General features: G+C 68.8%; 42 protein-coding genes (1 of these 42 cut by a window edge). 10 read left to right on the top strand and 32 right to left on the bottom strand.

The genetic code is table 11. The annotated features are described in order from the left end of the window. From ACJH71_RS14020 to ACJH71_RS14010, 3 genes are all read left to right on the top strand, one after another. Nucleotides 1–852: the 3' portion of an amidase gene (locus ACJH71_RS14020; protein ID WP_406758609.1), read on the top strand. Its footprint begins 597 nt before the window's first position; only the last 852 of its 1,449 coding nucleotides appear in the window; the start codon falls outside the window, past its left edge; its stop codon occupies nt 850–852. Nucleotides 853–974: 122 nt separating this feature from the next. Then, nucleotides 975–1,313 (top strand): hemophore-related protein, encoded by a 339-nt coding sequence (locus ACJH71_RS14015; protein WP_406758608.1) that lies wholly within the window; start codon nt 975–977, stop codon nt 1,311–1,313. 13 nt (nt 1,314–1,326) lie between these two features. After that, nucleotides 1,327–2,193, top strand: coding sequence for a sulfurtransferase (locus tag ACJH71_RS14010; RefSeq protein WP_406758607.1), 867 nt, complete (start codon nt 1,327–1,329; stop codon nt 2,191–2,193). A gap of 27 nt (nt 2,194–2,220) precedes the next feature. Here the strand turns inward: ACJH71_RS14010 and ACJH71_RS14005 are convergent, their stop codons facing one another. From ACJH71_RS14005 to ACJH71_RS13975, 7 genes are all read right to left on the bottom strand, one after another. Further along, nucleotides 2,221–3,678 (bottom strand): flavin-containing monooxygenase, encoded by a 1,458-nt coding sequence (locus ACJH71_RS14005; RefSeq protein WP_406758606.1) that lies wholly within the window; start codon nt 3,676–3,678, stop codon nt 2,221–2,223. Next, nucleotides 3,675–4,541 (bottom strand): SDR family oxidoreductase, encoded by an 867-nt coding sequence (locus ACJH71_RS14000; RefSeq protein WP_406758605.1) that lies wholly within the window; start codon nt 4,539–4,541, stop codon nt 3,675–3,677. The genes ACJH71_RS14005 and ACJH71_RS14000 overlap by 4 nt, the downstream gene beginning before the upstream one ends. Before the next feature lie 3 nt (nt 4,542–4,544). Then, nucleotides 4,545–5,219, bottom strand: coding sequence for a DUF5642 family protein (locus ACJH71_RS13995; protein ID WP_406758604.1), 675 nt, complete (start codon nt 5,217–5,219; stop codon nt 4,545–4,547). An 85-nt stretch (nt 5,220–5,304) separates the two neighbouring features. Beyond that, nucleotides 5,305–6,201 carry a GTPase Era gene (era, locus tag ACJH71_RS13990; RefSeq protein WP_406758603.1) on the bottom strand — a complete coding sequence of 299 codons (897 nt, stop codon included), beginning with the start codon at nt 6,199–6,201 and terminating at the stop codon, nt 5,305–5,307. Between the two features lie 90 nt (nt 6,202–6,291). Then, on the bottom strand, nt 6,292–7,590 hold the full coding sequence (locus ACJH71_RS13985) for a hemolysin family protein (protein WP_406758602.1): 1,299 nt from the start codon (nt 7,588–7,590) through the stop codon (nt 6,292–6,294). Beyond that, complete coding sequence (ybeY, locus tag ACJH71_RS13980; RefSeq protein ID WP_406758601.1) at nt 7,587–8,123, bottom strand: rRNA maturation RNase YbeY; 537 nt, start codon at nt 8,121–8,123, stop codon at nt 7,587–7,589. The genes ACJH71_RS13985 and ybeY overlap by 4 nt, the downstream gene beginning before the upstream one ends. Beyond that, complete coding sequence (locus ACJH71_RS13975; protein ID WP_406758600.1) at nt 8,120–9,172, bottom strand: PhoH family protein; 1,053 nt, start codon at nt 9,170–9,172, stop codon at nt 8,120–8,122. The genes ybeY and ACJH71_RS13975 overlap by 4 nt, the downstream gene beginning before the upstream one ends. Nucleotides 9,173–9,310: 138 nt before the next feature. On the opposite strand from ACJH71_RS13975, the gene ACJH71_RS13970 reads away from it, so the two are divergent. Next, the gene (locus tag ACJH71_RS13970) at nt 9,311–9,970 is read left to right on the top strand and encodes a class I SAM-dependent methyltransferase (protein ID WP_406758599.1); all 660 of its coding nucleotides are present in this window, start codon (nt 9,311–9,313) and stop codon (nt 9,968–9,970) included. On the opposite strand, the gene ACJH71_RS13965 is transcribed toward ACJH71_RS13970, so the two are convergent. From ACJH71_RS13965 to ACJH71_RS13935, 7 genes are all read right to left on the bottom strand, one after another. After that, the gene (locus ACJH71_RS13965) at nt 9,971–10,651 is read right to left on the bottom strand and encodes a helix-turn-helix domain-containing protein (RefSeq protein WP_406758598.1); all 681 of its coding nucleotides are present in this window, start codon (nt 10,649–10,651) and stop codon (nt 9,971–9,973) included. Further along, nucleotides 10,644–11,393, bottom strand: a complete 750-nt coding sequence (locus ACJH71_RS13960; protein ID WP_406758597.1) for a 16S rRNA (uracil(1498)-N(3))-methyltransferase — start codon at nt 11,391–11,393, stop codon at nt 10,644–10,646. Before ACJH71_RS13960 ends, ACJH71_RS13965 begins: the two co-directional genes overlap by 8 nt. Before the next feature lie 7 nt (nt 11,394–11,400). Then, on the bottom strand, nt 11,401–12,552 hold the full coding sequence (gene dnaJ / locus ACJH71_RS13955) for a molecular chaperone DnaJ (protein WP_406758596.1): 1,152 nt from the start codon (nt 12,550–12,552) through the stop codon (nt 11,401–11,403). 33 nt (nt 12,553–12,585) lie between these two features. Then, entirely contained in the window at nt 12,586–13,629 is a 1,044-nt protein-coding gene (hrcA, locus tag ACJH71_RS13950; protein WP_406758595.1) for a heat-inducible transcriptional repressor HrcA, read from the bottom strand. Nucleotides 13,630–13,673: 44 nt separating this feature from the next. Further along, entirely contained in the window at nt 13,674–14,669 is a 996-nt protein-coding gene (locus tag ACJH71_RS13945; protein WP_406758643.1) for a LysR substrate-binding domain-containing protein, read from the bottom strand. 230 nt (nt 14,670–14,899) lie between these two features. Next, the gene (gene eutC / locus ACJH71_RS13940; RefSeq protein WP_406758594.1) at nt 14,900–15,823 is read right to left on the bottom strand and encodes an ethanolamine ammonia-lyase subunit EutC; all 924 of its coding nucleotides are present in this window, start codon (nt 15,821–15,823) and stop codon (nt 14,900–14,902) included. After that, nucleotides 15,820–17,232, bottom strand: coding sequence for an ethanolamine ammonia-lyase subunit EutB (locus tag ACJH71_RS13935; protein WP_406758593.1), 1,413 nt, complete (start codon nt 17,230–17,232; stop codon nt 15,820–15,822). Before ACJH71_RS13935 ends, eutC begins: the two co-directional genes overlap by 4 nt. Before the next feature lie 216 nt (nt 17,233–17,448). Here ACJH71_RS13935 and hisN point away from each other — a divergent pair, with 216 nt between their 5' ends. The 3 genes from hisN to ACJH71_RS13920 all read left to right on the top strand — a co-directional run bounded on the left by hisN (nt 17,449) and on the right by ACJH71_RS13920 (nt 21,537). Beyond that, nucleotides 17,449–18,243 (top strand): histidinol-phosphatase, encoded by a 795-nt coding sequence (hisN, locus tag ACJH71_RS13930; RefSeq protein ID WP_406758642.1) that lies wholly within the window; start codon nt 17,449–17,451, stop codon nt 18,241–18,243. Nucleotides 18,244–18,610: 367 nt separating this feature from the next. Further along, a complete protein-coding gene (locus tag ACJH71_RS13925; protein ID WP_406758592.1) occupies nt 18,611–20,005 on the top strand; it encodes a pyridoxal phosphate-dependent decarboxylase family protein in 1,395 nt (464 codons plus the stop codon). After that, nucleotides 20,002–21,537, top strand: coding sequence for an FGGY-family carbohydrate kinase (locus tag ACJH71_RS13920; protein WP_406758591.1), 1,536 nt, complete (start codon nt 20,002–20,004; stop codon nt 21,535–21,537). The genes ACJH71_RS13925 and ACJH71_RS13920 overlap by 4 nt, the downstream gene beginning before the upstream one ends. Nucleotides 21,538–21,554: 17 nt before the next feature. Here ACJH71_RS13920 and ACJH71_RS13915 read toward each other — a convergent pair whose 3' ends face one another. Genes ACJH71_RS13915 through ACJH71_RS13880 form a run of 8 tightly spaced genes read right to left on the bottom strand, consistent with a single transcriptional unit; the run spans nt 21,555 to nt 39,550 of the window. After that, nucleotides 21,555–22,085 carry a hypothetical protein gene (locus ACJH71_RS13915; protein ID WP_406758590.1) on the bottom strand — a complete coding sequence of 177 codons (531 nt, stop codon included), beginning with the start codon at nt 22,083–22,085 and terminating at the stop codon, nt 21,555–21,557. Between the two features lie 35 nt (nt 22,086–22,120). Next, nucleotides 22,121–22,351 (bottom strand): MbtH family protein, encoded by a 231-nt coding sequence (locus tag ACJH71_RS13910; protein ID WP_406758589.1) that lies wholly within the window; start codon nt 22,349–22,351, stop codon nt 22,121–22,123. Then, nucleotides 22,332–23,612: an NADPH-dependent L-lysine N(6)-monooxygenase MbtG gene (gene mbtG, locus ACJH71_RS13905; protein ID WP_406758588.1), complete on the bottom strand. Its 1,281-nt coding sequence runs from the start codon at nt 23,610–23,612 to the stop codon at nt 22,332–22,334. The genes ACJH71_RS13910 and mbtG overlap by 20 nt, the downstream gene beginning before the upstream one ends. After that, nucleotides 23,609–28,027 carry an amino acid adenylation domain-containing protein gene (locus ACJH71_RS13900; RefSeq protein ID WP_406758587.1) on the bottom strand — a complete coding sequence of 1,473 codons (4,419 nt, stop codon included), beginning with the start codon at nt 28,025–28,027 and terminating at the stop codon, nt 23,609–23,611. The genes mbtG and ACJH71_RS13900 overlap by 4 nt, the downstream gene beginning before the upstream one ends. Then, nucleotides 28,024–34,563: an amino acid adenylation domain-containing protein gene (locus ACJH71_RS13895; RefSeq protein WP_406758586.1), complete on the bottom strand. Its 6,540-nt coding sequence runs from the start codon at nt 34,561–34,563 to the stop codon at nt 28,024–28,026. Before ACJH71_RS13895 ends, ACJH71_RS13900 begins: the two co-directional genes overlap by 4 nt. Beyond that, complete coding sequence (locus ACJH71_RS13890) at nt 34,556–37,501, bottom strand: SDR family NAD(P)-dependent oxidoreductase (protein WP_406758585.1); 2,946 nt, start codon at nt 37,499–37,501, stop codon at nt 34,556–34,558. The genes ACJH71_RS13895 and ACJH71_RS13890 overlap by 8 nt, the downstream gene beginning before the upstream one ends. Continuing rightward, entirely contained in the window at nt 37,495–38,811 is a 1,317-nt protein-coding gene (locus ACJH71_RS13885) for a polyketide synthase (protein ID WP_406758584.1), read from the bottom strand. The genes ACJH71_RS13890 and ACJH71_RS13885 overlap by 7 nt, the downstream gene beginning before the upstream one ends. After that, on the bottom strand, nt 38,804–39,550 hold the full coding sequence (locus tag ACJH71_RS13880) for a thioesterase II family protein (protein ID WP_406758583.1): 747 nt from the start codon (nt 39,548–39,550) through the stop codon (nt 38,804–38,806). Before ACJH71_RS13880 ends, ACJH71_RS13885 begins: the two co-directional genes overlap by 8 nt. A 212-nt stretch (nt 39,551–39,762) precedes the next feature. Between ACJH71_RS13880 and ACJH71_RS13875 the strand changes: the two genes are divergently transcribed. Then, the gene (locus ACJH71_RS13875; protein ID WP_406758582.1) at nt 39,763–40,134 is read left to right on the top strand and encodes a nuclear transport factor 2 family protein; all 372 of its coding nucleotides are present in this window, start codon (nt 39,763–39,765) and stop codon (nt 40,132–40,134) included. Nucleotides 40,135–40,143: 9 nt separating this feature from the next. On the opposite strand, the gene ACJH71_RS13870 is transcribed toward ACJH71_RS13875, so the two are convergent. The 4 genes from ACJH71_RS13870 to ACJH71_RS13855 all read right to left on the bottom strand — a co-directional run bounded on the left by ACJH71_RS13870 (nt 40,144) and on the right by ACJH71_RS13855 (nt 47,106). Next, nucleotides 40,144–40,830, bottom strand: a complete 687-nt coding sequence (locus tag ACJH71_RS13870) for a cutinase family protein (RefSeq protein WP_406758581.1) — start codon at nt 40,828–40,830, stop codon at nt 40,144–40,146. 66 nt (nt 40,831–40,896) lie between these two features. Continuing rightward, nucleotides 40,897–42,999, bottom strand: a complete 2,103-nt coding sequence (locus ACJH71_RS13865; RefSeq protein ID WP_406758641.1) for a copper-transporting P-type ATPase — start codon at nt 42,997–42,999, stop codon at nt 40,897–40,899. A gap of 148 nt (nt 43,000–43,147) precedes the next feature. Then, nucleotides 43,148–43,456 carry a hypothetical protein gene (locus ACJH71_RS13860; RefSeq protein WP_406758580.1) on the bottom strand — a complete coding sequence of 103 codons (309 nt, stop codon included), beginning with the start codon at nt 43,454–43,456 and terminating at the stop codon, nt 43,148–43,150. 227 nt (nt 43,457–43,683) lie between these two features. Next, nucleotides 43,684–47,106: an amino acid adenylation domain-containing protein gene (locus ACJH71_RS13855; protein ID WP_406758579.1), complete on the bottom strand. Its 3,423-nt coding sequence runs from the start codon at nt 47,104–47,106 to the stop codon at nt 43,684–43,686. 86 nt (nt 47,107–47,192) lie between these two features. Between ACJH71_RS13855 and ACJH71_RS13850 the strand changes: the two genes are divergently transcribed. Next, a complete protein-coding gene (locus ACJH71_RS13850; protein WP_406758578.1) occupies nt 47,193–48,731 on the top strand; it encodes a (2,3-dihydroxybenzoyl)adenylate synthase in 1,539 nt (512 codons plus the stop codon). Nucleotides 48,732–48,747: 16 nt separating this feature from the next. Here the strand turns inward: ACJH71_RS13850 and ACJH71_RS13845 are convergent, their stop codons facing one another. Genes ACJH71_RS13845 through ACJH71_RS13835 form a run of 3 tightly spaced genes read right to left on the bottom strand, consistent with a single transcriptional unit; the run spans nt 48,748 to nt 53,785 of the window. Then, nucleotides 48,748–49,359, bottom strand: a complete 612-nt coding sequence (locus ACJH71_RS13845) for a DUF3060 domain-containing protein (RefSeq protein WP_406758577.1) — start codon at nt 49,357–49,359, stop codon at nt 48,748–48,750. A gap of 44 nt (nt 49,360–49,403) precedes the next feature. Then, entirely contained in the window at nt 49,404–51,143 is a 1,740-nt protein-coding gene (locus tag ACJH71_RS13840; RefSeq protein ID WP_406758576.1) for an ABC transporter ATP-binding protein, read from the bottom strand. Beyond that, a complete protein-coding gene (locus ACJH71_RS13835; RefSeq protein ID WP_406758575.1) occupies nt 51,140–53,785 on the bottom strand; it encodes an ABC transporter ATP-binding protein/permease in 2,646 nt (881 codons plus the stop codon). Before ACJH71_RS13835 ends, ACJH71_RS13840 begins: the two co-directional genes overlap by 4 nt. A 126-nt stretch (nt 53,786–53,911) precedes the next feature. Here ACJH71_RS13835 and ACJH71_RS13830 point away from each other — a divergent pair, with 126 nt between their 5' ends. Next, nucleotides 53,912–54,541 carry a GNAT family N-acetyltransferase gene (locus ACJH71_RS13830; protein WP_406758574.1) on the top strand — a complete coding sequence of 210 codons (630 nt, stop codon included), beginning with the start codon at nt 53,912–53,914 and terminating at the stop codon, nt 54,539–54,541. Here ACJH71_RS13830 and mbtN read toward each other — a convergent pair. The 3 genes from mbtN to ACJH71_RS13815 are packed head-to-tail and all read right to left on the bottom strand — an operon-like array spanning nt 54,502 to nt 57,565. After that, on the bottom strand, nt 54,502–55,668 hold the full coding sequence (gene mbtN / locus ACJH71_RS13825; protein ID WP_406758640.1) for a mycobactin biosynthesis acyl-ACP dehydrogenase MbtN: 1,167 nt from the start codon (nt 55,666–55,668) through the stop codon (nt 54,502–54,504). The two genes, ACJH71_RS13830 and mbtN, sit on opposite strands and share 40 nt — an antisense overlap. Before the next feature lie 5 nt (nt 55,669–55,673). Beyond that, entirely contained in the window at nt 55,674–57,260 is a 1,587-nt protein-coding gene (gene mbtM, locus ACJH71_RS13820) for a long-chain-fatty acid--ACP ligase MbtM (RefSeq protein ID WP_406758573.1), read from the bottom strand. After that, nucleotides 57,257–57,565 carry an acyl carrier protein gene (locus ACJH71_RS13815; RefSeq protein WP_406758639.1) on the bottom strand — a complete coding sequence of 103 codons (309 nt, stop codon included), beginning with the start codon at nt 57,563–57,565 and terminating at the stop codon, nt 57,257–57,259. Before ACJH71_RS13815 ends, mbtM begins: the two co-directional genes overlap by 4 nt. Nucleotides 57,566–57,671: the final 106 nt, after the last annotated feature.

Here is a 57,671-nt window from a genome sequence, read left to right as displayed (position 1 = left end):
CGCGGCCGCATCTCCACCTGGCCGCAGCCGGAGGCATTCAATGGCCTCACCGTCAACGGCGTACTGGCCCGCACCGTGGAGGACGCGGCGCTGGTGCTGGACGCGGTGTCCGGCAATGCCGACGGAGACCTGCACAAGCCACCGCCGATGACGGTCTCGGACTATGTGCGGACGGCTCCGGGGCAACTGCGAATAGCGCTGTCGACCCAGTTCCCCTACACCGGATTCCCAGCTCGGCTGGATCCGGAGATCAGGGCGGCGCTGGAACGTACCGCCGAGCAGCTGCGGTTGCTCGGGCACACCGTGGTTCCGGGCAACCCCGACTACGGGATGCGACTGTCGTGGAATTTCCTGTCCCGGTCCACCGCCGGAGTGCTGGCCGCCGCCAACGGCCTCGGCAGCGCCGTCAACCTCGACCAGCGGACCTTGGCCAACATGCGCACCGGCCGGCTGCTCTCGCAGGCTGTGCTGCGCAAAGCCCGTGCCCACGAGTCCAAGGATCAGCGCCGGGTGGGCTCGATCTTCCGCATCGTCGACGTGGTTCTGGCGCCCACCACCGCCCAGCCGCCACCGCTGGTGCACACCTTCGACGACCTGGGCAGCTGGGAGACCGATCGCGCGATGATCGCGGCCTGCCCGGTGACCTGGCCATGGAACCTGCTGGGTTGGCCGTCGATCAGTGTGCCGGCCGGGTTCACCTCCGAGGGGCTGCCGATCGGAGTGCAGTTGATGGGCCCGGCCAACAGCGAAGGGCTGTTGGTGTCACTGGCCGCTGAGCTGGAGGGCATCAACGGCTGGGCGGCCCGGCAACCCACGCCGTGGTGGCGTACCGAGCCCGGACACGGCTCATAAGCGCCCCAGAACGCCGCTAGCTGCGACTTCAGCGGGTCGCGCGGAGGTCGGCTAAGCTTGGCCAGTCTTGACTTAGGTCTTCATATCCCCGTAAAGGTGCACTGGTGAAAGGCGTCCGAAAAATGGCCTCTCTGTCGTTGACCAGGTTCGCTGTCGCAGCTGGCAGTCTGGCTCTGTCGCTCTCCGCCGGAGCTGGGTTCGCATCCGCGAGCCCTGACCTCGGCCCGATCATCAACACCACCTGCAGCTACTCGCAGGTGCATGCGGCGCTGGTCGCGGAGAACCCCTCCGCCGCCGCGGAGTTCGACGCCAGCCCGAACGGGCCGGGCATGCTGCAGATGTTCCTGAACTCGCCGCCGGCCAAGCGGCAGCAGCTGGCCGGCATGGTCCAGGCCATGCCGGAGGCTCAGCAGTACGTCGGCACCATCACTTCGGTCGCCAACTCCTGCAACAACTACTGAGCGGATCCCCGCGGTGGGTCCGCGCAGTAAGGTCCTGATCACGGCCGCGGAGCTCACGGAGCTCCTGCGGGCGGGTGATCCGGTCACCCTCCTCGACGTCCGTTGGAGTCTGGAAGCGCCAGACGGGCATCAGGCATATCTTCACGGCCACCTTCCGGGCGCGGTGTACGTCTCACTCGAAGACGAATTGTCCGACCACACCGTGCCCGGTCGGGGTCGCCATCCCCTGCCGACCGGCCGCAATCTGGAGGCCGCCGCCCGCCGCTGGGGGGTACGGCGCAACCAGCCGGTCGTGGTCTACGACGACTGGAACCGGGCCGCGTCCGGACGATTGTGGTGGTTGCTGACCACCTCCGGCGTGGCGGACGTCCGCATCCTCGACGGTGGCCTGCAGGCGTGGACCGCCGCCGGCGGTGAGCTGCAGACCGGCGAGGTCTGCCCCGAGCCGGGCAACGTCACTCTGCTGCCCGAGGACCTCTATGAGGGCCTGCGGCCCACGCTGACCGCCGACCAGGCCGGCGACGGCGCTCAGTCCGGCTCGCTGGCACTGCTCGACGCCCGCGCCCCCGAGCGGTTCCGCGCAGAGGTGGAGCCGATCGATGCGGCCGCCGGTCACATCCCGGGCGCGAAGAACCTGCCGTTCACCGCACTGCTGGCCGCCGACGGAACGTTCCTGCCCAGCGATACGATCGCCGGGCTGCTGGCCGACCACGGCGTCGGCGACGACGACACGGTGGGCGCCTACTGCGGCTCGGGGATCAGCGCCACGGTGATCGTCGCGGCACTGGCCGCCGGAGGCCGCTCGGCGGCCATGTTCCCGGGGTCGTGGTCGCAGTGGAGTGCGGATCCGTCCCGTCCGGTGGCACGCGGCGAGGGCTGAGGGGCCGCATCAGCCGAGGCGGCTGGGTCAGCTGAGGTGGAAGTCCGCCGGATCGGGGCTGCCCAACATCGCCTTCATCGTGGCGCGGTCGAACGGCCACAGATCGACGGTGCCGCCCTCGGTGAGGTACCACGAATTGCAGCCGGTGTTCCACACTGTCGGACCCATCGCGATCGCGACGTCGTCGTTGAACCGGGTCGTGGCCTGATCGGTGACCTCGATCGTGGTCAGCTCGCCGGCCCGGAACTTCGCCAGCCACTGCCCGATGTAGCGCGCGGTCAACTCCGAGGTGTATTGCAGTGAGATCGACCCGGTGGGCGAATTGGGACCCAACACCGTGAACAGATTCGGGAAGCCGGGAATCGCGGTCATCTGGTAGGCCCGCGGCCCCTTCGCCCAAGCGTCATCGATGCTGACGCCGTCCCGGCCGTGCAACCGCATGGGGCGCATGTAGTTGTGGGCGTGGAAGCCGGTGGCCAGCACGATGACGTCGGTGTCCCGGTGGGCGCCCTCGGCGGTGCGGATGCCGTTCGGGGTGACCTCGGCGATGCCGTCGGTGACCAACTCCGCGTTGTCGGCGCGGATGGCCCGGTAGTAGCTTCCCGACACCACCTGACGTTTGCACAGCGGCTCATAGTCAGGCCGGAGCTTGGCTCGTAGCGCTTCATCACGCACCTGGATTCGCAGGCAGGCCCGGGCGTAGGCCTGCACCGCCCGGCGCCGCCAGGTCGGACGGGTGGTGACGTCGGTCAAGACTCGCGAACCGCCGAATGCCATCAGCCGGTAGAGCGTGCGATGCAACGTCGGGAACCGTGCCAAGACGGCGGCGACGCCGGGAAACTGTCGAAGCGACATGGGCGCCCACAGAATCCACTGCGCCGAACGAACATAGTGATCGATCGATACGGCATCGGGCTGCAGGGCGGAGACCACCTGTACGCCGGTGGAACCCGTGCCGATCACCGCGATCCGCTTTCCATCGGTCTCCAGCGCGTCGTCCCAACGGGCGGTGTGCACCACCGGGCCGGCGAAGTCCGCCAGTCCGGGGATGTCGGGAACAAACGGGTGGTGCAGGACGCCGGTCGCGCAGATCAGAAAGTCGGCGACCAACTCTTCACCGGCAGCAGTGGTGACAACCCAGTGCCGACGCTCGTCCCATTGCGCGTCGGTCACCTCGGTGTCGAGCCGGATCAGCTCCGCCAGACCGAGTTGCTCGACGACGTCTCGGTGATAGCGCTGAATAGCCGTGCCGGTGGCCCAGGCATGCTGCCAGTCGGGTTTGGGCGCGAACCCGAATTGATAGATCTGCGAGGGTACGTCGCACCGCAGACCCGGATAGTGGTTCCAGTACCAGACCCCGCCGACGTCGGAGCCCTTCTCCAGCACGGTGATATCGGTGAAACCCTGCTCACGCAGGACGTGGGCGGTGGTGATACCCGCGACGCCCGCCCCGATGATGATGACGCGGGGCTCACGCCCGGTCACGACGCCGTCTCGTCATGATGTGTGCGGGCCTGTCGGTCCACCCGCTCGATGTAGGCACTGCGCGCAGCGGTGTCGATGGACGTCAAGGCCCGCCGGTCGTCGATCAGCCGCCGGGCCAGACTCTGCAGCCACTCGGGCACAAACGCCGTCATCGACCACGCCGGAGCCACCCAACGGGGCACCGACCGGCGAGCGGCACGTGTTCGCAGCACCGCCCAGATCGCCGCAGCCACATCATCCGCATCGACCGTGGGCATCCCGCCGCCCAGCGGGGCACCCGAGGTCAGCTCGGTCCGCACCGCCGAGGGCAGCACCGCCGACACCGCGACACCGGTTCCGGCGTACTCGCGCCGCGCGGACAGCGACGCGCCCAGGGCCGCGTATTTGCTCGCGTTGTAGGTGACCATGCCCGGCACCGGAATCATGCCGGCCATCGAGGCGACGTTGACGACATGTCCACGGCCACGTCGGGCCATGCCGGGCAACACCGCCTGCATACCGTTGAGCACGCCTCGGATGTTGACGTCCAGAATCAGGTCCCTGACCTGCTCTGTCTCGGCTTCGAACGCTCCAAGCGGCATAACCCCGGCGTTGTTGATCAGGATGTCCAGCGGGCCGCCGGCATCGGAGTCCGTCTCGATGCGCGCGAGCATGTCCCGCCAGGACGCCGCGCTGGTCACGTCGAGCCGGCCGCCGCAGACGCCGAGTTCGGCGGCGGTGTGCAGGCAGGCGTCTTCGTCGACGTCACCGATCCACACTCGTGCACCGTGAGCGGCGAGCAGCTTGGCGGTGGCCGCCCCGATCCCGCGGGCGCCCCCGGTGATCAGCACTCGGGCGTTGCCGACCGACTGCTTCTTCGGCATGGGCTAGTCGCGCAACGCCGCGACCGCGTCGACCAGCAACTGGCGCGCCCGGTCGGCGTCGACCATGCTCGGCGGCTGGCCGCGGACCGGTTGCGGGTTGGCCGTGACCTGCACCAGCGCACTGCCCAGGTAGGCGGTGAAGGTGTAGGACTCGCGGGACTGCTGCTGCCCGTCCTTGCCCGTGATCTCGATCTCCGAGTGTGAACCCACCGTCTTGGCGTGGTCGATCTTCGGGGCGTCCACGTCGTCGAGGTAACCGGTGAGCTTCCCGGCGTTGAACGAGACGTGCTTGCACTTCTCGGCGTCGGCATCGTCATACGGCAGGTCCTGGTCGGCCTGCATGGCGATCGCCACCAGCTGGTTGCCGTTGCCCAGGATCGAGACCATCGACATCTTGCCCCGGATGCCCTTCGGCGGCCGGCCGGTGTTGGCGGCGTACTCGGCGCAGTCAGAGGGATCGAACGTGACGCCGGGCGGCATCTTCTGCGGCCCGAGGATCTTCGGGTCGATGTCGTTGGGACCCTTGGTCTGGGTCTTGAAATCCGAGCCGAACGTCGACTGGACGTTGAACAGCTTGGTGGTGTCGACCGGCTTCTGGGATCCCCCACAGCCGGCCAGTGCTTGCGCACACACGAGGAAGCCAACCGAGGAGACAAGCAATGACTTGCGTACGGGCATCCAAGGAATCTACCAATGCCGATTCCCCGGCCGCGGGCGGTGGCCATCGGCGTTCGGGCGCGATCCGCGCCGATCCGCCGCCACTCTAGAAGCCCAGCCGCCCGAGCTGCTTGGGGTCGCGCTGCCAGTTCTTGGCCACCTTGACCCGCAGGTCGAGAAAGACCTTGGTACCCAACAGCTTCTCGATCTGAGTGCGCGCGGCCGTACCCACCTCGCGCAGCCGGGCGCCGCCGCGACCGATCACGATCCCCTTCTGGCTGTCGCGCTCCACGTACAGCAGCGCATATACCTCGATCAGGTCCTCGCGATCGTCGCGCGGGCGCACCTCCTCGATCACCACCGCCAGCGAATGCGGCAGTTCATCGCGCACCCCCTCCAGGGCGGCTTCCCGGATGAACTCGGCCATCAGGGTCTCTTCGGGCTCGTCGGTCAGTTCACCGTCCGGGTAGAAGGCGGGCCCCACGGGCAGCGCGGCGGCCAGCACGTTGATCAGCACGTCGACCTGCTCGCCGCTGATCGCCGATACCGGCACGATCTCGGCTTCCGGCGCCAGCTCGCCGACCGCCACCAGTTGCGCGGCCACCTTGTCGCGGGTGGTCTTGTCGATCTTGGTGACGACCACAACCAGCTTGGTTCTGGGTGCGACGACACGGATCTGCTCGATGATCCAGCGATCCCCCGGCCCGATGGCCTCGTCAGCGGGAATGCACAAGCCGATGACGTCGACCTCGGAATAGGTGTCTTTGACCAATTCGTTCAGCCGCTTGCCCAGCAGCGTCCGGGGACGGTGCAGGCCGGGGGTGTCGACCAGGATGATCTGGAAGTCATCGCGGTGCACAATGCCGCGGATGGTGTGCCGGGTGGTCTGCGGGCGGTTCGAGGTGATCGCCACCTTCGCACCCACCAGGGCGTTGGTGAGCGTCGATTTGCCGGTGTTTGGCCGGCCGACAAAACATACGAAGCCGGAATGGAACTCGGTCACGAGCCGCCTTTCGCCGAACGTGTTCTCAGCGTGAGATTTCGGATGCGTTGTCGCGCTGGGCGCACGTTCGACGCGCGCACAACGTGTGCGTCACTGCTCAACTGCGGCCTCCTCGCCGGTGGGTTCGACGGGGCTGACCAGAACCGTGCCGATCCGCACCCTCCCGCGGCTGTCGCGGCTGCCTTCGGCCCGCAGGCGCAGGCCGTGTGACACTACCTCGGCACCCGGCAGCGGAACGCGGCCCAGCTCCAGCGCGAGCAGCCCACCGACCGTGTCGACGTCGAGACCGGAGTCGAACTCCACCCCGTAGAGCTCCCCGACGTCTTCGATCGGCAGCCGCGCCGAGACCCGAAATCGGTTGCCGTCCAGCTCCTCCACCGGGGCGACTTCGCCCTGGTCGTACTCGTCGGCGATCTCGCCGACGATCTCCTCCAGAACGTCCTCGATGGTGACCAGACCCGCAATGGCGCCGTATTCGTCGACCAGCAGGGCCATGTGATAGCGACTGCGCTGCATGTCTTCCAGCAGCGCGTTGAGCGCCTTGGAATCGGGCATGAAGACCGCCGGGCGCATCACCTGCGCCACCGTGGTGTCCCGCCCTCCGGTGACCGAGTAATAGGTTTGCTGGACAAGGTCTTTCAGGTAGACGACACCGAGGATGTCGTCGACGTTCTCGCCGATCACCGGAATGCGGGAATGCCCGCTGCGCACCGCCAAAGACGTGGCCTGCCCGGCGGTCTTGTCATTTTCGATCCAGACCATCTCGGTGCGCGGCACCATCACCTCGCGGGCCGGGGTGTCGGCGAGCTCGAAGACCGACTGGATCATCCGGCGCTCGTCGGCCGCCACCACCCCGCGCTGCTGCGCCATGTCGACCACTTCGCGCAGCTCGATCTCGGAGGCGAACGGCCCGTTGCGGAACCCGCGCCCCGGGGTCAGCGCGTTACCCAACACCACCAGCACGCGGCTGATCGGGGCCAGCAACACCGACAAGACTTGCAGCGGAAGCGCTGCGGCCAGCGCGATCGAATAGGCGTTCTGCCGGCCCAGAGTCCGCGGCCCCACCCCGATCACCACGAAGCTGACCACCACCATGGCCGCCGCGGCCGCGAACAGTCCCCAGTCCAGGCCGAGCACCGCGCTCAGCAGATACACCAGCAGCGCGGTCGCGGTGACCTCGCAGGTGATCCGCAACAACACCACCAGGTTGATGTAGCGAGGACGTTCGGCCATCAGCTTGACCAACCAGACCGCACCGGGCCGTTTCGCCCGGACCAGTTCCTCCACCCGTGCCGGCGAGACGGTGCTGACCGCGGCGTCGATCGCCGCGAACAACCCACCCAGACCGATCAGCGCAATCACGCCGAGTAGCAGCGGTGTTCCGGTCACGATTCGTCGAAATACCTGGACTTGTCGAGGAGTCGGCGGTCCTTCTCGCTCTGGGTCTCGGCCCGGTAGGTCTCCACCTGGTCGGCGACCCACTCCTCGAGCAGGCGGCGCTGCAGGGCGAACATCTCTTTTTCTTCGTCCGGCTCGGCGTGGTCGTAGCCGAGCAGATGTAACACGCCGTGCACGGTGAGCAGCGCCAGCTCCTGGCCCAGGGAATGCCCGGCCGCCGCGGCCTGCTCGGCGGCGAACTCCGGGCACAATGCGATGTCGCCGAGCATCGATGGCCCGGGCTCGGGAGCGTCCGGGCGGCCGCCGGGCTCCAGCTCGTCCATCGGGAAGCTCATGACATCGGTGGGCCCGGGCAGGTCCATCCAGCGCATGTGCAGGTCGGCCATCGCGGCGGTATCCAGCAGCACCATCGACAGCTCGGCCCCTGGATTGACGTCCATCTTGGCCAGCACGAATTTGGCGACGCTGACCAGCTCGACCTCGGAGACGTCGAGACCGGATTCGTTGGAGACCTCAATGCTCATCGGCGTGACCTGCCTTGCGATGCGCGCCGCGACGCTCGGTTCATGGCCAGCCCCGGCTGGACCTGTTCGGATTCATGGCGGGCGTAGGCGTCGACGATCTCCGACACCAACCGGTGCCGCACGACGTCGACGCTGGTGAGCTCGGCGACGTAGATGTCGTCGATGTCGTCAAGGATGTCCACGGCGGCCCGCAACCCGGATCTCGCCCCGCCGGGCAGGTCGATCTGGGTGACGTCACCGGTGACCACGATCTTGGCGCCGAAGCCCAGCCGGGTCAGGAACATCTTCATCTGTTCGGCGGTGGTGTTCTGCGCCTCGTCGAGAATGATGAACGCGTCATTGAGGGTCCGGCCGCGCATGTAGGCCAGCGGCGCCACCTCGATGACACCGGAACTCATCAGCTTGGGGATCAGCTCCGGGTCCATCATGTCGTGCAGCGCGTCATACAGCGGGCGCAGATACGGGTCGATCTTCTCGCTCAGGGTGCCGGGCAAAAACCCCAGCCGCTCACCGGCTTCCACCGCCGGCCGGGTCAGGATGATGCGGGTGACCTGTTTGGTCTGCAGCGCTTTGACCGCCTTGGCCATCGCCAGATAGGTCTTGCCAGTGCCGGCCGGCCCGATACCGAAGACGATGGTGTGCGCATCGATGGCGTCGACGTAACGCTTCTGGTTGAGCGTCTTGGGCCGGATGGTCTTACCGCGCCGCGACAAGATGTCGAGGCTGAGGACTTCGGCGGGTGATTCGTTGCCGGTGCCCACCAACATCCCGACGCTGTGCCGCACCGTTTCGGGCGTCAGGGACTGCCCGCCGGCCACGATCGCCACCAGCTCGGAGAGCACCCGTTCGGCCAGGGCGACATCGGCCGGCGCTCCGGAGATGGTGACGGCATTGCCGCGCACATGCAGGTCGGCACTGAGCAGGCGTTCAATGGCGCGCAGGTTCTCATCTGCGGAACCCAGCAGGCCCACGACCAGGTCGGGTGGAATATCGACGCTGCTGCGAACCTGCGAGGCCGGCCCGGCAGCGGGGGTATCGCGGGGCGTCACGGGGTTTCCGATGCCTGCTTCCTGGGGGTTTGTGCCGTGGGTACGACGATGAGTCGGACGCTTGAGTCTACCGCCTACCGTCACCGATGAGCGGTTCGTTCAAGACGAGGCGGTGCCGCGCGCGCGAAACTGCCGGGTATGAGCGAGGAAACCTTCACCCCTGCCCTGGGCCGCCTGGCGCCGGCCCGGTTCTTCGACTACGTGGTGGCGCTGACGCGCGAGCGGCTGTGGCGAGGCCTGACCGTCATGCACCTGGCGCCGCGTCCCGGCGACACGATTCTCGACGTGGGTTGCGGCACCGGTTCGTTGGCGCTGCTGGCCGCTCGGGTGGAGCCGCAGGCGAACATCGTGGGCCTGGACCCCGATCCGGAGATCCTGGCGGTGGCGCGGCAAAAGGATGCGGAGTCCGAGTCAGCCGGCCGGGTCCGCTGGCTGACCGGGATGGGCGACGACCTGGTGGCATCGGTGGGCGCGGAATCGATGGACGGCGTGACGTCTTCTCTGGTACTGCACCAATGTCCGATGGACATCAAGCGCGCCATCCTCGCGTCGATGTTCGCGGTGCTGCGGCCGGGCGGGCGGCTGGTGATCGCCGACTTCGGGTTGCAACGGACGCCGCTGATGCGCCTGGCGTTTCGGTTCGTCCAGTTCGCCGACGGCAAGACCGATACCCAACCGAATGCCGATGGTGTTCTCCCGGAGCTGATTTCGGCCGCCGGCTTCACCGAGGTTCGCGAAGCCGACGTGGTGGCCACCATCAACGGAACGATCTCGATCTATACCGCCCGCAAACAGTGATCACACGAGGGCGTTCAGCACCACCGACGGCGTCAGGCCCATCATCTCCCGCATCTGGCGGGTGAAGTGGGCCTGATCGGCAAACCCCGCGGCAATGGCGGCGTCGGCCAACGGCATGCCCGACTGCAGGGCTTCGACGGCGCGACGCAGCCGCGACCAGACCCGCCAGCGGGCCAGCGGCATCCCCAGTTCCCGGCGCGCCAGCGCGCGCAGGCGCTGCGGCGAGAGGCCAATCTCGGCAGCCAGGCTCGGCATCGTGATGTTGCTGTCGGCCAGTAGGGCCAGCGCCGACACCAGGCGCGGATCCAGCTCCTCCGACTGGCCCCGGCAGGCGGCTGCGACATCGGGCTCGCGCAGCTCGCCCAGCTCGGGGGCTGCGGCGATCCCGGCGTCGTAGCGTTGCCGCAACCGATCGGCGAACAGGCAATGCGGCTCGATGAAGTAGGTGATCAGGTCGCGGATGGCCAGGATGCGGTGCGGCGCCATCGGTGACACCACCAGTGCGGCGGCCTGATGGCAGCTGCCGGAGAGATCCACCATCGTCACTTCGCCTCGCCCGGCCACCACGATCTGGAAGGCCCCGTGACGGTGAATCGGGCCGCCGCCGCCCACCGGGCCGCGATACACCGCGTAGCCGTCGCTGATGCTCAGCGACGGCACCGAGGCCGCCCGGCTATTCACTCCCCCAGCGCGGCGTCAGCACCCCGAGCGCGCCCAGCGCGACTGCCGCCGCGGTCGAGGTGCGCAGCACAGCAGGACCGAGCCGGGTGGCGACGGCACCAGCGCCGGTCAGCGCTGTCCGCTCCGCCTCGGTGATCCCGCCCTCGGGGCCCACCACCAGCGCCAATGCCGCGGCGGTGGGCTCCACCGCGTCGGCCAAGGCGACGCCGGCCGCGTCGTGCAGCATCAGCACGGTCGTGCCGGCGGCCACCTGGTCGCGCACCCACGACACCAGCTCGGCGTCGCTGAGCACCCCATCCACCGGCGGAATGTGGGCCCGGCGGGATTGCCCGGCGGCCGCTCGGGCCACCGCCTGCCAGCGCCGCAGTCCCTTATCGGCTCGCGGGCCGTCCCAGCGGGCCACGCACCGGTCGGCCTGCCACGCCATGAAAGCGTCGGCGCCGGCCTCGGTGGCCAGCTCGATCGCCAGCTCGGAACGCTCGGATTTGGGCAGCGCCTGCACCACGGTCACCGGTGGGGCCGGCGGCGCGAACTGGGAACGCTCCAGCACCCGGGCCCGCAGCCCACCGCGGTCGACCTCTTCGACCTGGCATTGCGCCACCAGCCCGGCGCCGTCACCGAGGGTCAGCTGCTCACCGGGCCGGATCCGGCGCACCGTCGCGGCATGGAACCCGGCGTCGCCACCGAGCACGGCCAGCGCACCCACCTCGGGCAGCGCGTCGACATAGAACAGGCCTGCCACCGCGGGCTCAGCGGCCGGTGAAGGTTTCGCGCAGTCGGCTGAACAGCCCGCCGCTGTTCTGCGTGTGCGCCGAGCGGACCTCGGCGATCTCGCGGTCGCGGTGCTGCTTGAACTTGCGCAGCAGGTCGGTGTCGTGGCTGTCGAGGCGCTCGGGAACCACCACCTCGATGTGAGCGTGCAGGTCACCGCGCACACCGGTCCGCACCTGCGGCATGCCGTGGCCGCGCAGCACGATGGTGGCCCCCGGTTGGGTGCCGGCCGGGATGGTGATGTCGGTGGCACCGTCGAGGATCGCGTCCACGGTCACGGTGGTGCCCAGCGCCGCGTCGACCATCGGCACCGAGATGTGGCAGTGCAGGTCGTCGGCGTCGCGGGCGAAGATGTCGTGAGGCTGCTCGTGCACCTCGACGTAGAGGTCACCGGCCGGTCCCCCACCCGGGCCGACCTCGCCCTGGGCCGCCAGCCGCACGCGCATGCCGTCGCCGACTCCAGCCGGGATCTTGACGCTGATCTCACGGCGCGAGCGCACCCGGCCGTCGCCACCGCACTGGTGGCACGGGTCCGGAATCACCTCTCCGACGCCGCGGCAGGTGGGGCAGGGCCGCGAGGTCATGACCTGGCCCAGCAGCGAGCGCTGCATGCTCTGCACCTCGCCGCGGCCATGGCAGGTGTCACACGTCATGGGGCGCGAGTCAGCGTGGGTTCCGCGGCCTTGGCAGCGGTCGCACAGCACCGCGGTGTCGACCGTGACGCGCTTGGTCACCCCGGTTGCGCACTCGGTGAGGTCCAGGCGCATGCGCAGCAACGAGTCCGAACCCGGCCGGACCCGTCCGATCGGGCCGCGCGAAGCTGCCCCGCCGCCGAAGAACGCTTCGAACACGTCCCCGAGGCCCCCAAAACCGCCACCGAAACCGCCACCGAAGCCGTTACCGCCGCCGCCGCTCTCCAACGGGTCGCCGCCGAGATCGACGACGCGGCGCTTCTCCGGGTCGGACAGCACCTCGTAGGCGGCGCTGATCTCCTTGAACTTGGCCTGCGCCGCCTCGTCGGGGTTGACGTCGGGGTGGTAGGTGCGCGCCAGCTTGCGATAGGCGCGCTTGAGCTCGGTGTCGGTCGCGTCCTTATCGACGCCCAACAAGCCGTAATAGTCGCGTGCCACGCCTAGCCCTTCCCAACTTCTGCCAGCCGGAGATTAGCGAGCCCCGAGCACTTCACCGATGTACATAGCAACAGCTGCAACACTGGCGATCGTTCCCGGATAGTCCATCCGGGTGGGACCCAGCACCCCCATGCCCCCGTAGACGGTGCCCAGCGACCCGTAAGCGGTGGACACCATCGAGGCGCCGGCCATCTCCTCAGCCTCGGTCTCGTGACCGATGCGCACCGTGACTTTACCGGCTTCCTGCTGCACGGCGAGCAGCCGCAGCACCACAACCTGCTCTTCGAGAACTTCCAGCACCGACCGCAGTGAACTGCCGAAGTCGGCGGCGTTGCGGGTCAGGTTGGCCGTGCCGCCGAGCAGCAGGCGCTCCTCGCGGTGCTCGACCAACGATTCCAGCAGCACGGTCGCCGAGCGACCCACCGCGTTGGCCAGGCCGGGCGACAGCCCGCTGCGCCCGTCGAGGTGCCCGGCGAGTTCGGCGACCGCGGTGGAGGCTGCCGAGATCCGCTTGCCCTCCAGCGCGGCGCCGAGCAGCTCCCGCAGCTGGCTGAGCTGATGCTCGTCGATCGGTTCGCCCAGTTCGACAATGCGCTGATCGACCCGGCCGGAGTCGGTGATGACCACCAGCAGCAGCCGCGCCGGGGTCAGCGCGATCACCTCGAGGTGGCGCACCGTCGACACCGACAGGGTCGGGTACTGCACGACGGCCACCTGGCGGGTCAGCTGCGCCAGGGTGCGCACCGCGCGGCGGAGCACGTCATCGAGATCGACACCGGAATCCAGGAAGGACAGAATCGCCCGGCGCTCCGCGGCCGACAGCGGCTTGACGTCGTCGATCCGGTCGACGAACTCCCGGTAGCCCTTCTCGGTGGGCACCCGCCCGGAACTGGTGTGCGGTTGGGCGATGTACCCCTCGGCCTCCAGCACGGCCATGTCGTTGCGGACGGTGGCCGGCGAAACCCCCAGGTTGTGCCGTTCGACCAGGGCTTTGGAGCCGATCGGCTCCTTGGTGGCAACGAAGTCCGCGACGATGGCACGCAGTACCTCGAGGCGGCGATCATCAGCCACGCCCACGGGTGCTCACCTCCTGCTTCGAACAGCTACGGCCGTCCTCGATTTTACGGTGAACCCGCCAACAGCCGGTGCTCGATGCCGTGCACGATGTCCCGCTCCCTGTCCCGCACCAAACAGGCGACGTCGACGAAGCGGGAGACCAGCGGCGACGGCTCGCCGTCGGTCCAGCCCACCGCGATGGCCGAGCCGGGCCAGTCGTCGATCGGCAGGAACCGGACCCCGCTCAACGGCATGAAGTGCGCGGCCGCCGCACCGGTGATGGCGATGGCCGCTCCGGCGGCCACCACCTGCGCCTCCTCGGTGATCGAATCGGAGCGCACCACGTGCACCTTCGTCGCAGCGGTCCGCGCCGCAGCCAGGCTCCAGAACGCGTGATGGGCCTGGTCGACGCTGGACGACTGGGTGATCGGGTCGTCGAGAAGGTCCCGCACCGACACCGACTTCCGTCTGGCGTGCCGGTGCGAGGTCGACACCATCGCGACGACGGGATCGACTGCCAGGATCTCGGTGCTGATGTTCGGCGTGCTCTGCGGCAGCCGCAGGAATGCCACATCGGTGGCCCGCGACGCCAACCCGGCCGACGGATCGCTGACCTGAAATTCCCGCATCTCGATGGTGACTTCGGGGTGACGTTCCCGGAACTCGGCGAGGATCGGTGCGGTCAGTTCGAGCGCGGCGCCCGGTACGTAGCCCAGCCGCAGCGTGCCCACCACCCCGCGCGCTGCCTGTTGGGCGGCGGCGGCCACACCGTCCAGTGCGGCCAAGACGGTGCGCGCTCCCTCCAGGAAGACCTCGCCGGCGGGCGTGAGCGCCACGTTGCGGGTGGTCCGTTCGAACAGCTTGACGCCGAGTTCGTCTTCGAGTTCTTTGATTTGGCGGCTCAGTGCCTGCTGCGCCAGGAAGACACGCGCTGCCGCCCGACTGAAGTGCAGTTCTTCAGCAGCCACCACGAAGTGGCGCAACTTTCGCGTGTTGATGTCTATGGTGCCCGATCTTAAAGCGTGTCGAACAACTTTGTTGGTTTGGTTTCCACGGCCCACCGACAACGCCGGTACCTGGTGACGACACGGCCCAGCTGCCACGTCAACACGAAGACTTCAAGGTCCAAATCGCCCTGCTACCCCGACTACCCCACCGCAGCCAGTCGTTCGACACTCCTGCAGGCCATTGCAAGCGCGTCGGAGCCGGCGAAGCGGGGCGCCGTAATGACTCCAGCAAGCGTGTCAGTACAGAACAGCCCGTCGAGACCGGTTCGATCGAGCCGCAGCGGTTAAACGAGGCTCGCCGGAGGCGAGGCGAAGCCGGGATCGCCGCATGAACCTGGCCCGTCGAGCGCAGCCACCGAGGTGGCTTTCAAGTCGACTCCTGATCGACCGAGTCTGCGCGCACCGGTGATCAGGGCGTCGACGACGCGGGCCGCCTCGAGGTAGCCCAGACCGTCCGGAGGATGCACGTTGGACACGCAGTTGCGTTCGGCGTCGGTGCGTCCCGGCCGCGGCTGGTGTGTCAGATACAGCCCGAGGCTGCTGGCCACCGACAATCCCGGTCGCTCACCGATCAGCACCACCACGGTCTGCACGCCCATCGCCTGGCCGATATGGTCGCCGAGCCCTACCCGGGCCCCGGTGGCGATCACCGGTGCGGCGATAGTGCGGTGAGCACCCACCACATCGGTCAGCGCGCGCAGTAACGCAACACCGTGTTCGGTCAGCGCCGCCGGGGACAGTCCGTCGCACAGCACGAAGCCCACCTGCGCTGTACTGCATGGGATTTCAGTCAAATCATCGGGCAGGCGACCAAGGTCGGGGCGCCGCAGATACTCCTCGCGACTGCTCGCTCGACTGGTCACCGCCACGGGCTCGCCGAGCCCTACGCCGGCCACCCTCTGGGCCAGCCGCCCGACGTCGAATGGTTGGCGCACCGCATCGCGGGCCAGGGCGTGCGCCGCCCGGAACTCCAGCACGCTGCGGGTCGGCTGGGCGTCGCCGGAACGCCCGAGCCCGATCCGCGCCTGGGTGTGGCGGCGCAGGTCCTGCCAGAGGTCCTGCGACTCAGTCGGTTTAGCGAGGCTCGACGAAGGAGAGGCGCAGCTGGAACCGCCGCAAGAACCCGGCGGTTCAGCGAGGCTCGACGAAGGAGAGCCGAAGCTGGGACCGCCGCAAGAACCCGGCGGCTTCGAATGCAAGGCGCTCATGCCGGTGCCGCCAGCGACCGCAACGGCGAGCGCTCCACCGCACTGGGCAGCACCCGGCCGGACTCATCGGCGATACCGATCCCCTGTAGCCAGGTCTCGAACTCGGGCGCGGGGCGCAGGCCCAACACTCGTCGCGCATAGAGCGCGTCGTGAAAGGACATGCTCTGGTAGCCCAGCATCACGTCGTCGGCTCCGGGGACGGTGATGACGAAGTTGCACCCGGCGACGCCGAGCAGCGTGAGCAGGGTGTCCACGTCGTCCTGATCGGCTTCGGCGTGGTTGGTGTAGCAGACGTCCACCCCCATCGGCAGCCCGAGCAGCTTGCCGCAGAAGTGGTCCTCGAGCCCGGCCCGAGCGATCTGTTTGCCGTCGTAGAGGTATTCGGGTCCGATGAACCCGACCACGGTGTTGACCAGCAGCGGTGAGAATTCGCGGGCCACCGCGTAGGCCCGGGTCTCCAGGGTCTGCTGATCGACCGGCCGGCCACCGCTGCCCAGGTGGGCGTGCGCGCTCAGCGCCGAACCCTGGCCGGTCTCGAAATACATGACGTTGTCCCCGACGGTCCCGCGCTGCAGCGACCGCCCGGCCTCGTTGGCGGTACGCAGCAGATCGAGGCTCACACCGAAGCTGCGGTTGGCGCCCTCGGTGCCGGCGATCGACTGGAACACCAGATCCACCGGGACGCCCCGCTCGATCAGCTCAATGGTCGTGGTCACGTGCGAGAGCACGCAGGACTGCGTCGGGATCTGGTAGCGCAGCCGGATGTCGTCGAGCAGGTAGAGCAGGTCGGCGGTGGCCTGCGGCGAGTCGGTGGCCGGGTTGATGCCGATCACCGCATCGCCGCATCCGTGCAGCAACCCATCGAGCGTGGCCGCGGCGACACCCCGGGGATCGTCGGTCGGATGGTTGGGCTGCAGCCGGGTGGCCAGGCGGCCCGGCAATCCCAGCGTGGTGCGAAACGCGCTGGTGACCCGTACCGATCGCGCCACCGCGATCAGGTCCTGGTTCCGCATAAGTTTGCTGACCGCGGCCACCATTTCGGGAGTCAGCCCGGGCCCGACTCGACGCAGGGTGTCGGCCGCTGTCGGCGTCGCCGCCACCTCCAGCAGCCAGTCCCGCAGACCACCGACGGTCAGATGGGACACCGCCCGGTAGCTCTCGCGGTCGTGGCGATCGATGATCAGCCGGGTGACCTCGTCGGTCTCGTAGGGCAACGCCAGGTCATGCAGGAAAGTGTCCAGCTCGACGTCGGCCAGCGCCCATTGCGCCGCGGCTCGTTCGGCGTCGCTGGCGGCGGCGCAGCCGGCCAGTTCGTCGCCGGACCGGCGCGGGGTGGCCTTGGCCAGGAGGTCAATCAGCCCGTCGAACCGGTAGGTGGTGCCGGCCAGCGTCTGCGTGTACGTGGTCATCGCAGGCCCCTTCCCCTCAGCCGGGATTCCCTGATCGCATCGACGGCGGCACCCAGGTGCGGCAAGGAATTGCCGTTATGCCGATTTGAGTCGGGCGAAGAAAAACAACTCGCGCCCCCCATTTTTCCATACCGGCGACGCGATTCCCTAATTCGGTCATTTCGCCGGCGAACACGGAAAACCTCAACTCGGTGGTACTGTCCCCCGTTTGTGGGAATTGCAGCGGAATCCATCAATGACGATCTGACCCTGGCGCTGAGCCTGGCGGACGTGGCCGACGCCATGACGATGGACCGGTTCGGCGCACTGGACCTGCGGATCGACACAAAGCCGGACCTCACTCCGGTCACCGACGCCGACCGCGCGGTGGAGGTCGCGCTGCGTGACGTCCTGGCACGCGATCGGCCCGACGACGACGTGCTGGGCGAGGAGTTCGGCGGCAGTGCGATCTTCAGCGGCCGCCAGTGGGTCATCGATCCGATCGACGGCACCAAGAACTTCGTGCGCGGGGTGCCGGTGTGGGCCACGTTGATCGCCCTGCTCGACGACGGCGTGCCGCGCGTCGGTGCGATCAGCGCCCCCGCGCTGGGCAGGCGGTGGTGGGCCGGCGATGGCCTGGGCGCATTTGCCGCGGTCGGCGGGGCGGCGCCGAGGCGACTATCGGTCTCCGCGGTGGCAGACCTGGGCTCGGCGAGCCTGTCGTTCGCCGGACTCAAGCAGTGGGCGCACCTCGGACTGCGTCAGCGCTTCCTGGATCTGACCGACACCGTGTGGCGAACGCGCAGTTACGGCGATTTCTGGGCCCATTGCCTGCTCGCCGAGGGCGCGGTCGACATCGTTGTCGAGCCCTCGTTGTCACTGTGGGATATGGCGGCCCTGGACATCCTGGTCCGTGAGGCGGGTGGCACGTTCACCGACCTCAGCGGCACCGCCGGCCCGCACGGCGGCAGCGCGGTGGCTACCAACGCCCTGCTGCACTCAGCGGTGCTGGACAGCCTGGGCGTGGCCTAGCATCGCGCATTCCCCAACCAACACCCGATTAACAACAAAATCATGTCAATGTTGCCGTTTTTGGTGTTGGAATTCTCGCACGCGATTTGAGATTATCGGCCCACGGCCATTGAACAAATATCATGGCAATTCTTGCTACCCATCCGCAGCCGGCATTCGGACACGCAGGAGATCATGAATTCAGGCAATTCACTGCGGGCCCGCGGTGGGACGGTCGGCGTGATACCGACGGGGGCGGGCGGCACGTGATGTGACGCCGCGTCGGCCACCCGTGGTTAGCTCTGCTATTGCGCGTGCGAACAACAAGACGATGATCCCTCGGGGTTTGTGACCCGGGGGTCCTCAAGATGGAGGATCTGCTCTCACCATGTCCGACTTTCCCTACACGGACCGCTTCACCGTCAACCGCACGCTGCCCGAACAGGGCCGGCCGCGTGACGAAGTGCTCGCGGAGTTGCGTGAGATGGCGCAGGCTGAGGACCCCACCTGGGAAACCGGCAAGGTGTCCGGGACCATGTACTGCGGTGACCACGAGCACTACCGCTTTCTCGATGAGGCGTTCGGACTGTTCGCCCATGTGAACGTGCTGCAGCGCGACATATGCCCGTCGGCGACCAAGTTCGAGGGCGAAATCATCGCGATGGCACTGGATCTGATGCACGCCGAGGCCATCACCGACACCGAACCGGTCGGCATGGTCACCACCGGCGGCACCGGCAGCATCATCCACGCACTGCTGGCCTACCGCGAGCACGCCGCCAAGCACCGGGGCATCACCCGGCCGAATTTCATCAAGCCCGAAACCGGTCACCCGGCCTTCGACAAGGGCTGCCATCTGTTCGGCATCGAGATGCGCAGGGCGCCCATCGATCCGCAGACCACCCAGGTGGACGTCGACTGGGTGGCCAACAACATCGACGAGAACACCATCGCGATCATGGGCTCGGCCTGCAACTACGGCTACGGCACCGTCGACCCGATTCCTGAACTGGGGCAGCTCGCCCTGCAGCACGGAGTGGGCCTGCACGTCGATGGCTGTCTGGGCGGGTTCGTCCTGCCCTTCGCCCAGGAGCTGGGCTATGACGTCCCGCTGTTCGATTTCCGGGTTCCCGGGGTCACCAGTATCTCCGCGGACAACCACAAGTACGGCTACTCGTTGAAGGGCGCCTCCACCCTGCTGTTTCGCGACAAGGCCTACCGCAACGCGCAATACTTCTACCTGCCGGAGTGGTCCGGCGGCAAATACCACTCGCCGGGAATCGAGGGCTCCCGCTCGGGTGGGCTGATCGCCGCCGCGTGGGCGTCGATGGTGCAGCTGGGCAGGGAAGGCTACCGGGCCTACGCCAAGGCGATCCTCGAGACGGCATCGGCCATGCAGGATGCCGTGCGCAGCCACCCCGAGCTGATGATCCTGGGCTCACCAACGTTCTGCTTCAGCTTCCGCTCCGACGAATTCGACATCTACCACGTCGCTGACGCGATGAAGCCCAAGGGCTGGCGCTTCAACGGCCAGCAGTACCCCAACTCCATCCACATGGCCGTCACCCGGCCCCAGACCCAGCCCGGCGTGGCGGAGGCATTCGCCGCCGACCTCGACGACGCGGTCGAGTACGCCAAGAAGAAGACCGCTGCGGGCGAGGCGCCGGTCAGCGCTGCGGTCTATGGCGGTGTCCCCGGCGGGATGACCGATGAGGCGGCTCATTTCATCGAAGGGTTCATGGAACACATCCTCGACACCCAGCAGTCGCTGCCGCCCGTATGACCAGTTCGGACCGCGTCGTTCTGGCCGTTGACCTTGGCACTGGCGGCCCTAAAGTCGGTTTCGTGTCGTTGGACGGCGCCGTGCTGTGGTCGGACCTCACTGCCGTCTCGACCGAATACGGCCCGGGCGGTGCCGCCACCCAAGACGCGGGCCTGTGGTGGGAGATCATCCGCGACGCCACCAAACGCGGGCTGGCCGAGAGCGGGATACGCGGTGAGCGGGTAGCCGGGGTGTCGATCACCGGGCAGTGGGCCAGCACCATCCCGGTCGACGCCGAGGGACGTCCGGTGGGTCCGTGCGTGATGTGGATGGACACCCGCGGTGCGCCGTACAGCCGCAAGGTATTCGGCGGTCGGGTAGCCGGCTACCGACCACGGGTCCTGCTCAGCTGGCTCCGTCGCAACGGCGGCATCCCCTCGCCCAGCGGCGACGACCCGGTCGGGCACATGCTGCACCTGCAGCACGGCGACCCTGCGGTCTTCGCGGCCACCCGCTGGCTGCTGGAGCCGGTCGACTACCTCGGCATGCGTTTCACCGGACGAGCGGCGGCATCGCGGGCCTCGATGATGGGCAGCTGGCTCACCAACAACCGCAATCTGGACGTGCTCGACTACGACGATGTGCTGGTGCGCCTAGCCGGTGTCGACCGGGCGAAACTGCCCCCGCTGGTGCCGACCGGCTCCATCATCGGCCCGGTGGCTCCGTCGGTCGCCGCCGAACTCGGCATATCGCCTGCGGCCCAGGTGGTCACCGGCACCCCAGACCTGCACGCTGCTGCAGTGGGTTCCGGTGCGGTGCGCCAAGGTGAGCTGCATCTGACCATTTCCACCACGTCGTGGATCAGCTGTCCGGTGGCGTTCAAGAAGACCGATGCGTTCCACCAGCTGGCCACCGTCGCGGGCCTCGACCCGACGTCCTATCTGCTGGTCAACAACCAGGACACCGCCGGCCGCGCACTGCAATGGTTGCGCGACACCATGTTCGACGATCTGGACTACGACGCGCTGACCGCGCTGGCGGCGGGCGCACCGGCCGGCTCGAACGGGGTGATCTTCACGCCTTGGCTCAAAGGCGAGCACTCCCCCGTTGACGACCGCCGTGCCCGCGGCGGGTTCCACAACCTGTCACTGGCCACCACCCGCGCCGATCTGGTGCGCGCGGTGCTCGAGGGGGTCGCCTACAACAGCCGCTGGCTGCTCGAGTGCGTGAATCGGTTCACCCCCAACGGCGGACCGATCCGGATCGTGGGCGGCGGTGCGCGCTCGGACCTGTGGTGCCAGATCATCGCCGACGTCACCGGCCGTACCTGCGAGCGGGTGGCCGATCCGCTGAATGCGCAGTTGCGGGGCGCGGCGCTGTTCGCTGGGATCGGAATGGGCTACGTGCACCGCGACGAGCTACGCGATCTGATCCCGCTCGACGGCGTATTCGAGCCGGTAGCCGCCAATCACGAGGTGTACGACCGGCTCTTCGCCGAATTCCCCCGGCTCTACAAGGCCCAAAAGGGCATGTTCGGCCGCCTCAACCGCTGACCGACCCGTTCTGCGGGCTAGTGGGCCGCCATGATCTGCATCAGCTGGGTGGCCGAGTCGTGCGAAAGCACCCAACGACCCTGGTCGACGAGCTGCAGCGGGACGGTCTGCGGCGCAGGCATCTTGGGGCCCGAGACGGTGACGTTGGCCAGCCCCTGGCCCTCGCCGGTCTGCACCACATTGATCACGTCGAAGTTGTAGGGCAGTTCTCCGTCGCGGTAGGCCCTGCGCAGCTCGCTGTCGAGGCCGTGCCCCTCGTGCTGCGTGATGCCGTTCTCGACCAGATCGGCCTTCTCCTTGTAGCCGATGCCGGCGTCGCTGAGCCTGGTCAGCATGCCCGACACCTCACCGGTCGTGGGCAGCGGCACGCCGGACGGCGCCGGGGCGGGGGCCGGTACTGGCGGCGCGGGCTCCAGCGGGATGGGCGCACCGGCCACGGAGTCCTGCGGTGCGGCCGGCTCAGCGGAAGCCACACCTCCGCCGAACAACCCGGACACCCCGATCACAGCCAGCGCCGAAGCGCCGATCAGTAGAAGTCTTCCAGTCACGGTTCCCCCTCCGAATGACGGTTTCCGGAGCAAGGCTACCCCCGTTCGGCCGCCATGGCATCACGAAGACTCTTGGGCCGCAGATCGTTCCAGTGCTGCTCGACGTACTCCACACAGGCCGCGCGGTCGGCGCCCTGTTCACCTCCGTAGACCACTCGCCACCCGGCGGGAACATTGGCGAACGTCGGCCACAGGCTGTACTGCTCCTCGTCATTGACCAGCACGTAGAAGCTGCCGCTTTCGTCGTCAAAGGGATTGGTGCTCATCGGATCTCCTCGGTATCGGTGGCGCAGCAGAAAGGTGGGCGCCCAGCACCCGGTCGGACAGCAGTCCCAAACAGCTCAGGTTGGGAAAGCCAGGCCCCTGGGTGAGCCCGGCAAGGTTGGGCAGGAAAAGCTTCGGGGTGACGTGAGTGACGGCCAGATCGTGCCCGATCGCCTCGGCCAACCGGTCGCCGGAAAGCGGGCCGCCCAGGCCCAGCTCAAGCAGGTCCAAGGTGTCCTGGCCGAACAGCGACACGAACCACAGTGGGTCCGCGCCGGAGCCGTCGATGACCAGGTCGAAACCGTGCACGGTCTCGAAGTTCTCACCGCCGCGGTTGGTGCTCAGTGTCAGCCGGATTCGGCCGTCCCGGGCCACCGCATGCGCCACCCTTCCCCGCAGGTGACGGATCCGATCGTCGGCCAGCAGAGCATCCTGCACCCGGGCCGAGAACACCCCGCGGTCGGTGCGGGCCAACGCATCTCGCCGCTCGGCCAGGGTCAGCGCTGTCCAGTCGGTGGGATCGGAGAACAGCGCGTTCTCGAAGAATCCCTCCCCTCGGGTGAACAGCGTCACCTGCGGGGAGATCACGGTGATCGTCGAAACCCGGTGCCGGAACAGCTCATTGAGCATCGATGCGGCGGTCTCGCCGCCCCCGATGACGGCGACGCGCTCGGCGCTGATCCGGTCGGCCGCAGCCCGGTGCCAGAACTGCGCGATGGAGAGCACCAGCGGATTGCCAGGCAGGATCGACTTCTCGGCCTGGCCCGGACCGGTGATCATCACCGCGTCTGCGGCGACCTGGGTTTCGCGGGTGTGCAGCACCCAACCGGCGCCGTTCACCCCCAGCCGCTCCACCTCACCGGGGATCACGTTGAGCCGCACCGCATCGGCCACCCAGCGCAGGTACTGGCTCCACCGCAAGTGGGTGGGGGCCGGCCGGCCCCGGTCCACCCACTCGGCGAACTGGCCGGTGGCGATCAGATAGGACTGCCAGCCGTAGCGGGTCATTCGCTCGTCGAGTTCGGCGTTGCGGCCGGCCACCAGCGCCGAGCGGTACGGGAAGCCGACGTCCTTCTCCGGGCTGGTGCCCAGCCGATGCGCACCGTCGGTCCAGCCTCCGGCGGCGCGCCAGTTGGCGGCGACCTCGGTGCGTTCGACGGCGACCACGTCCGGGGCGGCGACGCCCATCTCGCGCAGCGCGGCGGCCTTAGCGGCCACCGCGACGGCCTTGGCCCCGGCGCCCACCACCGCAAGTGTGCTCATCGCAGTTCCTCCACCAGCTCGCCCAGGCTGTCGGTGAACAGCTCTTGCAATGCCGTGATCTCGGCGTCGCCGAGGATATCGGGCAACGTGCGCCATTGGGTCATCAGCGCCTGCCCCGCCCCGAGGTCGGCCACCGCGGCGAAGACGCTCAGCTCGTGGCGTACCGCCTGGCCGGGTTCGGGCACCGACGGCAGCCCGGCGATCAGGTCTGGAGCCACCGCCGGCCCGCCCCCGGCCCGATCGACCCGGCCCAGGTAGTTCAGCAACAGCTGGGGCCCCGGCTGAGCCGCCAGCAGGTCGGCGGTGTCGGCACGCAGATAGGCCAGCAGCCCGTAGTCGATTCCGCCGCCCGGGATGTCCGCCAGTGCGCGCGCCACCCCGGCCGGGTCTGCCTGGGCCACCCGCAGCGGATAGATCGCCGACAACAGTCCGGCGATGTCGGCGGTATCGACACCTGTCACAACCTCCTCGGCACGCCCGTGGGTCTCCAAGGCCAGCAGCGGCGTCGCGCCGGCCTGCCCGCGGCGGGCCCGCCAGGCAGTGACCATCCGCGCGGTCGCCGCAACCAGCAGGTCATGCATCGGAACCGGCAAGGCCAACAGCGCAGCGGTCAGCACCCGGTCGGCGACGGTCACCGACACCGTGAGATCGCCGGCGCGATCGCGTTCCGGGTCGACTCGCCGAGCACCCAGATCCGGGTCGTCGCCGGCCAGCTGGGCGGCCCAGAAGTCCACCGTGTCCAGGCTCTGCGCACGCTCGTGCAGTGCGCTCGCCCAGCGCCGGTAGCCGCTGCGCTCCGGCAGCGGATCCGCCCCGGCCAGCGCGGCGTGCAGTTCACCGAGGATCACCTGCCACGACACCGGGTCCAGTGCCAGTACGTGCCCGCACAGCATCAGCACTCCCGCGCCGTCGGGCTCGCGCAGCCACACCGCCTGCAGCATGACTCCGTTCGCCGGATCCAGGCTCTCCAACAGTCGGGTGCCGTGCTCGGTGACCACCGAAAGGTCGGCCGTACTGACCGCGACCTCGGTCAGGACGTCGACGGGCTCGGTCGGGTACAGCGTCAGCTCGGCCGGGTCGAGTCGGGTGTGCAGCAGCGGATGCGCGGCGACGATCGCGGCCAGGGCAGCCCGCAGCTGCTCGCCGTCGGTGTCGTCGGGCAGCCGGATCGCTTCGACCTGCCCCAATCGGCGTGGGCTGCCGTATTGGTAGAGCCAGCGGCCGGCCGGCAGCAGCGGAATCGGCCCGTCGGCCGCCTGCGCACCGTCGCGCTGCGCCGCCTCGTCGGCTTCGGCCACTTCGCGGTCCAAGGCCGCGGCCACGTCCCGAATCGTGTTGCAGCTCAAGATGGTCCGCGGACGCAACGGCAGGCCGCGCCGGCGGGCCGCCCGCACCATCGACAGCGCGACGATGCTGTCCAAACCCAGCTCACGCAGATCGTTCTCGACCCCCGGGGCTGAACCCTCGGCATTCTGTGGGCCCTCTGGGCCGGCGAACACCTCGGCCAGCAGTTCCACCAGGATCCGTTCGGTGTCGGTGTCCGGCTCTACCCCGCCGCCGAGCGGACCGGACTGCGCCAGCAGCGCCGCCAACTTCTCGGTGTCCAGTTTTCCGTTGGCGGTCAACGGCATCGATTCCACCGCGGTGATCCGGGCAGGTATCAGGTAGGACGGCAGCCGGGCGCCGATCTCGGCGCGAACCCGGGTGGTGTCCACCTGCGCGCCGGTGACAAAGCCGGCCAGTTGGGTTCCGGCCGGCCCCTGCACGGGCAGTACCGCGGCGCCGGTCACCCCGGTGGCCGCGGCCAGTGCCGCCTCGACCTCGGCGATCTCGACCCGGTAGCCGCGCACCTTGACCTGGTCGTCGGCACGGCCGAGGTAGACCAGGCGGCCATCGGTCCGGCGCCGGACCAGGTCCCCGGTGCGATACATCCGGCCGCCGGTGCGAAACGGGTCGGCGACGTAGCGAGCCGCGGTCGCCCCGGCGCGACCCAGATAGCCACGGGTGACCTGGGCGCCAGCCAAGTACAGCTCGCCGGCCACCCCGTCAGGCACTTCGCGCAACACGGAGTCCAGTACGTGAGCGCTCATGCCCCGCACCGCTTCTCCGATCACCGGAACATCGGTGTCGGCGACGTCGGCGACGACGGCTTCCACCGTGGTCTCGGTGGGTCCGTAGCAGTTGTGGACCGCCGTCGAGGGCGCCGCACGCAGTCGTGCCCAGGTGTGCGGGGCGATCGCCTCCCCACCCAGCGCCAGCACGGTGAGGCGGTGGTCCGAGCCGGCATCAAGCAGGCCGGCGTCGAACAGCTGGGTGAACATCGACGGTGAGGTGTCGATCATGTCCAGCCGGTGCCGGCGGATACCGTCGATGATCGCCTCGGCATCACGCATCTCGTCGGCGGAGAACAGGTGCACGCACTGACCACCCAGCAGGCCGACCAGCGGCTGCCAGCTCGCGTCGAAACTCAGCGACCAGGCGTGCGCGACGCGCAGCGCCCGGCCCAGGCGGGCCACGGCGGGCGCGTACATGCGTTGCTGGTGGTCGGCAAAGTACGACGCCAGCGCACGGTGCGTGCCGACGACGCCCTTGGGTTCTCCGGTGGATCCCGAGGTGAAGATCACGTAGGCGGCCGAGTCGGGGTGGATCGCGGTCGGAGTCGCGATGTGCACAGCGTCTTCGGAACGCAACTCGGCCAGCAGTTCGACGGTCAGCGTCAGCTTCGGACCAGATTGGCGCAGAATCGATTCGATGCGCGCCTCGGGCAGGCTGATGTCGACGGGAACGTAGGCCGCCCCGGCCTGCAGCACCGCCAGGATCGCGATGACCGAATCCAGCGAGCGGGGCAGTGCTATCGCGACCCGGTCTTCGGGACCGATCCCCCGCCCGGCCAGCGCCCGCGCCAAACCGGCGGCTTCGGCCGCCAGCTCGGCGTAGGTCAGGCTGCGATCCTCGCCGGTAAGCGCCGGACTGTCCGGGTGCGCTGCGGCGGCCGCGGTGAACAGAGCGGGCACCGAGGTGGGCGGGTTCACGTCCACCGCCGGATCGGCGATGCGGGCCCGCTCGACGGGCAACAGCACGTCCAAATCGGCGATGCGGGGCCGCGCCGGGTCGGCCAGCTGGCGCAGCACCTGCAGCAGCCGCTGCCCAAGATCGGGAACCGATAACTCCCCCAGCGCATCTGGGATCGCTTCGAGCAGCACGGTAAGCCGACCGTCGCGGGGTGGATAGCTGACCAGGGTCAGCGGATAGTGCGTCAGACTTTCGACCGTGACCGGGATGAAGCGCACCCCATCGGGGGTGGTGACCCCCGCCGACGCCGAGCCGATGGGCGCATTCTCGAAGACCAGCAGGGTGTCGAACACCGCGTTGCCGCTGGCCCGCTGCACCGTCGACAGGCTCAGGTAGCCCAGGTCGCGCATGGCCGCGGTGTCGCGTTGCAGCGCTTGGCAGGTGGCGACCACCTCGGCGCGCGGCGGTGTCGACGCGGCCACCGGGACGGTGTTGATGAACAGGCCGACCATGGTTTCGACGCCGGTGAGCTGTTGTGGGCGACCCGACACCACCGCGCCGAACGCCATGTCGGTCCGGTCGGTGAGGCGGCCGAGCAGTACCGCCCAGGCGAACTGCAGCACGGTGTTCAGCGTCAGCCCATGCCGACGGGCCCACTCGGTCAGGCGCGCGGTGGCGTCGCTGTCCAGCGCTACCTCGTGGGTCTGCGGGACGGCGCTGCCCACCGTGGCTCGCTCACCACCGGCCAGCATGGTCGGGGCGCTGAGCGGGGCCAGGTAGTCGCGCCACCGCTGGGTCGCGGCGGCAGTGTCTTGGCTTGTCAGCCAGCCGATGTAGTCGCGGTAGGGGCGCGGCGGCGGCAGCGGGTCGACGCCGCCGGCGCGATAGATCGCCACCATTTCGTCGAAGAACACCGCCATCGACCATCCGTCGAGCAGTAGGTGGTGCACGGTGAGGATCAGCCGGTACCGCTCGGGGGCGGACTGGGCCAGCACGAAACGCAGCAACGGTCCGCGGGCCAAATCGAAGTTCGTGGTGCGCTCGATACGCGCGATCTCATCGAATTCAGTTGGCGCAGAATGGATCTCACGCCACGGAAGAGCTGCTGTCGCCGGGATGATCTGCACCGGGTGCGGCAGGTCGACGTCCCAGAATGACGCCCGCAGGTTTGCGTGGCGGACCAGCATCGCCTCGGCACTGCGTCGCAACAGCCCGGGGTCGACGGCGCCCTCGATATCGATGACGAACTGCACGGTGTAGACGTCGACACCGTCCACCCCGCCCCCGTCATCGGTGGCGAGCTTGGCCAGCGAGAACAATCCCTGCTGCAAAGGGGAGAGCGCCAGCACATCCTCGATCGCCGCAGGAGCCGCAGTGCTGTGCGCAGATGCAGTCTCGGTCACGGCGAATCACCCCATGCCGCAGTCAGATCGGCCAGTGCGTCACTGCTCAGACCCGAGACGCTCATCGGCTCAAACGCCGTGTCGGCGGCTGCTGGGGTGCCACCGGCCGCGGCCGCAGCGTCGACGGCGGCGGCCAGTTCGGCGAACGTGGGGTGCTCGAAGATCATCCGCGGGTCGACGTCCAGCCCCGCCGCGCGCGCCCGCGCGGCCAGCTGCACCGACAGGATGCTGTCGCCGCCGAGCTCGAAGAAGCCGTCGCTGCGCCCGATTGCCGCGACACCCAAGAGCTCGGCGCAGATTCCGACCAGGGTCTGTTCGGTGGCGGTGACCGGTGGGTCCGAAGCGCCGCGCGTGGCCACCGCCGGCTGCGGCAGCGCGGGCCGGTTCAGCTTCCCGGAGTCCGTCAACGGCATGGCCTCGAGCACCGTCAGCGATGACGGGACCATGTAGCCGGGCAGCGTTGCGGCCACGGCCGCACGCACCGACGCGATGAACTCCGCCGCGTCGGTGACCGGGGTCGCAGGTACCAGGTAGCCGGCCAGCGTGGTGACACCGCGCTGGTCCCAGGTACGGGCGGCGGCCGTCGCCACTCCCGGTGCGCCGCGCAACGCGGCCTCCACTTCGGCCAGCTCCACCCGGAAGCCACGCACCTTGACCTGGTGGTCGGTGCGGCCAACAAATTCGAGTACTCCGTCGACGGTCCAACGGGCCCGGTCACCACTGCGGTAGAGCCGGTCGCCCGCGGTCTTGGAGAACGGGTTGGCGACGAAGCGGGTCGAGGTCAGTCCCGGCCGCTTCCAGTAGCCGCGGACGATCTGCGGGCCCGCGTAGTAGACCTCGCCGACCACCCCGGGCGGCACCGGCTGCAGTGCGTCGTCGAGCAGGTAGGCCTGCGACCCGGGCGTGGGCCGGCCCAGTTTCGGTGTGGGCGGCTCCAGTTCACCGCGCACCACCGCACCGGAGGTTTCGGTGGCACCGAAGTTGTTGAGCAGTTGAGCGTTCGGATCCAGCGCCCCGCCCAGCCGGGCCAGCAGGTCCGCCGAGACGGGTTCACCGCTGCACACCAGCCTTCGCAGCCCGCGCACGGCCTCGGGTGCAGAGTCGACCAGCACCGAGATCAGGCTCGCCACCGCGGTCACCTGAGCCACCCGCTCGTCCACGATCAGCCGTGCCAGTGCTTCGGGATTACGGAACTCATTGTCGTCGGCCAGAATCAGCGTCGCTCCGGCGGCCAGGCCGGCCAGCATCTCCATGCCGCCTTCCAGGAACGTCATCGACGACTGGGCCAGCCGGATGTCCTCGCCGGTGACCGGGTAGTGGGCGATCTGCCAGTTCAGGCGTGCGCTCATCGACCGGTGGGTACCGAGCACACCCTTGGGCATGCCGGTGGATCCGGAGGTGAACACCAGATACATCGGGTCATCGGGGTGCGGCACCGGAAGATTTACCCCGGCAACGTCTTTGGTCAGGTCCTCCTGCACATCGGCGTCGTCCAGGCACAGCAGCGTGACACCGTCCCTTGCCGGAATCGCACCCCGGGTGGCAGCGCTTACCAGGATCACTTTCGGCGCGACGTCGTCGATCATGAACTCGAGCCGCTGGCTCGGATAGCTCGGGTCCAGCGGGAAGTAGCCGGCGCCAGCCTTCATGATGCCGACCAGCGCCACCGGCAGATCCAGGTCACGGCGCACCGACAGACCCACCAGGGTTCCGGGTTCCACGCCGGCGGCGATCAACAGCTCGGCAAGCCGGTCGGAGCGGGAATGCAGCTGCGGATAGGTGAGCTCGGCTCCGGCGCATCGCACGGCGACGCTGTCGAAGCTGCGGCTGGGCGCCAGCACGTCGGCGATGGTTTGCGGATCGCCCGCGGGAATCTCGGCACCGCGGCTCCACCGCTGCAGGATGCGCTCGCGTTGCTCCTCGTCGACCAGGCTGATGTCGCGCAACGCCCGTCCCGGATCGCCTGCCATGGTCGCCAGCACCCGGCCCAGCCAGTCGGCCAGTCGCGCCACGGTGGCGCGCTCGTAGAGGTCGGTGCGGTAGATCAGATGTCCGTCATAGCCCTCCCCGTCGGAGTCCGCTGTGGTGAACAGATTCACCGACAGGTCGGCATGGGCGATGTCGAAGGTGGGCATCACGGTGCGGAAGACCAGGTCGCTCTCACCGCTGGCTCCCCTGTTAATGACGTGGGTGACGTCGGCGGCCTCGCGGACGTGGACCACCACCTGGAACAGCGGGTTACGCGACAGCGTGCGGACCGGGTTGAGGGCCTCCACCAGCCGGTCGAACGGCAGGTCGGCATGTGCGTAGGCACCCAGCGCAGCTTCCCGCGCCCGGGTGACGACCTCGCGCAGTGTCGGGTTGCCGGACAACCGGTTTCGCAGCACCACGATGTTGACGAAAAACCCGACCAGGTTGTCCAGTGCGTTGTCGGTGCGTCCGGCGATCGGTACGCCGAGCGGGATGTCGTCGCCGCTGCCGGCCAAATGCATCAGCACCGCGACCGCGGACTGCACCACCATGAACTCGGTGGCGCCGGTCTCGCGGGCCAGCGCCGCCAGCCCGGCCCGCACCTGCGGGGGGACGCTGAATGCGACCGAGTCGCCGGAGCCGTTCGCGGTGGCGGGGCGGGGAAAGTCCGGGCGCGGTCCGGTGTCGTCGGCCAGATCGGCCAGTTGCTCGATCCAGTAGCGGCGTTGCGCCTCGATCAACCCGGACTCGTCACGCAGCAGTTCGCCCTGCCAATGCGCGAAGTCCGCGTACTGCAACGCCGGCGGCTCCCATGCCGGCGCGGAGCCGGCGGCCCGGGATCGGTAGGCGATCAGTAGGTCGGTGAAGAGCACCTCGACCGACCAGTGGTCGGCGGCGATGTGGTGCACCACCAGGGAAAGCACCCGTTCGTCGCCGGGCAGGTGCAGCAGTGCCGCCCGGAGCGGCCAATCCCGTTCCAGGTCGAATGCGATGGCGCGCTGCTCGTCGAGCCGGGCTCGCGTCCACGCCGTGACGGCACCCGGATCGGTTTCGGGACACTGCAGTTCGGTCACCGGTACCGCCGCGGGCGCATTGATCACCTGATGCGGCAGACCGTCGATCTCGCGGAACGTGGTGCGCAGACTGTCGTGGCGGGCCACCATGTCACCGATCGCGGCGGTTAGCGCGGCGGTGTCGCAGGGCCCGGTGAGCCGGGCCGACAGCGGAATGTTGTCGCCGGTGGCATTCGGGTCCAGTCGGTAGGCGAACCAGGTTCGCAGCTGGGACGCCGAGACCGGAAGATTCCCGGAGCGCGGCACCGCGACCAACGGCGGTCGCCCGGCCCCGTCGGGTTGCGCAGCCGGGGCCCGATCGATCGCGGCGGCCAGTCGGGCCACCGTGCTGGCCTCGAAGATCTCCCGGATGCCGATCTCCACCTCGCAACGGGCCCGGATCGCCGCAACCAGCTTGGTGGCCAGCAGCGAGTGACCGCCAAGGTCGAAGAACGAGTCGTCGGCACCCACCTTGTCACGGGAGAGCAGTTGCGCGAACAGTTGCGCCACCACGTGTTCGGTGTCGGTCTGCGGCTCCCGGTAGGGCGTGCTCTCGATCGGCTGCGGGTCGGGCAACGCAGCGCGGTCGATCTTGCCGTGCGCGGTGATCGGGATGTCGTCGACCACGACGTACGCGGACGGCGCCATGTATTCCGGCAACGCCGCGGCCACCCGGGCCCGGATCCGCGGAATCTCGACGGTATCTTCCCCGGCGCCAGGGCCGGCGGGGGTCAGATAGGCGACCAGGCTGCGGCCCAACCCGGGAAGGTCCGAGACCACCACCACGCACTGGCCGACACTCGGATCCACCGAGATGGCCGAGGCCACCTCGCCTAGTTCGATCCGGAAACCACGGACCTTGACCTGGTCGTCGGCGCGGCCGATGAATTCCAGGTCGCCGGCAGCATTGCGGCGGGCCAGATCCCCGGTACGGTACAGCCGCTGGCCGGGCGTCCACGGGTCGGCGACGAACCGCTCGGCGGTCAGTCCGGGACGGTCGAAGTAGCCGCGAGCCACATGTGTTCCGCCGATGTAGATCTCGCCGATCACTCCGACCGGCACCGGCGCCAAGGCGTCGTCGAGCAGCCACATGGTGGTGTTGATGTTCGGGCTGCCGATCGGCGCGATCCGGTTGCCCTGGGGTCCTTCCACCTTGAATCGGGAAGAGTTCACCACGGTCTCGGTGGGGCCGTAGAAGTTATGCAGCAGGGCATCGAAGGTGGCGTGGAACTTGTCTGCGAGTTCGCCCGGCAACGGTTCTCCACCGATCGGGATGCGGCGCAGGGTGCGCCACTGATTCACGCCGGGCAGCGACAGGAACAGGCCCAGCAGGGACGGCACGAAGTGCATGGCGGTGACGCCTTCGCGCTGCAGCAGGTCGGTCAGGTAGCCGATGTCGCGAAGACCGTCCGGGCGTGGAATCACCAGCCGGGCACCGTTTCCCAGGGTGCCGAACAGTTCGCCTATCGACACGTCAAAGCTCGGCGAGGCGACCTGCAGCAGAACGTCGGTGTCGTCGATGCCGTACTCGCCGCCGAACCAGACCAGGTACTCGGTGATCGGGGCGTGGGAGACCTCGACACCCTTGGGCAACCCGGTCGAACCCGAGGTGTAGATGAGGTAGGCCAGATTCTCAGGCCGCAGCGGACGCACCCGCTCGGCGTCGGTCGGGTCGGTGTCGGGCCGGCCGGCCAGCTCGTCCGCTGTCAGCGGTTCACGCAGCACGATCGACGGACGGGCGTCACCGAGGATGAATTCGATACGGTCCGTCGGGTATTCGGGGTCGACAGGAACGTAGGCGGCGCCGGCTTTGGCGATACCCAAGGCGGTGACCACCAGATCCGTCGAGCGGCCGAACAGCACCGCGACCTTGTCCTCGGTGCCGATGCCGGCCGCGATCAGGTGGTGTGCGATTCGATTGGCGCGCGCGTTGATCTCGGCGTAGCTGTACTTGCCATGGTCGTCGACGACGGCGATGGCGTTCGGGGTGGCCGCGGCCCGGTCGGCCACCAGCGAGCCCAGGGTGGCCGGCGCCTGTGGAGGCGGGACGAAGTCGGGTCCGCGGGAAATCGCGTCCAGCCAGGCCCGATCGTCGTCGCCGAGGATGTCCAGCTCGCCGACGGTCGTCTGGGGCTGTGCCACGGCGGCGGACAGCAGCTGCACCAGGTGGCGCAGCAACTGCTCGACCAATCCCTCGTCGAGCACGTCGTGCAGGTATTCGGCCTCGATCAAAGCGCCGTCAGCGTCGGCCTCCACCATGATCCCCAGCGGCAGCTGGGCGACCTTGCCGCGGTAATCGGCCCGGGTGCAGGTGATCCCATCCGGCTGGAATCCGCCGCCCTGTGTCGAGCGGAAACCGAAACTGAGCCGGGTGAGTCGTTCCACTCCCCCGTGCCGGCGATCCGGGTTGAGTTCGCGCACCACCCGGTCGAGGTTGATGCCCTGGTGGCCGAATGCCCCCAGTGCGGCGTCTCGGGTCCGAGCCAGCAGTTCGCTGAAGCGGTCCGCGGCGACGACCCGGGCACGCAGCACCACGGTGTTGCCGAAGTAGCCGATGGCCCCTTCGGTGCCAGCAGTGCGATTGAGCACCGGTGAGGCGATGAGGAAGTCGTCGGTGGCGGTATAGCGCTGGATCAGAGCGGACAGCGCCGCGGCGATCACCATGTAGGGCGTAGCGCCGTTGCTGCGCGCCAGATCGGCGATGTCAGACATCAACCCGGCGGGCAGGGTGCGGGTGCACAATCCGGCGCGCAGCGTGCTGGGTATCGCCGAGCCATGTGGGCCGGGCAGCTCCAGGGGATCCGGCGGGTCCGCCAGCAGAGTGCGCCAGTACTTCAGCTCCGCTTCGTGGCCGGAGCCTGCCGGTGCGACCGGATGCGGTACGGGCGGGCGGGTGGCGAACTGTTCCGGGTCGGCATAGGCGGCCGTGAGGTCGGCGAAGAAGACCGCCCAGGAGTCGTCATCCCAGGCGATGTGGTGGGCTACCAGCAGCAGAATGTGTTCGTCTGGTGCAACCCGGATCAGGGTGAGCCGCAGCGGTGCATCGGTGTCCAGCCGGAACGGGGTGCCGAATTCTCGCTGAGCCAGTACTTCCAGCCGCAGCGCCCGGGCCTGTTCGGCAAGGTCGGACAGGTCGTGGGTGGCAAAGCCCGGCGTGACCTCGGCGATCACCGGGTGGGGTTCGCCCGCGTCGTCGACGGAATAGACGGTGCGCAGCACCGGGTGGCGCGCGGCAACAGCGGCCAGCGCGGCCTGCAGCCGGGCGCCGTCCAGCGGGCCGTTCAGCCGGTAGGAAACCGAAATGTTGGCCAGCGCGCCGTCCGGGTCAAGCGCCTGCACGAACCACATCCGGCGCTGTCCGTCACTCATGGTCAGCGGCCCAGACCCGTTGGTCGGCCCGGAATCCGGCTCCGATGCCGACGTGGCAGCCAGCCCGCGTTCGGCGAGTCGACGGCGCAACAGTTCCAGCCGCAGCTCGTTGGCGTCGGTCGCCTGGTCGACGGCGTCAGTCATGGGTGAACACAGTCCTTTCCGTAGCCGCGGCCGGCGCTGCGTCGTCACGCAGCGTCGCCGTCAGCTGGGCTCCAGTCATTCCGGCCAGCAGTGGACCGAGCGCCACACGCAGGCCGGTGGCCCGCCCCAAGCGCTTGCGCAGGTCCAGCGCAAGCAGTGAATCCAGGCCGAGATCGACCAAGGCCCGGTGCATGTCGATGTCGTCGGGGCCTTCCAAGCCGAGCACCGTCACCAGTTCGTCCGCCACCACCTCACCGATCGGGCGATCGGCCTGCCCCTCCACCGTTGCGGCGGTCAGCGATGCCTCGAACGGCGAGGGAACGCCCTGGCTGTCGAAGAACACCGCCAGTCGATCGAAATCGGCGGCCAGGATCGCCGGGTCGCCCGGCGCGGCAAGAAGTCCGGCGGTGATCGCGGCCTCCGGGGCCATCGGGGTGAGGCCCGTTCGGGCGATCCGGTCCTTCTCCTCGCCGCTGACCACAGCCACGCTGCGCCACAGTCCCCAGCGGATGGAGGTGGCGCCCAGGCCCTGGGCTCGCAGCCGTCCCACCAACGTGTCGACCATCCGGTTGGCCGCCGCGTAGAGCCCGTGTCCCGAGCCGCCCCACAGCGCCAGTACCGAGGAGCAGACCAGCACGCGTGCGTCGGCGTCCAGCGGCCAGTGCCGTGCCAGGTTGTCCAGTCCGATCACCTTGGCGCCAAACGCGTCCCGCACCGCCTCGGCCGTAATCTGCGATGCGGCCACAGCTTCTGCCGACGCCGTATGCACCAGCAGGCCGGCCGGAACGGGCCGGTACTGCGCGATGACCGCCGCTATCGCAGTGTCGTCGGTTATGTCGCAGCGGATCGCGGTGATACGCGCCCCGGTACGCGCACGCAGCGCATCCAACTGCGCGGCAATGGCATCGCTGGCCCCGCTGCGGCTGAGTAGGACGATGTCGCGGGCGCCGTGGTCGGCGCAGAACGCCGCGTAGGCCATTCCGATGGCACCGGTACCGCCGCTGATCACCACGTTCTCCGGGACCGTGGGCACCGTTGCCGCGGCCTTGGACTCGACAGACTCGACCAATCGGCGGGTCGCCAAGCGTCCGGCACGTACTGCCACCTCGGTGTCGGTCAGCCAGAGTGCGGCACCCACGGCACGCAGGTCCGCGGCAGTGGGCTGCACCGGCAGATCGAGGTGCGCGAATGTGTGGTCCGGGTAGTCGAATCCGGCGCTGCGGTGCAGCGCAGCCAACGCCGCGGCACCTGGGCTCGGTGCCGGATCACCATCGAGATACTCGGCGCCGCGGGTCACCAGCCATACCCGGCGGCAGTTCTGTCCTGGCAGAACGGCGGTTTGACCGACCGCGCTCTCGGCGAACTCGGTTGCTGCGGCGGTGATATCGACCGAGTCGGCGAGCGGAGCGACCAGAAGCAGGAACTCGGCGTCGGCCTGGTCCACCACTTCGGCATCCAGCGCCGCCGTGAGTTGCGCGGTCAGACCAGGCGATTGCCCGGAATAGTCGATGACGGCCACCCGCGTGGGCCGCCGCCCCGGCTCGGTCAACGGCAGCCAGCGTTCGGTCATGACCACCGGCATGCGGTGGCGGGGCGCGGACGTTTCCGTGCCTGCCCACAGCCGGTTGGTGTGCATCGGTGCGTGCGGGAAATGCCGCAGCAGCGCAGGAGCATCCGGCGCAAAGTCGCGCCAGCGGTAGCCGGGGTCGGCGATCGCCGCGGCTGCGATGTTGGTTGCCAGCGCCTCGCCGGACGGCTGGTCACGCTCGGTGCTGCCCAGCACTTGGGCGGGCCCGACCGAGTCCGCGAGCGCCACCAGCAGGGTCAGATGCGCCGACATCTCGATGAACGTCGTTACCCCGCGCGCCACCGCGGCTGCGGCGGCCAGGTCGAACCGCACCTGCCGGCGCAGATTGTCGAACCAGTACTGGCGGAACGTTGCCGCGAGCGGGATCGGACCGCCGTACACCGATCCGATGAATTCCACCGGGGCGCTGTGGAATTGAGCGTCTGGAAGCTTCCCGGTCAACTGGTCTCGCAGCGGCTCCAGGGCGCTGGTGTGCGCCGGATAGCGCACCGGCAGTTCGCGGGCAAAGACTCCGCGCCGGCCGGCGCACTCCAGAATGTGCTGTATCGCCGGTAATTCGCCGGAGACGACCACCGATTCGGGGCCGTTGACCACCGACAGCTCCAGCCACCCGGGGGTGGCGGCGATCATGTCGGCGGCGGCGTCGGCGTTCAGGGCGATCATCGCCATGCCGAACCGGACCGGTGCGTCGGCGGCCAGCAGGTCGGTCAGCTGTGCCCGTGCGGCGACCACCGCCACGGCGGCATCCAAATCCACCACGCCGGCGGTGTAGGCGGCGGCCAGCTCCCCCAGGCTGTGCCCGACGGTGATGTCGGGCAGCACGCCGAAGTGCCGCCAGGTGGCGGCCAGTGCCGCGGCGTGGGTGAACTGGGCGGCCTGCACCACCACCGGGTCGGCGTCATCGGTGCCGCGCAGGTAGCTCAGCGGCGAAGCGTGCCCGGCACGCAAGAAGGCGTCATGGCAGCGGTCCGCCTCGGCGCGGTAAGCCGCGAGGCCGAGCAGCTCGGCTCCCATGCCGGGCCACTGGTTCCCCTGGCCCGGGAACACGAAAGCGGTGCGAGCGGCCTCGGGTTGGTGCGACCGGGCCACCAGGGGGTGCTCGACGCCGCGGTAGACGGCATCCAGGCCGGCGACGAGCTCGGCGGTATCGCGGGCCCGGATCACCGCGCGATAGCGGCGCACCGACCGGGTGGCCCGCAGCGTCTGGGCGACCGCCTCGACCCCGGCGGAATGCGTGTGCAGGTAACGCGCCAGCGCCCCGGCCTCGGCAGCCACCAGGTCGCGGGCGTGTGCCGAGATCAGCACGGGGATCCGGCCGTCGGGCAGAGTGGTCGGGTGGCTGTTCAGCACGGCGCGACCTCGTCCACCCCGACGATCAGGTGCGCGTTGGTGCCGCTCATCCCGAACGCCGACACCGAGCCGATCCGGCGGCCGTCGCTCGCCGGCCAGGCGGTGATGGTCTCGGCCAGCGTGATTGGGTGCCCATCCCAGTCGATGCCGTCGTGCCAGCCGTCGCGGACGTGCAGGGTGGGCGGGATCGCCTGGTGCTCGGCGGCCAGGAGCACCTTGGTCAACCCGAGTGCCCCGGCCGCGGCCTGGGTATGCCCGATGTTGGATTTGACCGAACCGAGCCGTGGGCCGGCGCCGGTCGTCGTGTCGGTGCCGTAAACGCTGATCAGTGAACGCAGTTCCACGGGATCCCCGACCCGGGTTCCGGTTCCGTGGCCCTCGATCATCCCGACCTGGCCGGGGTGCACGCCGGCATCGGCCAGGGCGTGGCGGAACAGTCGCTGCTGGGCCGCCTCACTGGGCGTGAGCAGGCCCGTGGTGTGACCGTCCTGGTTGAGCCGACTGGCCAGGATCTCGCCGTAGATGTGCCGACGGTCGCGCAGCGCGGCCGATTTTCGTTGCAGTACAAAGATTCCGGCACCTTCGGCCCACACTGTTCCGGTGGCGGCGGCACTGTAGGGCCGGCAATGGCCGTCGTCGGAGAGCGCGTGCTGTTTGGAGAACTCGACGAAGAAGCCGGGCGAGCCCATCACGCACACCCCACCGGCGAGCGCCATGTCGGCGTCACCGGTCTGAATCGCCTGCACCGCCAGGTGCAACGCGGACAGCGCCGACGAACAGGAGGTGTCGACGGTGATCGCCGGGCCGGCCAGCCCCAGGGTGTAGGCGATCCGGCCGGAGATCACCGACAGTGCGGTGCCCGGCAGCAGATGACCGCTGTGCGCGCTGAACTGCGCCATGTCCGGGCCGTAGCCGGTGACCGACGCGCCCAGGTACACGCCGACGTCGTGGCCGGTGAGCTCGTCGGGATTGATGCCGGCATCTTCCAGGGCGCGCCAGGCCACCCGCAGCGCCACCCGCTGCTGCGGGTCCATAGCGACGGCCTCGCGTGGCGCGATACCGAAGAATCCGGGGTCGAATTCGGCGGCGCCGGAGAGGAATCCGCCCGCGTTGCAGATCGGCTTGAAGCCATCGCGGTGCGATCCCTCGATGAGTTCACGCACCGCCCAGTCCCGGTCCTCGGGGATGGCGCTCAGCGCCTCACGGCCGTCGGCCAGCAGCGACCAGTACTGTTCGGCCGTGTCGATCCCGCCGGGAGCCTCGACGCCGAGGCCGGTGATGACGACCGGGTCCTCGCGCCGATCATTCATCGGCGATGATCCGCTTCGCCAAGGTCTCGATGTGCTCGTAGTGGTAGAAGTGCCCGCCGTCGTAGAGCGACATCGCGCAGGCGCCGGTGGTGTGGTCGGCCCAGCGCTCCAGCAGGTCGGCTCCGACCCGGTCGTCGGAGCGGCCACCGAGCACCATGATGTCGGCGCTGATGGTCGCCTCGGGTGCGCACTGGTAGCGGTTGAACGCCAGGTAGTCCGAGCGCACCGGGGTCAACAGCAGGGTGAGGAATTCCTCGTCGGCCAGAATGCGCGGGTCGGTGCCGCCCAGTTGGGCGAGTTCGGCGCGCAGGTCGGCGTCACCGGTGGGCACCTTACGCAGGCCGGCCACCAGGCCGGGCGCGGGCGCGGCCGAAGCCCACAGCCGCTGGATCTCGATGCCGCGCTCTTCGGCGAGCCGGGCGAATTCGAACGCGACCAGCGATCCCATGCTGTGCCCGAACAGGCGCAGCGGCCCGAGCTGGTGCCAGGGCGCGGCGTCGAACAGGCTGCGGGCCAGTTCCGGCAGGGTTTCGGCGGCCGGTTCGCGGAAACGGTCGGCACGCTGCGGATATTGCATGACGTAGGTGTCGGCACCGGCGGCCAGGGCCAGCGCCAGGGGTCGGTAGTTGACCGCGGTTCCGCCGGCGTGCGGGAAGACCAAAGTGGGAGCGCCGGGACCGGGAAAGCGCCCGATCCAGGAGGGGAACTGCGCGACGGCCGAGGTGTCGTCGACGGCCATCCGATCCCCTCGCAAGTATTAGTAAAGGCTGCCCTAATTTCCCTGCGTTAGGTTACCCCTATAGGAGGCCTGCCGGAAATCCGGGCGCCTCTCGGCCGGTCCTGGACCCTCCGCTGCACCGAGCGTGCACTGAGCGCGTTTTTTGGCCCGTTTCCTCGCGCTGAATGCACGTTCGGTGAGGGCGGGGCCGCGCCGTGGGCCACACTCCCCTGATGGATGTCCGCACCACGATCGATACCTACCTGCGGGCCTGGACCCAACAGGACCCCGAGCTCATCGTCACGATCTTCACCGACGACGCCACCTACCACGAGCGGGTGCTGGGCGAACCCATCCGCAACCGAGCCGGGATCCGCGACTACTGGCAGCGCAAGGTCGTCGAGGGACAGGCCGATATCGACGCCCGATTGCTCAACCTCTACACCGCCACCGACGGCAGCACAGTGGTCGCCGAGTGGGAGGCGACCTTCGTCGACCGCGTCCAGAACGTGCGAAAACGGATGCGGGAAGTCGCCATCCTGGAATTCGCCGGCGATCAGATCGCCAGCCTGCGTGAGTACTGGGCCTCGGAGGTAGTCGGGTAAAGCCCTGGGTCAGAGATGGCTCGCCACGAAGCCCGCGGCCTGAGCGGGCATCGGCGACTGTGCATAGGACAGGTGCGGAGCGGAGAACATCTCGTCATGTGAGGGCAGCGCCAGGGCTCCCGGAGTGCAGATGGGATCGCCGTCGGCACACAGGTCGATCGCCTTGGCCCCGTACCAGGGGCTGATCTCGCTGATCGGTCCGCCCAGGTACCGGTCGGTGGGATTGCCGAACACCGCGACCGCGGCCACGTGCGCAGCTTCCTCCTCGGACAGCGTCGCGGCGGTGAAGCCCGCCACCGATGCCCGCGCAATGGTGATCAGATCGATGACCATCGCGCCTTGCGAATAGCCGCCGAGCACCAGCTTGGTGTTCGGACAGGTTGCAACCATGGATTGAACGTGGGCGTTCGCATCGCCGGCGCCGGCGGACGCCGAGGGCGGCCAGTCCTCGCCTGCCGGGTAATTGACCGCGTATACGCCGACCGAGCGCCCCCCGACCTGCGAGCGCAGTGCATCGATGAACTTCTGGCCGACTCCGCCGACACCGGGCGGTTCGGCGGTTCCCCGGGCAAAGGTCACCTCAATGTCGGGACAGCCTGCAGCCGAGGCGGAGGGGACGACCGGGGCGCTGGGCAGCGCAGCCAACGCCGCCACCACCGGAACACTGAGTAACAAGAGCGATCGGCGCGCTTTCATATCACCGATGCTGGCACACACCGACCACGCTCCACCAGCCCCTATCCCAGCGTTTACCTGCGTTTTTCAGCTATCTTCGGTCAGTCGCTGGGTGCGCAATCGCAGCGCATTGCCGATCACGCTGATCGACGACAGAGACATGGCGGCCGCGGCGATCAGCGGTGACAGCAGCAGCCCGAACGCCGGGTAGAGGATTCCGGCGGCGATCGGAATGCCGACGGCGTTATAGGCGAACGCAAAGAAGAGGTTCTGCCGGATGTTGGCCACGGTCATCCGGGAGAGTTCGCGGGCGCGCACAATGCCGGTGAGTTCGCCATTGAGCAAGGTGACTCCAGCGCTTTCCATGGCCACATCGGTGCCGCCGCCCATGGCCAGCCCGACGTCGGCGGCGGCCAGCGCCGGAGCGTCGTTGACGCCGTCCCCGGCCATCGCCACCACCCGCCCGTCGGTGCGCAGCCTGGTGACGACATCGCTCTTTTGATCGGGCAGCACATCGGCCTCAATCCGGTCGATCCACAGGCGACGTCCGACGGCCTCGGCGGTCACCCGGTTGTCGCCGGTCAGCATGACGATGTCGATACCTTCACGGCGTAACGCGGCCAGCGCCGCCGGAGTCGTCGGCTTGACCGGGTCGGCGATGGCGAAGGTGCCGACCGCCCGGCCGTCGACGCCCAGATAGATGGCCGTGGCGCCATCCGACCGCAACCGGTTGGCGTCGGCCTCCAACGCGCTCATATCGATCCGCTGCGAGATGAGGAACTCGGCGTTGCCCGCCACGACACGGCGGCCCTCGACGACGCCCATCACGCCGCGACCGGCCGGTGCGTCGAAGCCGTCGACGGCGGGAACAACCAGGCCGCGGTCCGCCGCCGCCGCGACGATAGCTTGGGCCAGCGGGTGCTCGGAGGCCCGCTCGACACCTGCGGCCAGTCGAAGGATCTCGGCGGGATCGAAACCGGACGCAGCGACGATGTCCGTCACCGCGGGATGTCCTTCGGTCAGCGTGCCGGTCTTGTCGACGACCAGGGTGTCGACCTTCTCCATGCGTTCCAGCGCCTCAGCGTTCTTGATCAACACGCCCAGCCTGGCTCCGCGGCCCACTCCGACCATGATCGACATCGGCGTAGCCAGCCCCAGCGCACAGGGACACGCGATGATCAACACCGTGACCGCGACGATCAGGGCGTGCGCCAGCTTGGGGTCGGGACCGAACAGTCCCCATACGATGAACGCGATCACCGCGACGACGATCACCGCGGGTACGAATACTCCGGCGACTCGGTCGGCGATCCGCTGGATCGGCGCTCGAGAGCGCTGCGCCTGCGCGACCATGGCCACTATCCGCGCCAGCATGGTGTCCCGGCCGATCTTTTCCGCGCGCATGACCAGCCCGCCGGACTGGTTGATGGTGCCGCCGATGACAGTGTCGCCGGCGGTTTTGGTGACCGGCATCGATTCGCCGGTCACTACCGACTCGTCGATCGTGGATCTGCCGTCCTCGACCGTGCCGTCGACCGGCACCCGCTCGCCGGGCCGCACCCGCAGCTGATCGCCGAGCTGCACGTCGTCGAGGCTGATCTCCTCGTCGGCACCATCCGAACGGATTCGCCGGGCAGTCTTGGGTGCCAGATTGAGCAGGGCCCTGATGGCGCCGGAGGTCTGCTCGCGCGCCCGCAGTTCCAGCACTTGGCCGAGTAACACCAAGACGGTGATGACGGCTGCCGCCTCGAAGTAGACGTCGACGGCGCCCATAGTCCGGAACGAGTCGGGGAAGACACCGGGCGCGACCGTGGCGACCACGCTGTACACCCAGGCCACGCCGGTGCCCATCGCGATGAGGGTGAACATGTTCAAGTGGCCGGTGCGCACCGAATCCCAGCCGCGGACAAAGAACGGCAATCCTGCCCACAACACCACGGGAGTGGCCAGCGCCAACTGGATCCAGGCCGATACCGACGAAGAGATGACGTCCGGCACCCAGCCGAACAGGTGGCCGCCCATGGCCAGCACGACCACTGGCAGTGCCAACGCGAGGCCCACCCAGAAGCGGCGGGTCATGTCGGCAAGTTCGTGGTTGGGACCTGCGTCAGCGGTGACCAGGACCGGTTCCAGCGCCATGCCGCAGATCGGGCATGACCCCGGGCCCGGCTGGCGAATCTCCGGGTGCATCGGGCAGGTGTATTCCGACGCCTCCGGCACGCCCGAAGGCTCGACGCCGGCGCCGCAGTGATCGTGCTCGTCGTGCCGCTCGCGGCCGGTCTGCGCTGTCATGCGCAGCAGCCCATCGAACCCCAGACCGATTGCTCGGCGTGAATTGCTATTTGTCGCAGCATTTTTTGTCCGGCATCTGCTTGTCCTTCGACATCTCCGGAGACATCTTGTGGTGAGACATTCCCGGACCCGACTTGTGCGAGCTACCGCCGTCGTGCTCGGACCCGTTGGGCGAAGGCGCATTCGGAGCGTGCAACGCGGCGGCCGTTACCGGACTTAGCGTAACCGCCCCGGAGGCTCCAGCCCAGGCTCCGACGAAAAAGACTCCCGCCGTGACACCGACGAAGGCCATGGTGGCCGCGATGGCACGTCGGCGCTCGCGCACAATACGGCCGAGCCTGTGGACGATCCCCATTTCGACTCCTTTCGGCTGCCGTTTATACCCTAAGGGGGTATGGGTATATCGCGTTCGACTGTACAACGCCGGTAAGCCTGTCGCAACGGACTGCCGGCAGACCGTCGACGGCGTGCGAAAGCAACAGCGGGAAGTCGCCTTTCCGAAAACCGTCCGGCGCACCCATCGCCGGCCTCGGCGAAAGGTGGGCTTTGGAGGTCGCCGGCTGAATCGGCGACTCCCCTGGCTCACTCCTCGCCGATTGCCGCCAGCAGATCGGCAGCATCGAGCTGCGCCACTTCCAGGTAGATCTCGGCGACCGCATCCAACCGACCGGGATCAGTCTCAGCCGCAGCCAACCGAGAAGCCAGCCCCGCGACGGTTCGGGTGACGAAGATGTCGGCCACCACCGCGCGGGGGGCGTCCAGCCAGGTGCGGATGCGTGACACCGCGGCGGTGGCCAGCACCGAATCGCCGCCCAGGGCGAAGAAGTCGTCGTCAGCTCCGACTCGGGCGGCACCAAGCACCTCGGCGACGATCGCGGCCAGGGCACGCTGCAGCGGACCGGATGGCTCGCGGTAGCCGTCGCCGGCCGCCATTGCCGCGGCCAGCTCGGCCGTCACCGCCCGCCGGTCGATCTTTCCCGAAACGGTGTAGGGAACCGCCGAAACTAGTTGCAGCTGACGGGGAATCATGTGCTCGGGCAGCGATTCGGCCAGCGCGGCCTGCAATCCGGCGACGCTCACCGCGGGATCACCGGTGCGCACGGCGGCCGCCAACACCTCACGTCCACCGGGCTCGGTCAGAGCCACCACCACCGCCTCGGCGACCCCGGGCAGCCGACGCAGTGCGGATTCGACCTCCCCGAGTTCGATGCGATAGCCGCTGATTTTGACCCGGTGATCGGCGCGGCCGACGAATTCCAGTGTGCCGTCAGGCAGATAGCGGACCAGATCGCCGGTGCGGTACCAGGTTCGGCCGTCGTACTCGACGAACTTCTCGGCGGTCAGGTCTGGCCGGCCGCGGTATCCCGAGGCGATGCCGCGTCCGGCGACCCACAGTTCGCCGGCCACCCAGTCGGGGCGGTCGGCTCCGTCGGCGCCCACCACCCGGCAGGCGATGTTGGGCAGCGGGGTGCCGTAGGGCACCGCGGCCCAGTGCGCCGGCGGGCCACCCTCGACCTCGCACAGCGTGGCATGGATGGCGGTTTCGGTGGCCCCGCCCAGTCCGGCGAACCGCACCCCGGGAGCCGCCGCGGCGAAGTGTCGCGCCAGTTCCGGGCGCACCCAGTCGCCGCCGGTCAATACCGCGCGCACCGACACCAGTTCGCCGCCGGTGGCGGCCAGCATCTCCAGGGCACCCGGCATCAGGTTGAGTACGCTGACCCGGTGGCGCGCCACCAGCTGCGCCCACACTTCGGGGCTGCGCCGGTCGGCTTCATCGACCATCACGATGGCCGCACCGGCCCGCAGCATGGCGAAGACGTCGAGCACCGACATGTCAGCATCCAGGGTCAGCAGCGCCAGACTGCGGTCGCTCGGCGCGAATCCAAAACGGGCGCTGAGGGTTTCGATGGTGTTCATGGCGGCATCATGAGTGACCTCGACGCCCTTGGGCTCGCCGGTGGAGCCGGAGGTGAACACCACGTAGGCCAGCTCGGCCGGATCCGTGCGAACCGGGTCTATCCGGCCGGGGTGCTGCAGAGCATCGGACACCGCCAGCACCGGAATCTTCAACGCCGGCACCGCGTTCCCGGTCACCAGCGCCAGCGCGGCACCGCCCAGGGCCAGGATCCGCTCTCTGCGCTCGGGCGGCTGATCGGCGGCAATCGGCAGATACACCGCGCCGGCGGCCAGGATGCCCAGCAGCGCCGGAATCTGCTCGGCGCCCTTGGGTCCCAGCAGGGCCACGGTGTCACCGGGTCGCACGCCGCGCTCCTGCAGCGCGGCGGCCACCGCCAACGCCTGATCGCGTAGCCGGCCGTAGCTCAGCTCCCCCGCCCCGTGCAGCAGCGCGACCGCCTCGGGATCGCGTTCTGCTTGACGAAAGAACCCGTCCTGCAGCGTTTCCCCGCTGGGTGCGGCGGTGCCCGCGTTCACCGACTCCCGCACTTGGGCCTGGTCGGCGGGCAACGCTGCCGGCGCGGGCTCCGCCCAGCCATCGCCGCCGGCCAGCCGGATCAGGTCGGCGATGTGGTGGGCAAACATGGCGTCGATCACGCCCGGTGCGAACATGTCCTCGCGGACGTCCCAGTTCACCAGGATCCCGCCGTCGAACTCGGTGACCTGGGCATCCAGCAGCACTTGCGGGCCCTGGGAGATGATCCAGACCGGGGTGCCGAACGCGCCGGTGACCCCATCGGCGAACAGTTCTCCGAGTCCCAGCGCGCTGGTGAACACCACCGGCGCCAGCACCTGTGTGCCGCGGTGGCGGCTCAGGTCACGCAGCACCGCCAAGCCGGGATAGTCGGCGTGTGCGGCGGCCGTGCGCATGGCGTCCTGCACCGCGTGTGCGCGCTGCGCGCCGGTGCTGGCCTGACTCAGATCCACATCCAGCAGCAGTGACGAGGTGAAATCACCGACCAGCCGATCCACGTCGTCGTGCAACGGTTCCCGGCCGAACAGCGGCACATTGAGCAGGAAGCGTGGTCCGTCCGACCAACTGGCCAGGGTGTGGGAGAACGAAGCGGCCAAGGTCATGGCCGGCGTGACGCCGTGGGCGCGGGCCGCAGCGAACAGCGCGTCGCGGGTGTCCGGGTCCAGCCGGTGCCACCGCCGGGTGCTGCGCCGCGGGTCGGCGGGGGCGCCCGCGGGCGGCGGCAGCTTGGGCGGGTCGGGCAGGTCGGGGATGCGCTGCGCCCACCACTGGCGGTGGTCCTCGTCGGGTTGGCGGTTGGCGGTCGCGTGACGGTACTGCCGGTAGGTATAGCCCAACTCCGGCAGCGACTCCCCTCGGTAGGCGGCGGCCAGATCCGCCATCAGGGTGCGGTAGCTCATCGCGTCGGCGGCCTGCATGTCCAGGTCGACGTGCAGACGCGCGGTCCCGTCTGGCAGCAACGACACCGTGAGCTCGAAGACCGCGTCGTCGAGTTGCTGATGCGATTTCGCCACCCGGGTGGCGTCCAGCCGCTGGGCCACCTCGGCGGTATCCAAGCCGCGCAGGTCCTGCACCACGACGGGCAGTTCGGCATCGGGCCGGATGTGCTGGGTGCCGTCGGGGGAGAATTGCACCCGCAGCATCGGGTGGCGTGCGGCCAGCGCGGCCGCGGCGGCGGCCAGCCGATCCGGATCAATCCCGGGCCCATCAAACTCCACATAGAGGTGCCCGGCCACCCCGCCGAGCGCGACGTCGTCGTCGCGTCCCACCCACATGGCGTGCTGCATGGGAGCCAGCGCAAACGGTGCGCCGGCATCGATCGGGTCGTCCGTCGGCGCGGTCACGGGTGTCGGTTCGCCCCGGTCGCCCAGCAGGTCCTGCCATGCGGCGATGCGCGGGTCGGCGGCCAGCGCAGCGAAGTCGACGTCAATGCCCTGTTTGCGCCAGCGACCGGCCAGGCTCATCATCCGGATCGAGTCCAGACCCTGTCCGACCAGGTCGGCCTCGGGATCGACGGCGCTGGCGTCGGCGCCGAGCAGGTCAGCGACCTGCGCACGTATCTCGTCCGGCCCCACGGCGCCACTCCACCCTTCGTTAGGCTGCCCTAATTTCTCGAAGCTACTCTATCCAGGTTCGGTCTTCGGTAAGCCAGGGAGTACACATGCACGGGTTCGTACCGTTTCCCGACGAGCGGGCCGTCGCCTACCGCGCGGCCGGCTACTGGAGCGGACGGCCGTTGGCATCGCTGCTCGACGACGCCGCCGCACGCTGGCCCGAGCGTCCGGCGGTGATCGATGGCGGCGCGACGCTGTCGTATGCGCAGTTGGATGCGGGCGCCGAACGCGCGGCGGCGGGTTTGCACCGGCTGGGTGTCGGCGCCGGGGACCGGGTGTTGCTGCAGTTGCCCAACAGTTGCGCGTTCGCGGTCACGCTGTTCGGGCTGCTGCGGGTGGGCGCCGTCCCGGTGCTGTGCCTGCCCGGGCACCGTGCCGCCGAGATCGGGCATCTGGCGGCGGTCAGCGACGCGGTCGGGATCGTGATCCCTGACACCACTGCGGGATTCGACTATCCGGCAATGGCCGCCGAACTGGGATTGAGGCGACTCATCATCGACGAGGCCTCCGGCGACTCCCCCGCGCCGCGATTCACGGCCGATCCGGCCGCGCCGGCATTGCTGCTGGTCTCCGGTGGGACCACCGGGATGCCCAAGCTGATCCCCCGCACCCACAACGACTACATCTACAACGCCACCGCCAGCGCGCAGCTGTGCGAGCTGACCGCTGACGACGTCTACCTGGCGGCGTTGCCGGCAGCCCACAATTTTCCGCTGGCCTGCCCGGGGCTGCTGGGCGCCATGTCCGTGGGGGCGGCCACGGTCTTCGGCGCCGACCCCAGCCCGGAGGCGGCGTTCGCCACCATCGCCCGTCACCGGGTGACGGTCACCGCGTTGGTGCCGGCGTTGGCCGCGTTGTGGGCGCAGGCCTGCGATTGGGAGCCGCAGAAGCCGACGACCCTGCGGTTGCTGCAGGTCGGTGGCGCCAAGCTGGCCGCGGGCGACGCCCACCGGATTCGGGAGGTGCTGACGCCGGGCCTGCAGCAGGTGTTCGGCATGGCCGAAGGGTTGCTCTGCTATACCCGGCCCGGCGACGCAGCCGAGTTGCTCGACACCACGCAGGGCCGGCCGTTGTGCGCCGACGACGAGTTGCGGGTGGTCGACGAGGACGGCACCGAGGCATCCGAGGGTGAGCTGATGGTGCGCGGGCCCTACACCATCAACGGCTACTACAACGCTCCCGAGGCCAATGAGCGATCCTTCAGCCCGGATGGCTTCTACCGCAGCGGGGACCGGGTCCGTCGCCTGGCCAACGGCTACCTGGAGGTGACCGGGCGGATCAAGGACGTCATCGTCCGCGGCGGCGAGAACATCGCTGCCGACGAGCTGGAGACGCACCTGCTGGCGCATCCGGCGGTTAGATCGGCTGCCGCGGTCGGCCTTTCAGATCAATACTTGGGCGAAAAAGTTTGCGCTGCAGTGGTGTTCAACGGTGCACAGTTGACGCTGGCCGAGCTGAACCGTCATCTCGACGAGTGCGGGGTCGCCACCCACGTCCGGATCGATCAGCTGGCGGCGCTACCGGCCCTACCTACCACGGCGGTCGGAAAGATCGACAAGAAGGCGTTGGTCCGCCAGCTCGGCTGAACCGAATTTCGCGGGCCTACCCACGTTCGACGACGTTGTCGAACCCCGAGGTGCTCACCTCGGGGTTCCCGGAGCGATAGGTGATCCCGTTGTTGAGACCCGATGCCGTGATCTTGGGCGTGGAGTCGACGGTGATGACATTGCCGATGCCCGACACCGTCAGACCGGCGCACCGGCCGGTGAGTTCCACCGTGTTGCTGACCCCGCTCACGGACACGTAGCGGCCGTCGCAGGCCAGGGTCTTGTTCTCCCCGGCCCCGGCGATGATGAGGGTGACACTGCTGTCCGGAGCCGGGACAGCGGGCGACGCTGCGACCGGCGGCGCCGGAACGGGCGGCGGTTCGGAGGGCAACGGTATCGGGGTGAAACCGCTGGGCGTGGTGGGCCGCCTAGGCTCGGAGCTGGTCACGTCATGGGAGACCAGGAACACTGCGACTGCGCCGGCGATCACCACTGCCGCGGCGATCACACTGACGACGATGGCGAGACCACGGCCGTTTCCTGACCGCGACGGCGCCTGCCCGTCGACGGCACCCGTCGGGGCGGTCAGTTCCACGGGGCGGGCGAAGCCCGACAGCGGACGCTCCAATTCCCGTATCAGGGCCTCGGGGTCATCGTCGGCGTTCACGCTCCGATGATCGCACTAAATCGCACTAAATCGATGGCGAGTCGCTAGCCGGCGTGGATCTGCCACCCGGCGGCATCGTTCCGCTGCCGCCAGAACTCATCAAAACGTCCACCGGTTGCACGCAATTCGTCGATCGTCCCGTCCTCGATAACCCGGCCGTCGTCGATGAACAGCACGCGGTCGGCCTGGGAGATACTGGCCAGCCGGTGCGCGACGATCACCCGCGTGCGCGGGCGCAGCTCCGAGCTCAGCGCGGCGACGATCGCCGCCTCGTTCTCGGTGTCCAGCGCGCTGGTCGCCTCATCGACCAGCAGCACCGGTGCGGGTTTGAGCAGTGCCCGGGCGATGCTGACCCGTTGGCGCTCACCGCCGGACAGCGCCGCGCCGGCCTCTCCGACCCTGGTGTCACTGCCGTCCGGCAGGCGGGCGACCAGCTCGTCGACGCGGGCCAGTTCGGTGGCCCGTCCGAAAGCCTCCTGATCGGCGTCGGGGTCTCCGACCAGGACGTTGTCGCGGATCGTGCCGTCGAGTAGGTAGGGATGCTGGAACACCACGCTGGTGGCGGCCCGCCGTGACGGGGCGTCGAGCCCGGTGGCGTCCGCCCCGTCGAGCAACACCCGGCCGCCGGTGGGCTCATGCAGTCCGGCGATCAGGGACAAGATGGTGCTCTTGCCCGAACCGGAGGGCCCGACGATTGCCGTGGTGGTGCCGGCCTGCAGGGTGAAGCTGACTCGGTCGAGCACCGGTGGGCCCGCCGAGTCGTAGCCGAACGTGACGTCGTCGAACTCGATGCTTGGCGCGGCGGCACCCTCGGGTGCCTGGCCGGGGCCGACCGTCACCTCCGGCGCGGTGAGCACGGCGCGGATCCGCTCGAGGGAGGCCCGCGTCGACTCCAGCGCCGGCGCCAGCTCGCTGATGACGGTGAACGGTTCCAGGTAGCGGGCCGCCACCACGATCAACGCGATGGACTCGGGAACGCTCAGCGTGCCGGTCACGGTCAGCGCGGTGGTGCTGCCGGCCAGCAGGATCAGCGCGCCCTGGCTGGCCAGACTGAACAGCAGTTGCCCCGGAATCTGCATGAGCAGCAGCCGCATCGCCGCGCCATGCTGGGCGCTGAGCGCCTGCCCGACGGTGCTGCGCTCGGGTTCGACGCGCCGCGCCGCGCGCAGCGCCTGCTGGGTGCGGGCGAACTCGATGATCCGCTCGGTCAAGGCCGTGTTGGCGTCGCCGGCCGCGGCGTCCGCGCGGGCGCTGAGCCGGTTGGACGCCCACAGCGCCCCCAGTAGCAGCGGCACCCCGCCCAGGGCGGCCAGCCCCAGTTGCCAGGACACCCCGAGCAAGGCCAGTGCGATCGCTGGCGGCAACAGAATCGCGCTGATCAACGGGGTCAGCAGATTGACCACCAGGCTCACCAGTTCGGGGCCGGTGGCAGCGATCGCCTGTCGCGCGTCCGCGGTGTTCTCGGCGGTGAGCCAGCCCAACCGCACACCGGGTAGCCGGTCGGCCACGTCGTGTTGGGTGTGATCGAGGACGGCGAAGCCCAGGTCGAATCCGATTCGGGCGCAGGCGAAGTCGATCAGCCAACCCGCGACGGTCGCCACGGTCAGCCAACCCAGCCAGAGCACCGCCCGGCTCGGGGTCTCGGAGAACAGTGCGCTCACCAGCGGAACCAGCAGCACGGTGCCCGCCGCCCGCACCGCCACCGACAGCAGCGTCAGCGCGGCGTAGCCGAACATCCGGCCGCGACGGTCGTGCGGGATCAGTTGGATCAGGGTCCGGATCATCGGCCCGCCTCCGCACCGACGGTGACCGCGGCGCGGCCGGTCTCCCACAGTTGCAGGTAGCGTCCCTGCGCGGCCAGCAGCTCGTCGTGGCTGCCCTGTTCGACGATGCTGCCGTGGTCGAGCACGACGATCTGATCGGCACCGGTGATCGTGTGCAGCCGGTGGGCGATCACCAACACGGTGCGATCCTGGGTCAATCTGTTCAGCGCCTGCTGCACCAGGTATTCCGATTCGGGATCGGCGAACGCGGTGGCCTCGTCCAGGATGAGGACGGGCGTGTCGGCGAGGATGGCGCGGGCGATGGTGAGCCGCTGCCGCTCCCCGCCGGAGAGCGCCGCGGCGGCACCCAGCACGGTGTCGTAGCCGTCGGGCAACCGCAGGATCCGATCATGGATCTGGGCTTCGCGTGCCGCGGCCTGCACCTGCTCGTCGGTGGCGTCCGGGACCGCCAGTGCGATGTTGTCACGCACAGTGCCGTGCACCAGCTGCGTCTCCTGCAGGACGAATCCCACCCGGCGATACAGCTCGTCGGCGGTCAACGACCGGATATCTTGTCCGTCAACCGATATCGATCCGGACTCGACGTCGTGGAACCGAGCCAGCAGCGCGGCCAGCGTCGACTTGCCCGAGCCCGACGGGCCGACCAGTGCGGTCACCGTGCCCGGCCGCAGTGTCAACGACACGTCGCGGATCACCGGGACACCGGGACGATAGCCGAAAGTGACCGTCTCGAAGCGCACGGTCCCAGCCGCGTCTACCGGTGCTGAATCACGCTGCTCGACGGCGAGTTCGGGCTCGTCCAAGGCGATCTGTAGCCGCCGGGCCGCCAGCATGCCGCCGCGTATACCGCCGACCCCCAGGCCGATGCCCAGCAGGCGGGCGCCGAAGGTGGTGCCCAGCAACACGAACGGCAGCAGGTTCACCGGGTTCATTCGGCCGGAGATGATCAGCGGGGTTCCGGTCAGCATGATCAGCCACAGGAAGGTCGACGGGCGGGTGACCAGATCCATCAGCGTCTTCTTGCCGATGAAAGGCCGCTGCCAGTCCACCAGGAAATTGATGTAGTCGTCCAACTGGCGGCGGAAGGTGGAGGCGGCGGCCCCGCCGAACACCCGGATCACCGGCTGACCCTCCAGGTAGGTGCCGGCTTCGCCGTTCATCCGCTCGGCCCAGCGTTGCGCCTGACTGATCTTGGGGCCGGACTGGGTCATCATCACCGACATCAGCACCATGTAGACCAGCACCGGTACGAACAGCACCAGCGCCACCCGCCAGTCCACCACGAACAGGTAGACCAGCACCGCGACCGGTGCTACCACGGCGGCGACGGCATCGGGGATGGCGTGGGTGACCAGATAGTGCAGGGACAGGGTGTCGTCGGCGACCAATTGCTTGATCGAGCCGGATCCGCGGGCGGTGAACCAGCCCAGCGGCACCCGTGACAGCTTGCTCAGCAGCCGAGTCCGCAGCGCGCTGGCGAAGCGGGCGTCGACGACGTGCAGCCACAGCGTCAGCCCCGCCCCCAGCAAGGTGCCCAGGCCCAGCAGCGAGAGCGCGGCAATTCCGACCGTCCACAGCGGTGACTCGTGGGCGCCGGCGACCAACAGTCGGGCCAGCTCCACCAGCAGCACGAACGGGGCCAACTGCAGCAGTGTGATCAGGGCCTGCAGGACACCGGAGATGATCAGCGGCACCTTCAGCGCGCCGAGCAGCCGGCCCGCGGCCTGGGCGCGCCACGCCCCCTTCGCGTTGACGGTGCGCTCACCCGGCGGTTCAGCGAGTCTCGGCGAAGGAGAGGCGAAGCTGGGACCGCCGCATGAACCGGGCACCTCACTCGCACCTGTGTCTGATGCCGGCGGAGTCGACGCGGGCTTAGCGGTGTCTTCCGGCCCGCGCTGGGTGCCCATGGCACGTCCGGCGGTCCAGTAGGCCTGCGCGTGAATCTCGGATTTGGGGAAACCGAACTCGTCGCGCAGCCGGGTCCGCAGCACCTTGAGAGTCGCGGCTTCCGGGGTGGCCCAGGCATACCAGTCCGACCAGTCCCGGGCCTCGATCGCCGCGGCCAGCGAGCTCGCGTCACGGCGCGGCACCCAGTGCACCCGCAGCCGGGGGTGCTCCCGCAGCGGGATCAGCAGATCGTCGTCGTCGTGCTGTTCGAGGTAGAGCTCGATCGGAACGTCGGGCGCGACGGTACCGATGATTCCGTTGATTCCCGGTATCGACGCCGAGTCCCCCATGAGTAGGTAGCCGGCGGGTTGCGAGTCGGCATCGGGCACCTCGAAGCGCGACGAGCCCATCAGCGACATCGCCGCGATCGTGGCCCCGGGCTCCACGGTGCGGGCCCAGCGGGTGGCCGGCCCGGCCGGTTCGTGCAGCACCATGTCGACCGCGAATCGTCCGGTCTCGGCGTCGCCCTCGGCGATCGTGTAGGCGCGCTGGAACTCGGTGTCCGATCCGTCCGGGTCCGGGAACCAGAACCGCAGCCAGGCACTGGGTTCAACGGCCGCGTCGGTGAACAGGGTCGGCGAATGCATCCAGACCCGGATGCAATGTGGGGCGATCCGGCTGGTCTCGAGCACCGTCACGGTGTGGTCGCGGGCACCGAAGCCCCGCAGAATCGCACCCTGCAACCCGCGCGCCATCACGGTCCTTTCGCCAACGGTGGCCCACCCCGCGGAGCCGATCTCGGCGCCCCGCCGCCAAGCCGAACCTAGGTTACCCTACCCTCACTTACTCGAATAGATGCTCGGGTAGGCTCACTGCTCGTTATGACTGACGCCGCAACCATCCTGCACCGCGAGCTGACAGACCTATCCGACGAGGTCCGCCGCGTCCCGCCACCCCCGATTCCGGTGCTGGCCGAGCCGTATGAGATCCGGGTTGCTGACCCGGACGCCGACGCCGAGATGATCTCCGAGTGGATGAACCGGCCGCATCTCGCGCAGACCTGGGAGTCCGCCTGGCCGTCGGAGCGCTGGCGCGCCTATCTGTCCGCCCAGGTCACCGGCAGCTATTCGCGGCCGTTGATCGTCAGCCGAAACGGACAAGACGGCGGCTATATCGAGATCTACCGGGCGGCAAAGGATTCCATCGCTAAGTACTATGCGGCCGACCCGCATGATCTGGGCATTCACGCCGCCGTCGCCGATACCACGGTGGTCAATCGTGGGTTCGCGGCAATCCTTTTGCCGCGCATCATGCGCTATGTCTTCGACCTCGAGCCGCAGTGCCGGCGGATGATGTTCGAACCCGAGTACCGCAACACGGCGATGCGCCGGCTGGCCGAATACGTCGGCGGCGTCTTCCTGGGCGAACACGACATGGGTTATCGCAAGATGGCGCTTTACGCGGTCTTGCGCTACCCCGACGACGACCCGCTGTCGAACAGCTCGGCGTAACCGTCGTAGTCGGGACGCATCCCGGCTGCCACCAGCTCCCAGAGCACCTCGTCGGTACCACCGCCGATGCGGGCCAGCTTCATGTCGCGCCACCAGCGCCCGAGCGGGGTCTCGTCGACCAGATAGCCGGTCCCGCCGAAGATGTGCATGCACTCGGCGATCACCTCTTCGCCCAGGCGCGCCGCGGTAACCTTCATCGCCGCGGAGGTCCGCAAGTCGAGCTTGCCCCCGGCGGCAAATCCGTTGAGCCCGTGGCGAAGCAGGTCGACGCGCGCCTGCAGGTCTGCCATCCGGAGCCGCAGCGCCTGATGCTCGAACAGGGTGGCACCGAATTGGGTGCGGTGCATCATCCGGGCGTGGGTGATACCGAGGACCTTCTGACTCGACGAGGCGACCTGCCCGGCAATCGACATGCGCTCATGCGCCAAGCCCCAAGAGATGGCAGCCAGCCCGGTACCCGGACGGGCGATCAGGGCGTCGGCGGGCACCCAGGTGTCGATGTCGACCGGGGCGGTGTCCAGCGGGCCCGCCCCGACCTTGCTGAACGGCTCGTGCACCTGCACCTGATCGGTCGGCACCGCGATCATCATGACGTTGCCGTGCCGGCTGTTCTCGTCGTGGTCCATGCTGCGCGCCAGCACCAGGATGTGGTCGGAGATGGGCGACAGCGACACGAATTTCTTGCGGCCGCGCACCTCGAAACCGTCACGCACGGAACGGGCTTCGGTCTGCACGCGCTGGAGATCCGATCCCCCGGACTCCTCCGACGCGCCGATACACAGCACCGCTTCGCCGCGGATGGCCCGCTGGCAGATGTCCTTCAGGTACTCGGAACGGCCGAAGCGGTGCAGAATCGAGATCGACGAATCCTGCAGGCTCACACCGACTCCGATGCCGGCAGACCCGAGCCGTCCCAGCGCGTAGGCCAGCTCCAGCAGTTTGGCGACATCGGTGGGCTGCGCCCCCGCCCACTTCTGGGTGAAGACTCCCGCCCGGCCCAGGTGTTCGATCAGCTTGCGGGGAAAGCGCCCGCTGTCCTCGGCTTCGGCCGTCCAATCCACGACCTGCTGGTCGAACACCTCGTTGAGCAAACCGCGGTAGGCGTCGATACCCGACTCCGCAATCACCTGAGTCACTTCAAAACCTCCATGTTGCGTTTGACCTCGAGTCGCCGCAGCTTCCCCGACGACGTCCGGGGCAGCGATCCCGGCGCCAGGAACACCACATCTGAGGGCACCACCCCGCACTGCGAGGCCACCCGGGAGATCAGGTCGGCACGCGCGCCGGCCTCGTCACGGCCACGGAACTCAGCGGCGATCACCAGTCCCGGGCGGAGTCCGTCGGTGCCGACCGCGACCACCGCGCCCTCGCGGACACCTCGCACCTCGGCGGCGACCCGCTCGATCTCGGTGGGAAACACGTTGCGCCCGGCGATCGAGATGATCTCCTTGGCCCGGCCACAGACCACCAGGCCGGCGTCGGTGAAGTAGCCGAGGTCGCCGGTGGCGAACCAGGCGTCCGGTCCCAGCGCCGGCTGGCCGAAGTAGCCCGACATCATCGAGGTTCCGCGGATCTCGATCTCGCCGACTTCGCGTTGCGGCAGCTCGTCGTGGCGCTCGGCCACCGGACTGATGCGGACCTGCATCCCCGGAATCGGCTCACCGAGCACCGCATGTCTGCGTACGGCCTGATCGTCTTCGCCCGCCGCGCCGATGAGTTCGTCATACTGCAGGCCGGCGCCTGGCCGTGGCGCGGTCACTGCGCAGGTGGCTTCGGCCAAACCGTACGACGGCATGAGAGCACCGGGGGCGAGGCCGAACTTGCCGAGTTCGGTGACGAAACGCTCCAACCCCGTGCAGTCGACCGGTTCGCCCCCGTTGATGGCGACCCGCAGCCGGCCCAGGTCCACTTCGGGGACTCGTCGGGCGTATTTGCCGATCACGCTGTAGGCGAAGTTGGGTGCGGCGGTCATGGTGGCCCGGCTGTCATGCAGCCAGCTGAGCCACCGGAACGGCGAGGCGGCGAACGCCGCGGTGGGCGCCAACCACTGTTCCGAGCCGGTCAGCGCGGCGCTGAGCAGGAAGGTCAGCCCCATGTCGTGATAGAGCGGCAGCCAGCTGCAGCCGACGTCGTTCGCCGGATCCACGCCGACGTGCGTGCTCAATCCGGAAACGTTCGCCAGCACCGCGGCCGGCGACAGCTGGGCGGTGCGCGGGGTACCGGTGGACCCAGCGGTGCCCTGCAATACCGCGGGCACATCGGCGCCCGAGGTGACCGGGTTGACCGAGCGATCTGTGCCGGCGGCGGCGGCAACGTCCGCCACCGCCAGGCTGCGACCGATCGCCTCGGAGCGCAGCAACTCCAATACCGATCCGTGGCTCAGCACGGTGCGGACCCCAATGCCGTGGAAGCGATCCAGTGTCGCCTGTGCCCATTGCTGGGGATCGGCACCGCGGACCGGTCCGGGCAAGATCGAGATGCTGCGGCCGGCCAACCAGGCGCCCTGAATCGCCGCGATCAGGTCTGCGGTCGGCTCACCGACCAGCCCGACAGCCCCGTCGTCGTCGCCGTCAAGGATCCGGGCGGCCACGCTTTCGGCCCGAGCGTGCACCTGCTGCCACGGGTGGCGATCCCATGCTCCGGCGTCGGAGTCAAAGACCACCAGATCGTGTTCCGACCCGGTCATCGCCCGGGTCAGGGCGCCGGCCAGCACGCTCACGCGTCGGCAGGGGCTTTCGCCCGAATGGCGGCCTCAAGGTCCCCGACCGTGTCACAGTTCAACAGGTCTTCCTCAGACAGCGCGACACCCAGACGATCCTCAATGGCGACCATGCCGATGGCGAAGGCCACCGAGTCGAGTCCGACGTCATCCACCAGCCGCGACTCCGGAGTCACGCGGTTGAGATCGACCTGCAGGTCGTCTCGCAAGATCTCGCGCAGCGCGGCGTTGATGGCATCGGGGGATGAAGCGCTCATGCCCAGGGACGCTACACCAAACCGCGAACTAAGGTTAGCTTGCCCTATCTTGTGACTCCCGACACTTAGGGTAAGGCAAGGCTTGCCTGATGTTTGCTCTTATGGTTAACGTTGCCCTGCGTTCTACATAGACAGGAACCTCACATCAGATGAG

Source organism: Mycobacterium sp. SMC-15, assembly GCF_045310925.1.
Lineage (GTDB): Bacteria > Actinomycetota > Actinomycetes > Mycobacteriales > Mycobacteriaceae > Mycobacterium.
Note: the sequence above shows the minus strand (reverse complement) of the source record. Positions and strands in the feature narration are given on the sequence as shown.

Coding starts and splice junctions, on each gene's coding strand:
- ACJH71_RS13925 (WP_406758592.1), top strand. CDS start 18,611: ATGTCCGACTTTCCCTACACGGACCGCTTCACCGTCAACCGCACGCTG.
- ACJH71_RS13860 (WP_406758580.1), bottom strand. CDS start 43,456: ATGGGGATCGTCCACAGGCTCGGCCGTATTGTGCGCGAGCGCCGACGT.
- ACJH71_RS13880 (WP_406758583.1), bottom strand. CDS start 39,550: ATGGCCGTCGACGACACCTCGGCCGTCGCGCAGTTCCCCTCCTGGATC.
- ACJH71_RS13840 (WP_406758576.1), bottom strand. CDS start 51,143: ATGATCCGGACCCTGATCCAACTGATCCCGCACGACCGTCGCGGCCGG.
- ACJH71_RS13870 (WP_406758581.1), bottom strand. CDS start 40,830: ATGAAAGCGCGCCGATCGCTCTTGTTACTCAGTGTTCCGGTGGTGGCG.
- ACJH71_RS13920 (WP_406758591.1), top strand. CDS start 20,002: ATGACCAGTTCGGACCGCGTCGTTCTGGCCGTTGACCTTGGCACTGGC.
- ACJH71_RS13910 (WP_406758589.1), bottom strand. CDS start 22,351: ATGAGCACCAATCCCTTTGACGACGAAAGCGGCAGCTTCTACGTGCTG.
- ACJH71_RS13875 (WP_406758582.1), top strand. CDS start 39,763: ATGGATGTCCGCACCACGATCGATACCTACCTGCGGGCCTGGACCCAA.
- ACJH71_RS13830 (WP_406758574.1), top strand. CDS start 53,912: ATGACTGACGCCGCAACCATCCTGCACCGCGAGCTGACAGACCTATCC.
- ACJH71_RS13835 (WP_406758575.1), bottom strand. CDS start 53,785: ATGGCGCGCGGGTTGCAGGGTGCGATTCTGCGGGGCTTCGGTGCCCGC.
- ACJH71_RS13995 (WP_406758604.1), bottom strand. CDS start 5,219: ATGCCCGTACGCAAGTCATTGCTTGTCTCCTCGGTTGGCTTCCTCGTG.
- ACJH71_RS14000 (WP_406758605.1), bottom strand. CDS start 4,541: ATGCCGAAGAAGCAGTCGGTCGGCAACGCCCGAGTGCTGATCACCGGG.
- ACJH71_RS13885 (WP_406758584.1), bottom strand. CDS start 38,811: ATGAATGATCGGCGCGAGGACCCGGTCGTCATCACCGGCCTCGGCGTC.
- ACJH71_RS13970 (WP_406758599.1), top strand. CDS start 9,311: ATGAGCGAGGAAACCTTCACCCCTGCCCTGGGCCGCCTGGCGCCGGCC.
- ACJH71_RS13895 (WP_406758586.1), bottom strand. CDS start 34,563: ATGACTGACGCCGTCGACCAGGCGACCGACGCCAACGAGCTGCGGCTG.
- ACJH71_RS13935 (WP_406758593.1), bottom strand. CDS start 17,232: ATGACCACGTACACGCAGACGCTGGCCGGCACCACCTACCGGTTCGAC.
- eutC (WP_406758594.1), bottom strand. CDS start 15,823: ATGAGCGCCTTGCATTCGAAGCCGCCGGGTTCTTGCGGCGGTCCCAGC.
- ACJH71_RS13850 (WP_406758578.1), top strand. CDS start 47,193: ATGCACGGGTTCGTACCGTTTCCCGACGAGCGGGCCGTCGCCTACCGC.
- ACJH71_RS13865 (WP_406758641.1), bottom strand. CDS start 42,999: ATGCACCCGGAGATTCGCCAGCCGGGCCCGGGGTCATGCCCGATCTGC.
- ybeY (WP_406758601.1), bottom strand. CDS start 8,123: ATGAGCATTGAGGTCTCCAACGAATCCGGTCTCGACGTCTCCGAGGTC.
- ACJH71_RS14015 (WP_406758608.1), top strand. CDS start 975: ATGGCCTCTCTGTCGTTGACCAGGTTCGCTGTCGCAGCTGGCAGTCTG.
- mbtG (WP_406758588.1), bottom strand. CDS start 23,612: ATGAGCACACTTGCGGTGGTGGGCGCCGGGGCCAAGGCCGTCGCGGTG.